Annotated in this window: 46 protein-coding genes and 6 pseudogenes (2 of these 52 running past the window's edge); 18 read left to right on the top strand and 34 right to left on the bottom strand. The window is 73.4% G+C overall.

The window, feature by feature from the left end:
• On the bottom strand, positions 1-5,571 hold the 5' portion of the coding sequence (locus tag ACQKM2_RS20280) for an SDR family NAD(P)-dependent oxidoreductase (protein WP_427711500.1). The gene continues 1,059 nt to the left of window position 1, outside the view; the window shows 5,571 of its 6,630 coding nt (coding positions 1-5,571); the start codon lies at positions 5,569-5,571; its stop codon lies beyond the left edge, outside the window.
• Positions 5,572-6,091: 520 nt separating this feature from the next.
• Between ACQKM2_RS20280 and ACQKM2_RS20285 the strand changes: the two genes are divergently transcribed.
• From ACQKM2_RS20285 to ACQKM2_RS20305, 5 genes are all read left to right on the top strand, one after another.
• Positions 6,092-7,027, top strand: coding sequence for a RimK family alpha-L-glutamate ligase (locus ACQKM2_RS20285; RefSeq protein ID WP_427711502.1), 936 nt, complete (start codon positions 6,092-6,094; stop codon positions 7,025-7,027).
• 61 nt (positions 7,028-7,088) lie between these two features.
• Positions 7,089-7,736, top strand: coding sequence for a GNAT family N-acetyltransferase (locus tag ACQKM2_RS20290; RefSeq protein ID WP_427711504.1), 648 nt, complete (start codon positions 7,089-7,091; stop codon positions 7,734-7,736).
• A gap of 639 nt (positions 7,737-8,375) precedes the next feature.
• Positions 8,376-9,431, top strand: coding sequence for a sulfotransferase (locus tag ACQKM2_RS20295; RefSeq protein WP_427711506.1), 1,056 nt, complete (start codon positions 8,376-8,378; stop codon positions 9,429-9,431).
• A 748-nt stretch (positions 9,432-10,179) separates the two neighbouring features.
• The gene (shc, locus tag ACQKM2_RS20300; protein WP_427711508.1) at positions 10,180-12,117 is read left to right on the top strand and encodes a squalene--hopene cyclase; all 1,938 of its coding nucleotides are present in this window, start codon (positions 10,180-10,182) and stop codon (positions 12,115-12,117) included.
• Positions 12,110-13,432: a protoporphyrinogen/coproporphyrinogen oxidase gene (locus ACQKM2_RS20305; RefSeq protein ID WP_427711510.1), complete on the top strand. Its 1,323-nt coding sequence runs from the start codon at positions 12,110-12,112 to the stop codon at positions 13,430-13,432. The genes shc and ACQKM2_RS20305 overlap by 8 nt, the downstream gene beginning before the upstream one ends.
• A 210-nt stretch (positions 13,433-13,642) precedes the next feature.
• On the opposite strand, the gene ACQKM2_RS20310 is transcribed toward ACQKM2_RS20305, so the two are convergent.
• The 4 genes from ACQKM2_RS20310 to ACQKM2_RS20325 all read right to left on the bottom strand — a co-directional run bounded on the left by ACQKM2_RS20310 (position 13,643) and on the right by ACQKM2_RS20325 (position 18,211).
• A complete protein-coding gene (locus ACQKM2_RS20310; RefSeq protein ID WP_427711512.1) occupies positions 13,643-14,368 on the bottom strand; it encodes an SDR family oxidoreductase in 726 nt (241 codons plus the stop codon).
• A 385-nt stretch (positions 14,369-14,753) separates the two neighbouring features.
• Positions 14,754-16,061, bottom strand: coding sequence for a M48 family metalloprotease (locus ACQKM2_RS20315; RefSeq protein ID WP_427711514.1), 1,308 nt, complete (start codon positions 16,059-16,061; stop codon positions 14,754-14,756).
• A 131-nt stretch (positions 16,062-16,192) separates the two neighbouring features.
• Complete coding sequence (locus ACQKM2_RS20320; protein WP_427711515.1) at positions 16,193-17,314, bottom strand: FAD-dependent monooxygenase; 1,122 nt, start codon at positions 17,312-17,314, stop codon at positions 16,193-16,195.
• Positions 17,315-17,332: 18 nt separating this feature from the next.
• Entirely contained in the window at positions 17,333-18,211 is an 879-nt protein-coding gene (locus ACQKM2_RS20325) for an alpha/beta fold hydrolase (RefSeq protein ID WP_427711517.1), read from the bottom strand.
• A gap of 75 nt (positions 18,212-18,286) precedes the next feature.
• Between ACQKM2_RS20325 and ACQKM2_RS20330 the strand changes: the two are divergent.
• A pseudogene (locus ACQKM2_RS20330) lies at positions 18,287-19,108 on the top strand (helix-turn-helix domain-containing protein); the annotation flags it as partial.
• Between the two features lie 385 nt (positions 19,109-19,493).
• Here the strand turns inward: ACQKM2_RS20330 and ACQKM2_RS20335 are convergent.
• The 6 genes and pseudogenes from ACQKM2_RS20335 to ACQKM2_RS20360 all read right to left on the bottom strand — a co-directional run.
• Positions 19,494-19,841: pseudogene (locus ACQKM2_RS20335) on the bottom strand (transposase); the annotation flags it as partial.
• Positions 19,842-19,944: 103 nt separating this feature from the next.
• Positions 19,945-20,805 carry a hypothetical protein gene (locus ACQKM2_RS20340; protein ID WP_427711519.1) on the bottom strand — a complete coding sequence of 287 codons (861 nt, stop codon included), beginning with the start codon at positions 20,803-20,805 and terminating at the stop codon, positions 19,945-19,947.
• Between the two features lie 87 nt (positions 20,806-20,892).
• A complete protein-coding gene (locus tag ACQKM2_RS20345) occupies positions 20,893-21,075 on the bottom strand; it encodes a hypothetical protein (protein WP_427711521.1) in 183 nt (60 codons plus the stop codon).
• 94 nt (positions 21,076-21,169) lie between these two features.
• Entirely contained in the window at positions 21,170-21,691 is a 522-nt protein-coding gene (locus ACQKM2_RS20350) for a hypothetical protein (RefSeq protein ID WP_427711523.1), read from the bottom strand.
• A 365-nt stretch (positions 21,692-22,056) separates the two neighbouring features.
• On the bottom strand, positions 22,057-24,417 hold the full coding sequence (locus ACQKM2_RS20355; protein WP_427711525.1) for an ABC transporter permease: 2,361 nt from the start codon (positions 24,415-24,417) through the stop codon (positions 22,057-22,059).
• Positions 24,414-25,106 carry an ABC transporter ATP-binding protein gene (locus ACQKM2_RS20360; protein ID WP_427711526.1) on the bottom strand — a complete coding sequence of 231 codons (693 nt, stop codon included), beginning with the start codon at positions 25,104-25,106 and terminating at the stop codon, positions 24,414-24,416. Before ACQKM2_RS20360 ends, ACQKM2_RS20355 begins: the two co-directional genes overlap by 4 nt.
• A 225-nt stretch (positions 25,107-25,331) precedes the next feature.
• On the opposite strand from ACQKM2_RS20360, the gene ACQKM2_RS20365 reads away from it, so the two are divergent.
• Positions 25,332-26,621 (top strand): sensor histidine kinase, encoded by a 1,290-nt coding sequence (locus ACQKM2_RS20365; protein WP_427711528.1) that lies wholly within the window; start codon positions 25,332-25,334, stop codon positions 26,619-26,621.
• Complete coding sequence (locus tag ACQKM2_RS20370; protein WP_427711530.1) at positions 26,618-27,307, top strand: response regulator; 690 nt, start codon at positions 26,618-26,620, stop codon at positions 27,305-27,307. Before ACQKM2_RS20365 ends, ACQKM2_RS20370 begins: the two co-directional genes overlap by 4 nt.
• A gap of 61 nt (positions 27,308-27,368) precedes the next feature.
• On the opposite strand, the gene ACQKM2_RS20375 is transcribed toward ACQKM2_RS20370, so the two are convergent.
• Positions 27,369-28,637 carry a tannase/feruloyl esterase family alpha/beta hydrolase gene (locus ACQKM2_RS20375; RefSeq protein WP_427711532.1) on the bottom strand — a complete coding sequence of 423 codons (1,269 nt, stop codon included), beginning with the start codon at positions 28,635-28,637 and terminating at the stop codon, positions 27,369-27,371.
• A gap of 294 nt (positions 28,638-28,931) precedes the next feature.
• On the opposite strand from ACQKM2_RS20375, the gene ACQKM2_RS20380 reads away from it, so the two are divergent.
• Both ACQKM2_RS20380 and ACQKM2_RS20385 read left to right on the top strand, forming a co-directional pair.
• Positions 28,932-29,675, top strand: coding sequence for a sensor histidine kinase (locus ACQKM2_RS20380; protein ID WP_427711534.1), 744 nt, complete (start codon positions 28,932-28,934; stop codon positions 29,673-29,675).
• Positions 29,669-30,313, top strand: a complete 645-nt coding sequence (locus tag ACQKM2_RS20385) for a response regulator (RefSeq protein ID WP_427711536.1) — start codon at positions 29,669-29,671, stop codon at positions 30,311-30,313. The genes ACQKM2_RS20380 and ACQKM2_RS20385 overlap by 7 nt, the downstream gene beginning before the upstream one ends.
• Positions 30,314-30,360: 47 nt before the next feature.
• On the opposite strand, the gene ACQKM2_RS20390 is transcribed toward ACQKM2_RS20385, so the two are convergent.
• Both ACQKM2_RS20390 and ACQKM2_RS20395 read right to left on the bottom strand, forming a co-directional pair.
• On the bottom strand, positions 30,361-30,903 hold the full coding sequence (locus ACQKM2_RS20390; RefSeq protein ID WP_427711538.1) for a hypothetical protein: 543 nt from the start codon (positions 30,901-30,903) through the stop codon (positions 30,361-30,363).
• Between the two features lie 96 nt (positions 30,904-30,999).
• The gene (locus ACQKM2_RS20395) at positions 31,000-31,137 is read right to left on the bottom strand and encodes a hypothetical protein (RefSeq protein WP_427711539.1); all 138 of its coding nucleotides are present in this window, start codon (positions 31,135-31,137) and stop codon (positions 31,000-31,002) included.
• A gap of 302 nt (positions 31,138-31,439) precedes the next feature.
• On the opposite strand from ACQKM2_RS20395, the gene ACQKM2_RS20400 reads away from it, so the two are divergent.
• The 3 genes from ACQKM2_RS20400 to ACQKM2_RS20410 are packed head-to-tail and all read left to right on the top strand — an operon-like array spanning position 31,440 to position 32,762.
• Positions 31,440-31,670 carry a hypothetical protein gene (locus tag ACQKM2_RS20400; RefSeq protein ID WP_427711540.1) on the top strand — a complete coding sequence of 77 codons (231 nt, stop codon included), beginning with the start codon at positions 31,440-31,442 and terminating at the stop codon, positions 31,668-31,670.
• Complete coding sequence (locus tag ACQKM2_RS20405) at positions 31,667-32,584, top strand: hypothetical protein (RefSeq protein WP_427711542.1); 918 nt, start codon at positions 31,667-31,669, stop codon at positions 32,582-32,584. Before ACQKM2_RS20400 ends, ACQKM2_RS20405 begins: the two co-directional genes overlap by 4 nt.
• A 49-nt stretch (positions 32,585-32,633) precedes the next feature.
• Positions 32,634-32,762: a hypothetical protein gene (locus ACQKM2_RS20410; RefSeq protein WP_427711544.1), complete on the top strand. Its 129-nt coding sequence runs from the start codon at positions 32,634-32,636 to the stop codon at positions 32,760-32,762.
• An 89-nt stretch (positions 32,763-32,851) separates the two neighbouring features.
• Here ACQKM2_RS20410 and ACQKM2_RS20415 read toward each other — a convergent pair whose 3' ends face one another.
• The 8 genes and pseudogenes from ACQKM2_RS20415 to sigK form a co-directional block, all read right to left on the bottom strand.
• Complete coding sequence (locus tag ACQKM2_RS20415) at positions 32,852-33,493, bottom strand: carbonic anhydrase (RefSeq protein WP_427711545.1); 642 nt, start codon at positions 33,491-33,493, stop codon at positions 32,852-32,854.
• Positions 33,494-33,667: 174 nt separating this feature from the next.
• A complete protein-coding gene (locus ACQKM2_RS20420) occupies positions 33,668-34,498 on the bottom strand; it encodes a DUF1295 domain-containing protein (protein WP_427711546.1) in 831 nt (276 codons plus the stop codon).
• Positions 34,495-34,743, bottom strand: a pseudogene (locus ACQKM2_RS20425) (hypothetical protein); the annotation flags it as partial. The pseudogene ACQKM2_RS20425 and the gene ACQKM2_RS20420, both read right to left, overlap by 4 nt.
• Positions 34,744-34,844: 101 nt before the next feature.
• Entirely contained in the window at positions 34,845-36,170 is a 1,326-nt protein-coding gene (locus ACQKM2_RS20430) for a class I SAM-dependent methyltransferase (RefSeq protein WP_427711548.1), read from the bottom strand.
• Positions 36,167-36,910 (bottom strand): DUF1365 domain-containing protein, encoded by a 744-nt coding sequence (locus ACQKM2_RS20435; protein ID WP_427711550.1) that lies wholly within the window; start codon positions 36,908-36,910, stop codon positions 36,167-36,169. The genes ACQKM2_RS20430 and ACQKM2_RS20435 overlap by 4 nt, the downstream gene beginning before the upstream one ends.
• Positions 36,907-38,169: an NAD(P)/FAD-dependent oxidoreductase gene (locus tag ACQKM2_RS20440; protein ID WP_427711552.1), complete on the bottom strand. Its 1,263-nt coding sequence runs from the start codon at positions 38,167-38,169 to the stop codon at positions 36,907-36,909. The genes ACQKM2_RS20435 and ACQKM2_RS20440 overlap by 4 nt, the downstream gene beginning before the upstream one ends.
• Before the next feature lie 141 nt (positions 38,170-38,310).
• A complete protein-coding gene (locus tag ACQKM2_RS20445) occupies positions 38,311-39,060 on the bottom strand; it encodes an anti-sigma factor (protein WP_427711554.1) in 750 nt (249 codons plus the stop codon).
• Entirely contained in the window at positions 39,057-39,650 is a 594-nt protein-coding gene (gene sigK, locus ACQKM2_RS20450; RefSeq protein WP_427711555.1) for an ECF RNA polymerase sigma factor SigK, read from the bottom strand. The genes ACQKM2_RS20445 and sigK overlap by 4 nt, the downstream gene beginning before the upstream one ends.
• 591 nt (positions 39,651-40,241) lie before the next feature.
• Between sigK and ACQKM2_RS20455 the strand changes: the two are divergent.
• Positions 40,242-40,499 (top strand): annotated as a pseudogene (locus tag ACQKM2_RS20455) (molybdopterin-binding oxidoreductase); the annotation flags it as partial.
• Between the two features lie 246 nt (positions 40,500-40,745).
• Here ACQKM2_RS20455 and ACQKM2_RS20460 read toward each other — a convergent pair.
• A complete protein-coding gene (locus ACQKM2_RS20460) occupies positions 40,746-41,561 on the bottom strand; it encodes a polysaccharide deacetylase family protein (RefSeq protein WP_427711557.1) in 816 nt (271 codons plus the stop codon).
• Between the two features lie 312 nt (positions 41,562-41,873).
• Between ACQKM2_RS20460 and ACQKM2_RS20465 the strand changes: the two genes are divergently transcribed.
• A complete protein-coding gene (locus tag ACQKM2_RS20465; RefSeq protein WP_427711559.1) occupies positions 41,874-44,447 on the top strand; it encodes a molybdopterin-dependent oxidoreductase in 2,574 nt (857 codons plus the stop codon).
• Positions 44,444-45,442 (top strand): FAD binding domain-containing protein, encoded by a 999-nt coding sequence (locus ACQKM2_RS20470; RefSeq protein ID WP_427711560.1) that lies wholly within the window; start codon positions 44,444-44,446, stop codon positions 45,440-45,442. The genes ACQKM2_RS20465 and ACQKM2_RS20470 overlap by 4 nt, the downstream gene beginning before the upstream one ends.
• A 39-nt stretch (positions 45,443-45,481) precedes the next feature.
• Here the strand turns inward: ACQKM2_RS20470 and ACQKM2_RS20475 are convergent.
• From ACQKM2_RS20475 to ACQKM2_RS20500, 6 genes and pseudogenes are all read right to left on the bottom strand, one after another.
• A pseudogene (locus ACQKM2_RS20475) lies at positions 45,482-45,571 on the bottom strand (Lsr2 family DNA-binding protein); the annotation flags it as partial.
• Positions 45,572-45,682: 111 nt separating this feature from the next.
• Positions 45,683-46,168: pseudogene (locus ACQKM2_RS20480) on the bottom strand (SMI1/KNR4 family protein); the annotation flags it as partial.
• Positions 46,169-46,364: 196 nt separating this feature from the next.
• A complete protein-coding gene (locus tag ACQKM2_RS20485) occupies positions 46,365-47,288 on the bottom strand; it encodes an aminoglycoside phosphotransferase family protein (protein ID WP_427711561.1) in 924 nt (307 codons plus the stop codon).
• A gap of 134 nt (positions 47,289-47,422) precedes the next feature.
• On the bottom strand, positions 47,423-48,988 hold the full coding sequence (locus ACQKM2_RS20490) for an FAD-dependent oxidoreductase (RefSeq protein ID WP_427711563.1): 1,566 nt from the start codon (positions 48,986-48,988) through the stop codon (positions 47,423-47,425).
• Positions 48,989-49,142: 154 nt separating this feature from the next.
• Positions 49,143-51,167, bottom strand: a complete 2,025-nt coding sequence (locus tag ACQKM2_RS20495) for a transglycosylase domain-containing protein (protein ID WP_427711565.1) — start codon at positions 51,165-51,167, stop codon at positions 49,143-49,145.
• Positions 51,168-51,236: 69 nt separating this feature from the next.
• Complete coding sequence (locus ACQKM2_RS20500; RefSeq protein ID WP_427711567.1) at positions 51,237-51,674, bottom strand: hypothetical protein; 438 nt, start codon at positions 51,672-51,674, stop codon at positions 51,237-51,239.
• 83 nt (positions 51,675-51,757) lie between these two features.
• Between ACQKM2_RS20500 and ACQKM2_RS20505 the strand changes: the two genes are divergently transcribed.
• Positions 51,758-52,216 (top strand): hypothetical protein, encoded by a 459-nt coding sequence (locus tag ACQKM2_RS20505; RefSeq protein ID WP_427711569.1) that lies wholly within the window; start codon positions 51,758-51,760, stop codon positions 52,214-52,216.
• A 497-nt stretch (positions 52,217-52,713) separates the two neighbouring features.
• Positions 52,714-53,301 (top strand): GNAT family N-acetyltransferase, encoded by a 588-nt coding sequence (locus ACQKM2_RS20510; protein WP_427711571.1) that lies wholly within the window; start codon positions 52,714-52,716, stop codon positions 53,299-53,301.
• Here the strand turns inward: ACQKM2_RS20510 and ACQKM2_RS20515 are convergent.
• The 5 genes from ACQKM2_RS20515 to ACQKM2_RS20535 form a co-directional block, all read right to left on the bottom strand.
• Positions 53,261-53,980, bottom strand: a complete 720-nt coding sequence (locus tag ACQKM2_RS20515) for a leucine-rich repeat domain-containing protein (RefSeq protein WP_427711573.1) — start codon at positions 53,978-53,980, stop codon at positions 53,261-53,263. The two genes, ACQKM2_RS20510 and ACQKM2_RS20515, sit on opposite strands and share 41 nt — an antisense overlap.
• 61 nt (positions 53,981-54,041) lie before the next feature.
• Positions 54,042-55,133: a polyprenyl synthetase family protein gene (locus ACQKM2_RS20520; protein ID WP_427711575.1), complete on the bottom strand. Its 1,092-nt coding sequence runs from the start codon at positions 55,131-55,133 to the stop codon at positions 54,042-54,044.
• 159 nt (positions 55,134-55,292) lie between these two features.
• Positions 55,293-56,147, bottom strand: coding sequence for an alpha/beta hydrolase (locus tag ACQKM2_RS20525; protein WP_427711576.1), 855 nt, complete (start codon positions 56,145-56,147; stop codon positions 55,293-55,295).
• Positions 56,148-56,232: 85 nt separating this feature from the next.
• Positions 56,233-56,724 carry a serine hydrolase gene (locus ACQKM2_RS20530; protein ID WP_427711661.1) on the bottom strand — a complete coding sequence of 164 codons (492 nt, stop codon included), beginning with the start codon at positions 56,722-56,724 and terminating at the stop codon, positions 56,233-56,235.
• A 519-nt stretch (positions 56,725-57,243) separates the two neighbouring features.
• Positions 57,244-57,410, bottom strand: partial view of a fibronectin type III domain-containing protein gene (locus tag ACQKM2_RS20535; protein ID WP_427711578.1) — the 3' portion only. Its footprint extends 598 nt past the window's final position; the window shows 167 of its 765 coding nt (coding positions 599-765); the start codon falls outside the window, past its right edge; its stop codon occupies positions 57,244-57,246.

The raw sequence follows: 57,410 nt of genomic DNA on the forward strand, positions 1-57,410 counted from the left end.
GTGGGCGACGGGCCCCGGTTCGAGTACGGCCGCGGTGTGCACCACGCCGGCGACGGGCGGAAGGCCCGCCGCGGCGCGGCGTTCGAGCAGGGAGGTGAGACCGGATGCGTCGGCCGCGTCGAGGACGGCGTACTCGACGCGGGCTCCGGTGGCGTCGAGTTCCCTCAGTAGGCCGAGGGCGGGGGCATCGTCCGGCAGTGACGCCAGATGGGTGCGGCCTGTGAGGATCAGGTGCCGGGCGCCGCGGTCGGCCAGCCAGCGGGCGACGAGGCCGCCGAGGCCGCCGAGGCCGCCGGTCACGAGGTAGGAGGCGTCGGGTCGGAGGTTGGGGCCGGGCGGTGCGGGATCGGCGGCGGGGGAAGCGGGGCGGGGGAAGTCCAGTACGACCTTCCCGGTGTGTCCGGACCGGGCCAGCAGGGAGAACGCCTCCCCGGCGTCCTCGGCCGGCAGGACGCGCACGGTCGGCGGGGCCAGCCGTCCTTCGGCGACGTTGATCGCCAGGTCGACGTAGCGGCCGTCGGGGTTGAGGAGGCTGAAGCCGGCTTCGACGACGGGCCCGATGCCGCTGCCCAGGACCACGTCCACGCCGCCGTTCCCTCCCGGGTCGCGGAACTCTCGGGCGAAGTCGGTGGAGCGGGAGTCCGCGACCCTGGCGACGCCGAGCTGTTCGAGGAGGGCGCGTTTGGCGGGGGTTCCTGCGGTGGCGTACACGGTCGCGCCGCACATGCGGGCGATGTCGAGTGCGGCGAGTCCCACTCCGCCGGTCGCGGAGTGGATCAGTACGCGTTCGCCGGGGGCGAGGCGTGCCCGGTCGACGAGGGCGTGGTAGGCGGTGGCGTGGGCCGCGGGGAGGGCCGCCGCCTCGGCGGGGCTGAGCGCTGCCGGACGGGGCTGCACCAGTTCGGCGGGGGCCAGGACGTGGCTGCTGAGGGCGGGGTGGGCGAAGGCGAGGACCTGGTCGCCGACGGTGAGGCCGGTGACTCCGGGGCCGAGGGCGGTGATGGTTCCGGCGCATTCGCAGCCCAGGCGGGGCGGACCGGCAGGGGCGTTGCCGTCGGTTCCGGTGACGGCGAGCACGTCGTGGTAGTTCAGGCCGGCGTGGGACACCTCGATCTCCACCTCGCCGGGGCCGGGCGGAACGCGCGGGGCGTCGTGGAGGGCAAGTCCGTGGATGCCTCCGGTGGTGTGCAGCCGCCGCAGCGCGGGGGCGGCCGTCGGCTGCCCGTCGTGGTCGGCCGTGGTGCCCGGACGGAGGCGGAGGGCCGTCGCGCGGCCGTCTCGGAGGGCCAGCCGGGGCTCCGGCGGGTCGGAGCGCACCACCTGGGCCAGGAGCCGGGCGCGGGTGCCGGGGGCGTTGCTGTCGGCGAGGTCGACCAGGGTCAGGCGCAGTTCCGGGTTCTCGCGTGCGGCGACGGGGCCCAGACCCCAGAGGGTGGCGCCCCACGGGAGCGGGTCGGAGCCGGTTCCGGCGGGTGCGTCGGGGCGGGCACCGCTGGTGGCCAGGTACACGCGCGGAAGGTGGCCGGGCGGGTCGTCGGCGAGTACGCGCACCAGGGTGGAGAACGCGGCACAGGAGCGGACGGCGGTCTCCTGCAGGGCGTCCGGCGCGGTGTCGTCGGGGGCGTCCTCGGTGGCGGGTGCCGTGGCGAGGACGATGATCGCGTGCAGTGGCGCGTCCTCGGCCGCCTCGGTCAGCAGGGCACGGATCTCGTCGGGGTCCTGGGGCAGGCCGGCGGCGGGGGTGACGGTGTGGCCGTGCCGGGTGAGTTCTCGGGTCAGTGCCCGGCCGGTCGCGTCGAGGGCTCCGAGGACGAGCCAGGAACCCGTACCGGTGGTGGGTTCGGCGAGGTGGACCGGTTCCCATGCCGTGGTCTGCCGCCAGCTGTCGTAGGCCGGCGACCTGGACGGGGGCGCTGGGCGGGGCGGCGCGGGCGGCCGCGGGCCGGGGCTGTCCTCTGCCGCGGCCGCTGCGGCCGTCGGTGTGGTTCCCCGGGCCGGTTCCGGGGCCGGCGGGTGGGGGTGCGGTGTGAGCCAGGCGGCGCGGAGCCCTGTCAGTTCCATGATCACTTCGTTCTGGTCGTCGGTGACGGTGACGTCGGCGGTGAAGGCGTCCCCGTCCCGGGCTGTGACGCGGGCATGGGACCAGGCCCGGCCGGCCGGCGGCATGCGCAGCGGGTGCACGCGGTCGAGGCCTGTCAGGACCAGGCCGCGGCGGCCCGGCGCCGGTGACGCGAGCAGCACGGCCGGCTGCATGCAGGCGTCCAGGAAGGCCGGATGGAGCAGGTGGCCCTGCGGGGGAAGGAGGACGTCCAGCTCGGCCAGGCACTCGTCGGGGGCCGCCCAGGCCCGCCGTACGGAAGAGAACGCCCCTTGCCAGGCGTTGCCGCCGTGCCGCGACAGCCGCTCGTAGAATTCGGCGCCGGTCAGCTCGGCGACGGTTGCGCGGACGGTCCGCAGCTGCTCGGTGCGGCGGGCAGGGACGGTGCGGGCGGCGGGGACGAGCGTCGCGGACGCGTGGCGCGTCCAGGCCGTCGCGGAGACCGTTCGCCCTTCCACCGCGACGCGGTGCGTGCCGCCGCCCGCCGTGGCCACGCGCAGCCGCGTGCCGGTCGGGCCGTCGAGGGGCAGCATCTCCTCGAAGCGGACGTCGGCCGGTTCGCGGCCGGGACCCGCGGCCCGCAGGCACAGCTCCAGGGAGACGGCGCCGGGCAGGACAGGACGGTCGGCGACGCGGTGGCCGAGCAGGTAGGCGTCGGTGCCGGCGAGGTCCAGCGCGGCGTCGAGCAGGGACTCGGTCGACTCCTGCGTCAGCGCCGCCGGGTCGTCGGACACGGCCGCCGGGGGGCGGGCTCCGCTGGGGGCGGGGGCGGCGCCCGGGCGGGCACCGATCTCCGGCCAGCGGTAGGAGGGCGCCTGGTGCCAGTGGCGTTCGCGCTGCCAGGGGTAGCGCGGCAGGTCCACGGGGTGGTGGCCGGTGCCGTGGACGCCGTCCCAGTCAATGTCCGCGCCTGCCTCGTACAGTGCGGCCAGGGCCCGGTAGAGGGACAGCAGTTCGGGTTCTCCCCGCCACAGCGTGCCCAGCACGGTGTCGCTCTCGGGTGTGGTCGCGGCGAGCGCGGGGGTGAGGATCGGGTGCGGGGAGATCTGCAGGAAGACGGTCGGGCGAGGGCCGCTCGCGGCGCGGACCGCGGGCTCCAGCCGCACCGTCTCCCTGAGGTTGCGCCACCAGTACTCGGCGTCGAGGTCCGATCCGCCGACCTCGCCGCCGGTGACGGTGGAGAGGAACGGGATGCGGGCCCGACGCGGTGCGAGTCCGGTCAGTGCCTTGAGCAGGGGGCGGCGTACCGGGTCGATCTGGGCGCTGTGTGCTGCGTAGGCGACCTGGACCGTGCGGCAGGTCAGGGCACGGTCGGCGCAGGCGCGGACGAGGCGCTCGATCTGGCGTGGCGATCCGGCGACGACGGTGGCAGCGGCGCTCTCCTCCACGGCCACCGATGCACGCACGCCCAGTTCGGCCAGGAGGCGTCGGACCCTGTCCGGGCCGGCGGCAATACGGGCCATGGCTCCGGGCGGCGCGAGCTTGTCGATGAGGGCGGCGCGCAGGCAGCTGAGGCGTCCGGCGTCGGCGAGGTCGAGAGCGCCCGCGCAGTACGCCGCGGGGATCTCGCCCTGGCTCTGGCCGAGGACGGCGTCGGGCCGGATGCCCCAGGAGGCCCAGAGGTCGCACAGTGCCGTGCTGACGGCCCACAGGGCCGGCTGTACCAGGGCGGTGCGCTGCTGCCAGGTGGTGTCGTCGTCGTGGAGGGCTTCGGTGAGGGACCATCCCGTGTGCGTGGCGACGATGTCCGCGCACCGTTCCAGGGTGGCCGCGAACACGGGCTGCTCGGTGAGGAGTTCGCGGCACATTCCGGTCCAGTGGGACCCCTGGCCCGGGAACACGAAGACGATCCGGGGCTTCTCCCTGGGCTCGGAACCCCCCGGCTGTCCGGCCGCCCGCCTGAGCTCTTCGGCGAGGCCTGACGGGGAGGCGGCAACGAACGCCCGGCGGTGCTCCCAGTGGGTGCGTCCGCGGGCGGCCGTCACGCACCGGGCGGCTGCATCGGCGGACCGGCTTGCGGTGGTTTCCTCCAGCAGGGTCAGGTGCGCGTCGGTCAGGTGCGCGAGGGCTTGCGGGGACCGTGCCGAGACGGGCAGGAGCAGGGGGCGTCCGCCGGGCGGGAATGCGGCCGGGCGGGGAGGGGCCGAGGCGAGGACCGCGTGGACGTTGGTGCCGGTCGCGCCGAAGCTGTTCAGTCCGGCCAGCAGCGGACGGTCCCCCGGGGCCAGGTCACGGCCGGTGGCCGGTACGGTCAGGGCGCTGCCGGCGGCGGTGACGGCCGGGTTCGGCGCAAGGAGGTGCGGGTTGCCGGGGACGTGGCGCCGCTCCAGGGACAGGACCGTCTTGATCAGCCCGGCAATGCCGGCTGCGGCCTCCGTATGGCCGATGTTCGTCTTCACCGACCCCACCAGGCAGGGCTCCCGGTCTTCGGCGCGCCGTACCAGTACCTCGCCGAGCGCGGTGAGCTCGACTCGGTCGCCCAGCGGTGTGCCCGTGCCGTGGGCTTCCACGAAGTCGATGTCGGCGCCGTCCGCACCCGCCGCCTGCAGGGCGCTGCGCATGGTGGCGGCCTGGGCGGACTGGTGGGAGGCCGCCATGCCGTTGCCGGTGAAGCCGTTGTTGCCCGCCGCGCTGCCGGTGATGACCGCGCGGACGCGGTCCCCGTCGGCGAGCGCGGCGTGCAGGGGTTTGAGGAGGACCATGCCCGCGCCTTCGCTGCGGACGAAGCCGTCGGCAGCGGTGTCGGCGAACTTGCAGCTGCCGGTGGGCGACAGCGCTCCGGCCCAGCCGAACGTGAGGTGCATGTGCGGGGTGAGGATCAGGTTCACGCCTCCCGCGAGAGCCGTCCGGCACTCCCCCGCACGCAGGCTCTGACAGGCCAGGTGGACCGCCATCAACGAGGAGGAGCAGGCCGTGTCCACGGTCAGCGAGGGTCCGGTCAGGCCGAACGCGTAGGAGATCCGGCCGGAGTAGGCGGCGCGGGAGGCCGAACCGAGCTCGGAGTAGATGTCCAGGCCGTCCAGGTCGGGGATCTGCCGCAGCCAGTAGTCCCCGGAGATCGCGCCTACGAAGACCCCCGTGGCCGCCGAAGCGAGTCGCTCGCGCGGCACGAAGGCGTCCTCCAGGGCCTCGTGGGTGGTCTCCAGCAGGATCCGCAGCTGTGGATCGGTACGGGCGGCCTCGCGCGGTGGCATGTCGAAGAAGCGGCTGTCGAACCGGTCGATCCCCGGCAGGAACCCGCCGCGGTCGGTGGGGATCCGGCCGGGGGTCCGCGGCGTGCGATCGTGCAGCTCACGCATCCACGGACGGTCAGCCGGCGCCCGGGAGACGGCTTCGCGCCCTTCGAGGAGCAGGTCCCACAGGGCATCCGGACTGCCTGCGCCGGGGAAACGGCCGCTCATGCCGATGACGGCGATCGCGCCACCGTGGTCCGCGATCGGTCCCGCCGGCCCGTCCACGTTTTCCTGCGCCATGCCCGCTCTCCCACTCGTGAAGGACGCGCCGGCCGCCCTCCACACCGCTCGGCGGCGAAGCCCGTTCCCACCGCGCGCCCGTCTCGTGCTGTGCGCTCCGGCCCTCAGCCGCGGGCGCCCCGATTCCTTGATCGTGAAGAACAACCTAGTCAGCGGCCGGCGGTAGGGACAACGCCGAAATCCACTCACCCACAGGCCCGAAACCGCCATGCCCGGGCCGACGGCGAGGCCGCCGTCGCCACGGCGATCCCCATGCCGCGCCGACGCCCTCGGGGCCGGGCGTTGAGCGGCTGGCGGATGCGTGCGGCACGGCGCGGAACCTCGCCCGTTCACACCCCTTCCGGGCACCGGCCGTGCGCGCGGCCGCGGGTGTTGCCCCGACCGTCGCACCATGTGGATCATGTTCGCGACAACCGGGCCGGCGGTGCGCCTGCCGTTCCGGACGCGCGGAAGTGTGAGGACGGCCGCAGGCGGGCGGGAGAGCCGGCCCGCGGGGCCAGCGGATGGGGGGCGGGCAAGCGTGGTCGTACGGGCGGAGCCGTGGGAGAGCGGACCGCAGGCCGGGGCCTCGCCGGTGTGGCTGCTGCTCGGGCCCGCGATGCGGGGCAGGCTCAGCCGTCTCCTGGCGGCCTCGTTCGGCGAGGCGTTCGGGCCGGGCAGCGCCGTGCTGTCGGAGCGGCTCGTGTACGGCATCCGCGGGGGCGAGCTGACGCTGTCCGATCTGGACGGCCGGCCGATGGCGGTGCCGCGGGTGGTGTACGCGCGTTTCTCCACCGACCGGATCGTCACGGACCGGGAGATCACGCTGCTGCGGCACCTCCGGCGGATGGGCGTACGGGTGGTCAACGACGCCGAGGCGTACCTGGTGTGCATGAACAAGTTCCAGCAGTTGCAGGACCTCGCGACGGCCGGGCTGCCGGTGCCCGACACCGAGTCCTACGCCGACGCCTTGCTGGCGGAAGTCGTGGAGCGGACGCGGCCGTGGGAGGGGCCGCGGGTGGTGAAGGCTGCACGGGGGAACCGGGGCAGCCGGGTCTTCCTCGCCCCCGACGCGGGGATGCTCGCGGACGTCGAGGGCAGCCTCAGGCAGGACGTCCCCTACCTCTTCCAGGAGTATCTCGCCTCTTCCCGGGGCCGGGACCTGCGCGTGGTGGTCGTCGGCGGGCAGGCGGTGGCCGCCGAGGTACGCACCAACACCGGCGGCGGGTTCAAGTCCAACCTCGCCCGGGGAGGGACACCGGACCCGTGCCCGGGCCGCTACCCCGAGGGCGAGGAACTCGCCGTGCGGGCCGCGAAGGCGCTCGGGGTGGACGTGGCCGGGGTCGACCTGCTGTTCACCGCCGACGGCGGATTCGTGGTGTGCGAGGTCAACCCGTGCCCGAACTGGACCGAGGTCCTCCCCCAGGTTGCCCCCGCGATCGTCGCCGCCTGCCGGAAGCGTGCGGCGGGCGGCTGACCCGGTGCACCGCGGCGCCCGGCCGGGCGGCCCCGCACGGCACTGATGCGATCATGACAGCATGCCCGATGCCTTGCCCCTGCACGGACGCCTGGTGCGTCTGGAACCCATGGCTCCCGCCCATGCCGAGGGCCTGCTGGCCGCGGCCACCGAGGACCGTGCCACCTTCGGATACACCTACGTCCCCGCCGACGCTGCGGCCGTCGAACGGTACATCGAACGCGCCCGCCTCGACGGCGAAGCCCACCTCGCCGTCACCTACACCATCGTGCGCGCCCAGGACGGAAGGGTCGCGGGCACCAGCAGGCTCCGCGACCTCGAACACTGGCACGCCGGCGTGTGGCCCCCGCGCCCTGGCCGCGCCAACCCCGACACCATCCCCGACGCCGGGGCGATCGGCTCCACCTGGCTCGCCCCCTGGGCCCAGCGCACCGGCATCAACACCGAAACCAAGTACCTGCTGCTGTCCATGGCCTTCGACCAGTGGAACGTCCACCGCATCTCCCTGCACGCCGATGCCCGCAACACCCGCTCCCGCACCGCCATCGAACGCCTCGGCGCCGCCTTCGAGGGCATCCGCCGCGCCCACTTCCTCGCCGCCGACGGCGGCATACGCGACTCCGCCCTCTACTCCATCACCCGCGACGACTGGTCCCACGTCCGCGAACAGCTCACCAAAACCCTCGACCAGCACACCACCGGAAGCTGAACCCGCACCAGCCCCGGCCTCGGAGACAAGCGGCCCGCAGCCGGGCCGACCGCCCAGTCCCACTCCCACGGACGCGAGGGCAGGCTCAGGCAGAAGGCCCGTATCTCCTCCACGGCCATCCGGCAAGCAGCGGCACGAGCGGCTCCGGTGTGCTGCCGGCCCTCGGCGTGCTTGGAGACGGACGAGGAGTGGAGCGAGGTCGCGCGTCACGTCGAGGAGACGTGTGGGCCTGCCGCTCCGAGAGTGATGGCCGCCTTCGACGCCGAGTGCGGCCGGAGCCCGCCTCTACCAATATCTCGGCATCCACCCCGTCGGCTCGTACACGCTTCCCGCCGGCCCTGCCGTGATCACCGTCCTGGGCGACCCGCGCCTGCCCACCCGGGTGCAGAACGGCCCGTTGTGAGCGACTGCGTTCACCGGCGCGGGCCACCAGCCCCCGGCGGAAGACGAGCCGGGCGGCGGCGGGAAGGCCCCGCACCGCTCGTTCGGATGAACCGGGACGGGACGGAGAAGGCCCGCGGTGGCCGCGTACCCGGGCAGGGCGCGGCTGCCCGTGCCCGTCATGAGGCTTCGGCGCTCCGAGGCTGACGTACTGTCATGCCGCCATCGTGTGCAGGGGCATCGGATACAGGAGGACGTGTGGGCATCACCTTCGTCGTGGGCAGCGGACGCTGCGGGTCGACCATGCTGTCCCGCGCGCTCCAGGCGCATCCCGACGTGCTGAGCATGAACGAGTTCTTCACCTCCGTGGCCTGCCGGGGGACCGTCGGCTTCGGCGACCGGACGGTCGGCGGCCGCGAGTTCTGGGCGGTGCTGGGCGGGCCCGTACGCCCCCTCGACGCCATCGCCGCTTCCACGCACCCGATGCCGGAGCTGCTCTACCCCTACGCGAGCGGCCGGTTCCGGCCCGAGACCGGCGTGCCCACCGTCTCCCACATGACCCTGCCGGCCCTCACCGGCGCCCCCGACGCGCTGCACGACGAACTCGCCGGCGCCGTGTCCGCCTGGCCGGCCCGGAACCTGCCCGACCAGTACCGCGCGCTCTTCGAACACCTCCGGCAACGCCAGAACGCCTCGGTGGTGGTGGAACGCTCGGGCGCCTCCCTCGCCTTCCTCCCCGCCCTGCGCGCCATGTTCCCCGAGGCCCGTTTCGTGCACCTGAGCCGCTCCGGACCGGCCGTCGCCCTGTCGATGAGCCGGCACATCGGCTTCCGGACACTGCTGCTGCGCACACAGGCGATGACGCTGCTCGGTCTGACCTCGCCCTTCGAACTCGGCCCCGAACACGTGCGGCTGCTGCCCGGTCACCTCGCCCACCTGGCCGAGGACGTGGACTGCGACCTCGTGATGCGGTCCCCCATCCCCCTGGCCGCGTTCGGCGCGTTCTGGTCGCACCTCGTCGTCCAGGGCGTCGACGAGATGGCAAGCCTGCCGGCCGACCGGCGGATGGCCCTGTCCTACGAGGAGATCCTCGACGACCCGGAGCACCACTTCGCCCGCCTGGCCGTGTTCGCCGGTGCCGACCCGCACCCCGGCTGGCTGCGCGAGGCCGCCGCTTCCGTCATCCGCACCGACCGCACGCCCGTCACCGACCCGGACACCCTCGACGCCTGTACCCCGGGCACCCGAGCCCTGGACCGCCAGACAGCCCTCTTCACCGGCGTCCCCGACACCGTGCCCGCCAACACCCGCTGACGCGCCGGCCGCGCTCAAGGGCGAGGCGCAGCGGACGGCGGCGAAGCCGGCCGGCCGGGTCCCGGGCTCCGAAGCCTCCACCTCTCGCTGCACCGGGCGGCAGGGTTCACGCTGTAGCGGCGGGCGAAGGCCGGCCACCTCGGCTCGCCGCGCCTGCCCTCGGTCGCCGAGAGGCCGGGCGTGCGCGATGGGCCTGGGGCCGTCGGCGACCTTGTGGGTGGCGGTGTTGTAGCGAAGGTCTTTGTCGGCCTTGAAGAGCAGGAGGTCGGCCGCGCCCCCATGGCAGGCGGCGGTGATGCCGGACCTCGCAAAGCCGCGCGCACCGCCTCCGGGTCGGCGGCCTGCTCCTCGTCGTAGATCTCGCGTACCGAACGCACCATCGGACCATCCTCGGTGCCCCGGCCGCGTAACAGCACCGGGACCGCCGGCCACCAGCTGCCGGTCCCAGTCACCCCGCGCGCCGCGCACCGTCGACAACCCGGCCGATGACCCGAATCGGCGATACCACCACATCTGTTGCGCTGGGTACGTCCATGCCCTCGGGGAACGGTCGAGGCCCGCGTCGGGCGACCGTTCTCCACCTCCTCGCGGACCCGCTCCGCTCCCGGCGCTCCCGGTGAGCCGTGTTCACGCCCCTTCGCGGCGGTCACCGCGATGCCACCATCACGACCGTGGAGCCCGACGGACCGCCGTGAACCCTGCGGCCCGCCCCCTCCACGGCCCGACACCAACTGCCAGGAGCTCGAGGATGTCGCCGATGGACGACGGAGTCCTCCGGGACCTGGTGCGAGCGGCCGTGGGCCGGGCCCAGGGCCGCCTTCTCGCTCTCCAGGCTCCGCAGGGGTGGTGGAAGGGGGAGCAGAACGCGAACATCACGATGGATGCCGAGGACCTCCTCTTCCGCGAGTTCCTCGGCGTCCGAACCACGAGGCAGACCTCGGAGACGGCCCGTTGGATCCGGTCCCAGCAGAGCGAGGACGGGTCCTGGCCGGTCTTCCGCGGCGGCCCCGGCGACCTGTCCACGACCGTGGAGGGCTACGTCGCCCTGCGCCTGGCCGGGGATGGTCCGGCGGAACCCCACATGTGCCGGGCAGCCGCCCGGGTACGGGAACGGGGAGGGATCGCCGCCAGCCGGGTGTTCACCCGGATGTGGATGGCGCTGTTCGGGCTGTGGCCGTGGCGGCGGTTGCCCGTCCTGCCGCCCGAGCTGGTCCTGCTGCCCCGCGGTGCCCCGCTGAACATGTACGACTGGGCCTACTGGGCCCGCCAGACGGTTCTCCCGCTCACCGCGGTCAGCCACTTCCGGCCGGTCCGGACCCTGCCCTTCACCGTGCCCGAGCTCCACGCTCCGGCGGCACCGTCGGCGCCGCGACCCCCTTCCTGGAGCCTGCCCGGTGCCTTCCTGCGCCTCGATTCCCTCCTGCGGCTGTGGGAGGACGGTGTCCCGCACCGCCACAAGCCGTTGCGGCGACGCGCCCTGCGCGCGGCGGAGCGGTGGATCCTCCTCAGGCAGGACGCCGACGGCAGCTGGGGCGGCCTCCAACCCCCCTGGGTGTACTCCGTACTGGCACTCCACCTGCTCGGATACCCGCTGCACCACCCCGCCCTCCGGTCGGCCGTCGACGGGATCGACGCCTTCACCATCCGCGAGGAGCTGCCGGGCGGTACGGTCCGCCGGATCGAGGGCTGCCAGGGGCCCGTCTGGGACACCGCGCTCGCCCTCGTCGCCCTGCTGGACTCGGGCCTCGCCCCCGGCCACCCGGCGGTCACCGCGGCGGCCCGATGGCTGCTCGGGCAGGAGGCGCGTTCGCGCGGGGACTGGTGCGTGCGCCGCCCGGAGCTGCAACCGGGCGGCTGGGCGTTCGAGTTCCACAACGCCCACTACCCCGACGTCGACGACTCCGCCGAAGTCGTCCTCGCCCTCGGCCGGGCCGCCCCCGCCGACCCGTCCCTGGCCGGCCGGTCACGCGCGGCCCAGGCGCGGGCCGTGAACTGGGTGCTCGGCATGCAGTCGCGGGACGGCGGGTGGGGGGCGTTCGACGCCGACGGCACCTCGGTGCTCGTCGGACGGCTGCCGTTCTGCGACTTCGGCGAGGTCACCGACCCTCCGTCCGCCGACGTGACCGCACACGCGGTGGAGATGCTGTGCGCCCAGGGGCGAGCGGGAGCACCCGCCACCCGCAGGGCGGTCCGGTACCTGCTGGCGTCCCAGGAGGCCGACGGGTCGTGGTTCGGGCGGTGGGGCGTCAACCACGTGTACGGCACCGGCGCGGTCCTCCCCGCCCTCGCCGCGGCCGGCCTCGACGGGAGGCATCCGGCGATGCGGCGGGGCGCCGACTGGCTCGTACGGCACCAGAACACGGACGGCGGCTGGGGCGAGGACCCGCGTTCCTACGACGATCCGGCCTGGACCGGCCGCGGCACCTCCACCCCCTCCCAGACGGCCTGGGCCCTGCCGGCGCTGCTCGCCGCCGGACGCGCCGGCGGTACTCCCGTCGAGCGCGGTGTCCGCCACCTCGTCACCACACAGCGCGGCGACGGCGGCTGGGACGAGGAGCAGTACACGGGAACCGGCTTCCCCGGCGACTTCTACATCCGCTACCACTCCTACCGCGACGTGTTCCCGCTGACCGCCCTCGGCCGCTACCTGGCCGCCCCCGCGGACGCGGAGCACGTACGTGCCTGAGCCCGGAGTCGTCGTCATCGGGGCCGGAATCGCGGGCCTGACCGCCGCGTCGATCCTGCAGCGGCACGGTCACCAGGTCACCGTCCTGGAACGCGCACCGCGGGTCGGCGGCCGTATCCGCACCGAGGGGGTAGGCGGGCACCGCGTCGACGTCGGCGCCGAGTACGTCACGGACGCCCACCGGCACACCCGCGACCTGCTGTCCGAGCTGGGCATGGCCGGGCAACTGCGCCCCGTACCCCTGGACATCGCGCTCCTCGACGGCGGACTGCCGGAGCGGCTGGCCCTGCGTTCGTTCTTCGCGGGCCGCCATCTGAGCCCGACGGCACAGGCCGCACTGGTACGCGCCTACCTCACCGTCCTGCGTCACCGCCATGAGCTGTCCTTCAGCGACATGACCCGCGCCCACCGGCTCGACACGGCCACCACCGCCTCTCTGTTCCCCGCCTGGGGCCAGGACGCCGTCACACGGTTCCTGAACCCGATGATGCGGGCCTTCCTCTTCTCCGGCCCGTCCCGCACGTCGCGGGCCGTCATGCTCGCCTACCTCCGGCTCCTCCTCGGCCTGCGCGCCGTCGACACCCTGGACGGCGGGCTGGAACGCCTGCCCGGCCGGCTCGCCGCCACCCTGGACGTGCGACTCGGCCACGAGGCCGTCAGCGTCTTCGAGGGGCCGCTGCCGGCGGACGGGAACGCGTCGGCCTACCGTGTGGACGTGCACCCTCCGGCGGGCCGCCGACCGTACTCCCTCGACGCCGACGCCGTCGTGTGCGCCACCACCGCGTCGGCGGCCGCGCGCCTGCTCAGACCCACGGGCCCACCGGTCCAGAAGGCACTGTCCACGGTGCGCTACGCCTCTGCGGCCGTCCTCAACTGCGACCTCACGGTCAAGGTCTCCTCACCCGCCCGGTGGGTCATCGACATGGGCCGGAGGGACACAGCGGTCGCCATCATGCGGATCGTCCCCGGTGACGTCTCGGACGTCCTGACCCTCTGGAGTCCGGGCGGCCCGACGGGAGCCCTGCTCTGCGACTCGTCGGACGAGGACGTGCTGCACCGCATGACCGGAGCCCGCGCCTCGGAGACCCTGCTGCCGCAGGGGCGTTCCGCGATCCGTTCGTTCCGGGTCGACCGGTGGCCCGAGGCGCTGCCGGAGTTCCCCGTCGGCCACCTCGCCCGCATCCGGCAGGTGACCGCCGCTCTGCCCGGCGGCCTGACCCTGGCCGGAGACTACCTGGGCGGCCAGAACATCGAGGCGGCCATCGTCAGCGGCCGTACCGCAGCCCGGGTCACACTGGGGCACCTGGCCCACTGACCGGCGCCGGCTCGCTCAGGGAGCGGGGTGCTGCGGCAGGGCCGCGTAGGCGCTGGTGGATCCGTCGCGCGGGCGCCGGAGGCGGCTGCTGTGCGCCAGTACCGCCACGATGTCGAGGTCGCGCCCCGACCCGTCACCGGTTGCGGCCGGCTCGCCGGGCCGGGTGCCCCGCGGGCCGGCCGCGGTGCCGGCGCCGCGGGCGGGCGGCGTCTAGAGCCAGTCGGTGTAGCGGGTGGGGGCGAGGTGAGCGTCCATGTCGGTGAGGACGTCACCCTTGACGACGGCGAACATGCCCGCTGTTGGGTCGGTGACGACGGTACGGTTGTCGCCCTTGTGAGACAGGGTGATCCGGCCCAGCTCGTCCAGGGGGAAGACCTCGGGGCCCCCGATGTTGTGGATGCCGTTCACCGGGTCGCCCGCGGCGACCTCCGCCACCGCGTTGGCCACGTCCTTGGAGGCGATCGGCTGGATCGGCGTGGGAGGCAGCCGGACGGTGTCGCCGTCGGTGGTCCAGGACAGGACAGCCTCCATGAACTCCATGAACTGCGTTGCCCGGACGATCGAGTAGGGGATGGGCCCGACGGCAAGGGCGCCCTCCTGGAGCACCTTGGCCCGGTAGTAGTCCAGCTCCGGCACCTTGTCCGCGCCGACGATCGAGAGGATGACGAAGTGGCCGATGCCGCTCTTCTGGGCCGCGGCCAGCAGGTTGTCCATCGAGGTCCGGAAGAAGGCCGGAGACGCTTCGTCGAAGGTCGGGGAGTTCGTCAGGTTGACGACGACGTCGGCTCTCGCCACCGCCTCCTCCACTCCCTGACCGGTGATGACGTCGACTCCGGTGGACTGCGAGTGCGGTACCGCCTCATGACCGGCGGCGTTCAGAATCTTGACGACCTGCGACCCGATCAGCCCGGTACCACCGATGACTGCGAACCTCATGACGTACCTCTCGTCGGGAGATGCACTGCAATACGGCACATGATCCCGATATCGGCGTTTGACATGAAGTAAGGGCCTGCGTCCGGTGAGCGTGTTGCCCAACCGGCCAACTCGCGCAGGCCCCCGCCGGGGCGGGCACCACCGCGCTGCGGACGTACGCCATATCGACCCGGCCCGAATCCCGAATGGCAACCGCTCCCGCATCTCCATGCCCTGCCCAACGGCCGGTACCGGCAGGAGACTCGTCCTGCGTGGCACCCGGGGGGCCGCCAGGCGGGGACAGCCAGGCTCCCGCTGTGGCAGGGCCCGGTCCTCCAGCGGGGGACCGGGAAACGGCGGGCGTCGACCGCAGTTCATCGTCGCAGGACCGGCGGGGCCCCAGGGCTCAGCCGGCGAAGTCGTGGATGACCCGGCGCGCCAGTACGGCACGCGCGGCCGCCAGCTCCGCCGCCACAGCCTCTTCCCTCTGCCCCGTGAACGAGACGAGCCCGGGATGCGGACCACCCGCGGCCGCGAGGCGTCGGCGCAGGTGCGTCGGGGGGTGGGTGGAGTCGACACTGTGCCCGCGTCGGGCGGCGACCCGCCTCAGCCGCTCGTACTCCCGCTCCGGCACCGACGCGAACCTGGCGGCCAGCCGCTCCCACAGCTCCCGCTCCGCCGCCTCGCGTGCCTCGCGGCCGGCCCGTCCGCCGTTCATCCCGGCGGCCACCGCCTCCCGTCGGAGCCCCGCGTCGACCGTGCCCGCGATCAGCAGCCAGTCCATCAGGGCGACGGCCGCGGCCGTCGAACCGACACGGGCCGCGCTCGCGTCGGCAAGGTACTCCGACCGCTGCGAGGCGCGCAGCGTCAGGGCGTCGAGCAGCCGCAGCAGCCCGAGGACCGCGCACCGGGGCAGGAACACGACCGCGTTGACGAACCGGTCCAGCAGACCCGCCGGCGGCGTCGGCGCCAGCAGGTAGTACCAGACCGACAGCGAGTGCAGCGCACCGACGGTGAACCCGGCCCGCCTGGTGTCCCCGTGGGCGAAGTGGCCCAGCTCATGGCCCAGCAGCGCGACCCGCTCCTGCGCCGTCAGGACCTCCCACAAGCCGAGCCCCAGGTACAGCACCCGGTGCTGCCGCAGCCCGTACGTGGTCACCCCGGCGTTGGCCGTCGGCTCCACGACCACAGCGCGCACACCACCCGTGCCGAGGGCTGCCGCGACCTCGTCGACCAGGCCGAAAAGCTCGGGGGCATCGGCCCGCGAAAGCACCGGCGCGTCCTTCGGCAGCCGCCCCGGCCGGGGCCGCAGGACGGCGGCGAGGCCTAGGAACAGCGCCCCCACCACGGGCTGCACACCGGTCTCCCAGCCCAGGACGATCAGGAGCACCCCGCCGACCGCCAGCAGCACGGTCAGGGAGTGCACCACCATGGACACGCCCTGCGCCAGCAATGCCGAAGCGGACGTACCGCGCGGCTTCCCCTGCTCCGGACCCCGCGCCAGCTCCGCCGCCAGCTGTTCCCCGTGCGTGTGCGCGAGGCGCCGGCGAAAGGCGGCGATCCGGCCGAGCTCGGGGTCCGGAGCACCCGGATCCACGTTCCAGTCGCACGCCGCGCACCATTCGACGTAGGTCTCGTCCACCGGCACCGATTCGCCGCACGCCGGGCACTCCCGGACCGGCGGCGCGGTGGACTTCCCGCTGATGACGCTCACGTTCCCCTCCCTCGCCGCAGGTCCCCCTGGAGCTGCGACCGAGGCAGCATAAGTGCCCGTCCGGTGCGAGCCAACCCGATTCCACCTGCGACAACGCAGGCCTTCGGGCCGGTCGGGGAGCCGCGCCGTGATCAGCAGATCGCCCTCGGAACACTCCGTGCGTACGTCAACACGCCGACCGTACTGGTGCCCTTTCTCAGACGGCGCCGACAGCCACCACGAGGGGCCCGGCCGCCGCAGGAGGGGGCTGCCGGGTCCGCCGGCCCGTCGACGGCCCGGTCGGCCACCGTCTCCGGTCGGACCAGGACGGCGTCCAGCAGACCCGGTGCGGTTTGACGCCGCGGAGGCGCCAACCGGATCCGGTTCAGCCGGTCGGGGCGTAGTCGTCGACGGCCATGGAGTCGTGCAGGCGCGCCGTCCCGGAGGTGAGGCGGAGCAGGGCGCGGGCTGGGCCCGGGGGCAGGGCCGCGACCAGGCGGGCGCCCGTCCAGCCAGCGGTCGACGTCCGGGTGCATACCGGTGAACGCGGCGTGCAGCAGCTCCTTCTGCCGGGGCACGCCACGGGGGTGCTCGGACTCGGGTACGCCTCGGAAGAGGAACAGCACCCTGGCGTCGCCCATGTGGCTCACGCCGTACATGCCGGCGGTGCGGCCGACACCGACGTGCAGGAGCAGCTCACCGTCGAGTCCGCGGGTGTTCGGCAGCGTCATCACCCCCAGATGGGCGCCGAGGGAGGTGCCGAAGCGGGCTTCGTCGCCGAAGACGAGTCGGCGCACGTTGGAGTGGAGGCCGTCCGCGCCGATGACGAGGTCGAAGCGGCGGGGGGCTGCGTTCTCGAACGACACCTCGCCGTCGGGCGAGATCGCGGTGATCGAGTCACCGAAGACGTAGGCGACGTCGTCCCGCGTGGCGTCGTGGAGGATCCCGGTCAGGTCGTCGCGCATGATCTCGACGTGCCGGCCGGACGTGGCACGGAAGATCCGGGAGAGGTCCGCCCGGACCGGACGGCGCGCGCCCTCCTGATGGACCGTCATCCGGCGGGTGCCCACGGCCCGCTCCTCGATGCGCCGGAGCAGGCCCATCCGCTGGGAGATGTCCATCGCGGGCCGGAACAGGTCGACCGCGTGGCCGCCGGTCCTGCGCGGGGCCGGCGCGCGCTCGACGACGGTGACGCAGAAGCCGTACCGGGTGAGCCAGTGGGCCAGGACCGGCCCGGCGACGCCCGCCCCGGAGACGAGGATCCGGACCCTCATGGGCTTCGTCCTTTCCATTCAGGCCCCCTGTACGGCGTGGAGTGCGGTGAAGGCCAGCAGGGGGGCGGCGGTGCGCGGTGGGTCTTCGAGGAGGGGCGAGTGGCCCAGGCCAGGCAGCAGCACGACCTGCGCACCAGGTACGGCGCGGTAGTCGGAGGCCGAGGAGGAACGCCACCTGCGGTCGTCCTGGCCGAAGACCACCAGGAGCGGCTTGCCGAGTACTTCCAGCCGGTCCGGCAGCCGGCGTTGCTCCAGGTAGGAGCGGGTGGCGGTCATCGTGGCGGTGAAGGTGTGACGGGTCATGGCGCGTACGTCGTCCAGCAGCTCGTCGGGGATCCGGTAGCCGGCCCGGCTGACACCGGTGCTCGCGAACGCGCGGAGTTGCTCGTCGGCCGGCGGCCACCGCGACGGGTCGATCGCGGCGGTCTCCGAGGGGACGAAGGCGTCGAGCCCGGGACCGGTGTTGACGAGTGCTAGGGCGGTGACCAGGTCGGGCCGCTCCTCGGCCAGGGCGGTGGCCACCGTCCCGCCGCTGGAATGGCCGACGGCGACGGCGTGCTCGACGCCGAGCCGGTCGAGGACCAGGCCGGCCCGGCGTGCCTGGTCGGGGAGCGCGTAGCTGCGGTCGGCGGGTTTGGCCGACCTGCCGTGCCCGAGCAGGTCGACGCGGATGACCCGGTGGGAGGGGCTCAGCAGCGGAACCATCGGGTTCCACGAGCGGGACGAGGAAGCGGACCCGTGGATGAGCAGGAGGGCGGGGGCGTCGCGCGGGCCGTCCTCGCACACGTGGATGTCGCCGTCGTCCAAGGGCAGCAGGAACGAGTGCTGCCCGGTGGCATCGGCGCCGTCGGCGCCGTCGGCACCGCTCGCTTTGAGGTCGTCGTCTGAAGCGGTCATGGTTCCACTGTCGGCGTCGCGCACGCCCGAGGATTGGACGAATGTTCCCCGGGCGCCGCGCCGTAGCATGGAACGATGCATGCGTTCGAGCACGGTGCGGTCATGTGGGACGTGGCGCGTCCGCGCCGGCCCAGCCGGCTGACCGGTGTCGGCATGGCCGGGTTCCGGGTCCGTGACCTGGACCCGCTCCGGATCGTCCCGCATCCCGCCGTGACGCTGCTCCTCGACTTCGGCGCCGGTTCACCCGTCCTCGACCACGATCGGGGGCAGCAGCGGGGAAGTCTCGTCACGGGGCCCGGGCTCGGGGCCGGAGGCGCGGTCCGGGCGTGGGGGCGGGACCTCGAGTGCGTCCAGGTCCGGCTGTCGCCGGTGATCGCCCGCGCGGTCCTGGGCTCCTCCCCCGCCGACCTCGACGGCGCGGCCGTGCCGCTGGACGACGTGTGGGGCCGGGGGGAGGCGTCGCGGCTCTGCGAACGGCTCGCCGGTCTCCCGTCGTGGCAGGAGCGCTTCGCGCTGGTGGACGTCCTGCTCGCCCGGCGGAGGGAGGCGGGGCCGCCGGTGGAGCCGGAGGTCGCGCAGGCCTGGCACCGGATCGTCGTCAGCCACGGTGCGGTTCGTATCGGCTCACTCGCGGCCGAGGTCGGATGGAGCCGTAAGCGTTTGTGGTCCCGCTTCTGCTCCCAGCTCGGTCTGCCACCGAAGCAGGCCGGGAAGCTGGTCCGCTTCGACCGTGCGGCCCACCGGCTGGTCGCGGGTGAAGGAGCGGCCCGGGTGGCGGCCGAAACCGGCTACGCCGACCAGTCCCACCTGCACCGGGACGTAGTGGCGTTCACCGGATCAACCCCGGCGAAGATGGTCGACGAGCCGTTCCTCACCGTGGACGACATCGCGTGGCCACCGCCTGGGCCGCCTGGCGTCCGCCGTGCCCCCCACATGCCGCCACCCCCGCCCCGCCCACCTGGCCCCAAAGCCCGGCTCCGCGCCGGCGGCGAAACTCCCGGGCACCTCGAACGGTCCGCCGCCCTCTGCCCGACGCCCCGCCGGACCGGAACCACCACCAGCCGGCAACCGCCCTCGGGCACCACCGGACAGCGGGACGTGGCCGCCTGCAACGGGCCGGCATGCGGCGGCGCCTGCCGGTGAAGCCCGTCGCTGGGACAGTTCCAGGGAATCAGGCCTGCCGTAGGTCGCGAACCGGAACGGCCGCGCCGCCTCCCACTCCTGATGGGCCTCGGCCGTCCGGCCCTCCCCGGCCGACGGCGAGCCGTGCCGCTCCTGGATCTCACGCGGCCGCGCCCGCGCGGTATCCGTGCCGCCGGCTCTGCCGATCAGTGCCCGCACTGGTACCGGTCGGTGCCGAGGAGGACGCCGGCGTCAGGCAGGTCAGGCAGGTCGGGCCACGGTGAAGTCCGTGAAGGACCGGGACCAGCCACTCGATGCCACCGGCAGCGTCCGGGTCGGCCTGGGCGGCCTGGAGCATCCGCTCGAACGTGCCGTCCGCCGCCCACCGCCGGAAGCGAGTGTGGAGGCCGGCCCACGACCCGTATCGCTCAGGCACATCCCGCCAGGCGACCCCGGTCCGGAACCTCCACACGATCCCGTTGTGGACCGTCCGGTCGTCCAGCCGCGGCCGCCCCGACGCGGGGCCGGGGCATCATCGGCTGCACGGGTTCCCCCTGGGCATCGGACAGTTCACGGCGGCGTGGCACCATCCCGCGATCCACAACCCAAGATCACTTCGACGACGGACCCTGGGGCCGTTCGAAGGCCTGGAGGACGCCGCCGACCGAGAAGCACAGGGCGCCGGTGAGCGTGCCCCAGTTGGCGATGTCGGTGTTGACCAGGCTTCCCGTGGCGGGCCGGGTGAAGGCGGCCAGTGCCGAGACCATGAAGAGCACCGATCCGAGCTGGTTCACCGCCACGACCCACCAGCCCAGGCTGCGTGAGCGCAGGCAGGGCCGGGAGCGGTGGCAGATCTCGACGAACGCGAGGTGCCCCGAGGCCAGGAACAGCAGGCATCCGATCACGTCGGGGGTCCAGATCAGCCGGTTGGTCTGCTGGACGCTGAGCCCCTGGAGGAAGGAGTCCAGCAGGTTGACGCCGAACACGAGCGTCCCCGCGAAGAGCGCGAAGGCGCTCAGCCAGGCCAGGCGCATCGGTTCGTACCCCCACCACCTCCAGCGGTTGGTGACCAGCGGGCCGCCACCCCGGGAGTGCTGGGGTGCGTTGAGGACCTGGAGCAACGAGGTGTAGCCCCCGGTGTTGAAGAAGAGGCCTCCCGCGAAGTAGATCGAGGCGCTCTCCAGCGGGTCGCCCGAGCCGAACTGGGCCACGGCCGCGCCGAGGGCGAAGTGGGCTCCGCCGATGACGAACGCGACCGAGGCGATGGCGTTGAGCCTGCGCAGCCGGCCGAGGGCCTCGTCGTCGGCCGCCGGGGACAGGGTGAGCGAGTCCCCCGGGCCGGGGACGGACAGCGCTCCGCGCCGGCGCGCGACCCGTGACTCCCAGACCACCGTTCCCCCTTCCGGGCGGTGCCAGGTGAGCCGGGTGGTGAAGGGTCCCGCGCCTTCGGCGCGCTGCTCGGGGTGTCCCACGCCGCGAGCGTAGCCCCGTGGGCGGCTCCCGAGGGGGAAGGCCCGCCGCGCGCGGCGGCGGTTCGGGGCGGGCGGCGGGCGGCGGGCCTACGGGGGTGGCCGGTCGATCAGCGGCTGCAACGCTCCGAACGACAGCGCGTCGGCCTCGATGTCCCAGACCACCGGCTCGCCGTCCAGGACCAGGCCGGCGGGGAGCTGCGCCTCGGCGGCGGCCACCGGGTCCGGCCACCGGTCCTGGACGAGCGCCCCGCGCCGGGTCTGCACCACCACTGACCCGCCCGGCCCGGACGAGGTGAACAGCGGCGCCCGGTGACCGAGCGCGTGCCACCGAGGCTTGAGCACCGGAGGTGCCGGGCCGATGGCTTCAGACGTCGATGGTCCTTCGCGCCTGGTCGACGAACTGGGTGCGCTTCGACAATGCGTGATCCAGAAACCGCCGCCTGGCACCTTGGGGGTCCGCTGCGGAAGGATCGCCGGCGCCCTGTCCAAGGGCATCTGCGCTGAGGGCAGCGACGCAGGCCGAGAGCGATCGAACCAGCTCCTCCGCCATACGGGCCAGCTTCTCCGGGCCTTCGATCTCTACCGTCGCCTGAGCATCGGCGAGGCCGCCACGAAGCATTTCCCGCGTGGCAGCCAGCCTTTCGCGAGCGGCGTTGAGGTCCGCCCCTGGCAGGGACAGCTCGGTGCTGATCTCCTTCAACAGCCTGTGCAGGTCATCCGCCTTGGCCGTGAAGACCGAGTACGCGTCGCGGCGAAGCTGACGGCGCCAATGCCGGTGCTCTGCCTTGACCTGCCGTTGAGCCGACAACCCTGCCACGCCGGCCGCGAGAGCAGTGCCCACCACTCCCACAGCCGCGCCTATGACTGCCGCAACCCCTGAGTCCATGGGGGGATTCTGCCGTCAGGGAGGCGCGCGCGAGGAGAGATCGCGGGCACCTGCCGAACGTCACTCCTCAGCCGCCGATCAAACCTCGATGGCGATGATCAAGGTTCGACGGCGCAGGACAGGAGCCCTGCACCGGACCGGTGACCGGGCGGGTCGCTCGCACATACATTCGAACACGTGTTTCCATTGGAGGGTGAGCACCCCGTTCCGCTTCCCCGAGGACCTGATCACCCTGCAACAGGCGTGGCAGCAGACCTACGCCGCACTCGCGCAGGCCCCCGCCGGGGCGGGCACCACCGTGCTGCGGCGGGGCGGGAGGCCGCGGCATGAGCCGGCCCATCGACGCCGCACCCCCACGGCGTGGATCACTCCGTCCGCAGGGCTCTGGCCGTTGGCGTCCGCGCGGCCCAGCCGGCCGGAAGCAGGGCGCCCGCCACGGCGATCGACAAGCCGGCCAGGGTCAGTGCCGCCAGGAGTGGAGGACCGTACACGTCGATGGCCGCCGGAGGGATCGTGGTACCGGCCGCACGGCCCATCGCCGGCATCACGCGGCCGTGCAGGGCCGTGCCCAGCGGCACGCCGACGGCTCCCGCGGCCAGGCCGATGACGCCGACCGAGGTGAAGACCTGGGTGACTGTCTGCCGGGGGGTCATCCCCAAGGCCTTGAGCACGCCGAGGTCGCGCACCCGGTCACGGGTGTCCAGGACCACGGTGTTGAGGACCCCCAGGCAGGCAACTGCCACCAGCATGAGCGTGAGCATCGCGATCAGGGCCTGCATCGCGCGGATCACGCTGGACTTTCCGGGTCCCGCGGCTTCGGCACGGGCGCCGAGCGGCTTCAGCGCGGCGTTGAGGTCGTCGACGTAGCGGCCGACGTCCGTGCCCGTGGTCAGCCTGACCGTGAAGTTGCCCGGCAGGTAACGGCCTTCCAGTGCGCCGACCGACGCGCGGTCGGTACGCAGGGCCATCCCCTCGTCGCCGAGGTCGAACACCTCCCCCACGATCCGCAGCCGGATGTCGTTCCCCCGCTCCGACACCGTCACGGTGGAGCCGACGTGAACGCCGGTGGCCTCAAGGAAGCGGGTGGCTGCGACGGCTTCGCCCGGGGCGGCGAACCAGCGTCCGCTCACCATGGTGTGGTCGGCGTCGGGCACCTCGCCCTGGTGGGCCACCAGTGGCACTCCGCCGTTCAGCCCGGCCACGGAGACCCGGGCACGGTCGGTCCGGTACCAGGAGGCGGTCTCCGGCCGGCCGGCGATGGCCGCGGCCACCGCCGCCGGGTCCGCCGGCTCGCGGGGCGGTGAGGGTGCCGGACCGTCGCCGGGGCCGCCCAGCGTGCGCACCGTGACGTCGCCGCCGCGGTCCGGGTCCCCGTCCCGTTGGACGGCGTTCAGCGTGGATCCCAAACCCACCGCGAAGGTGACCGCGAGCGCTCCGAAGGCGACGGCGGCGGCCATCGTCGCCGAGCGCGCGGGGCGGGCGAGGGGGCCCGCCAGGCCGAGACTGACCGGACGCGGCAGCGGCAGTCGGCCGAGGAGGTGCCCCGTCCGGCGCAGGCACCCGCTCGTGGACGCCGTCCGCCCCGCGCCGATCACCTGCGCGGTACGCAGCCGTGCCGCCCGCAGCGCGGGTGGCAGCGCGGTGGCCGCCACCACGGCCAGTGCTCCGGCCGGCACCACGAGGTCCACCCATACGGGGATCAGTACCGCCGCCGTCCCGTAGGACTCGGCCAGCTGCGCCATCAGGGGAACGGCCAGGATGTTGGCGAGCGCCACGCCGAGTGCGGCGCCCACCGCGGACGGGAGCAGCGCCTGGGCCACGTAGGCCCGGCCCACCTGGAGCGGAGTGAAGCCGAGGGCCTTGAGGATGCCGATCCGCCGGGTCGCGGCGCCGACCGCGCCGCTGACGACGATGCCGATCACCAGTACCGACATGGCCAGGCCCAGCACGGCGAAGGCGGTCACGAAGGGGATGTAGGCCGCCGTGTTCTCCTGGGCGGCCCGGCGTACGTCGAGGTAGGACTGGGTGCCGGTGACGGCGCCCGGCGGGAGTGCGGCGGTCACCGCGTCCGCGGCTCGGGTGACGGCGCCGGCGGTGTGCGGGCCGGTGAGCCGGTACAGCATCTGGTGGCCCGTCCGTTCCGGTGCGAGTGCGGCCAGTTGTCCGGGCAGGACCCAGGCATCCGCGCTCTCGCCCACGGACTCGGCGATGCCGACCACTGTCAGCCCGGTCCCGTCGGCGGCCGCCAGTCGTTCTCCGGGCCGCATCCTCGGGAGTCCCGCTCCCCTCTCCAGCACGATCTCGCCGGGCGCGGTGACCCAGCGGCCGTCGACGAGGTCGATCCGGTCCACTTCGCCGCCCGCCGGGGACCGCTCGACCACGGTCAGCGGTGGCGGCTGGAAGCCGGGCGGCAGTTCTCCCTCCGGACTCAGCCGTACGGAGGCCGCGTCGAACGGGCCTGCCACGGCTTCCACTCCGGGCACCCGCCCGGTCGCCGCGGCCTGCGTCCCGGACACCACCGAGGCGTCGAGCCGCACTGTCAGGTGGGCCCCCTGCTGCCGGGCGAAGGCCCGGTCGAAGGGAGCCTGCGAGGCGACCAGCAGCCCGCCGGCGAGCACCGCCGCGGCCACCGAGATGAGGGTGGTGAGCGCCATCACCGCGCTCTGCGCGCGCCTGCGCCCCACCCCGGCGCGCACCACGCGCCCGAGGGCGCCCGTCCGCCTCATCGCGCCACCGCCCTGACGTCGCGCGCGATGCGCCCGTCGACGAGCTCGATGGTGCGGGTCGCGCACGACTCGGCCAGCGCCAGGTCGTGCGTGACGAGCACGATGGTCTGCCCGTCGGCGTTCAGTCGGCGCAGCAGGTCGCGTACGTCCTCGCCCGAGACGTTGTCCAGGGCTCCGGTCGGCTCGTCGGCGAGCAGCAGTCTCGGACGGTTCATCAGCGCCCGCGCCACCGCGACCCGCTGCCGTTCGCCGCCGGACAGCCTGCCGGGGTGGGCCCGGGTGTGCCGGTCGATCCCGAGGTGTGCGAGGAGCTCGGCTGCCCGGGCCGCGGCCTCGGTGCTGGGCATGCCCGCGAGCTGGGCCGGCAGCAGCACGTTGTCCAGGACGGTGAGGTCGTCGAGGAGGTTGAAGAACTGGAAGACCATCCCGACCCGGGAGCGCCGGTACTTCGCCGACGCGGTCTCGGTCAGTTCGTCCACCCGCACTCCGTCGACGGTGACGCTGCCCGCGCTCGGCCGGTCCAGGCCGGCGATCAGGTTGAGCAGGGTCGACTTGCCGCTGCCGGAGGGGCCCAGTACGGCCAGTGCCTCGCCTGCCTCCACCCGCAGGGTGAGGCCGGCCAGTACCGGCGGGCCCGTGTCGTACGTCTTGGTCACCTCGTGCATGTCGATGAGGGGGTTGCCGGTCATGGGTCCTCCAGGGTCGGGCGGTCGTCGGGCTGCCCGTTCCGCTCGCCGGGCACGGCCCCGACGCTAGGAGCCGGCCTCCGGCAGGCGCGTCGGCCGCCGTGCGGAACTTCGGTACCGTGCCGGGAGGACGGCCCTCGCCGTCATCCGCGCGGCGTACGCCGCAGGTTGAGGGCGGCCGTCCTCCCGACTGATCCACGGCGGCGACCCGGCGGGCAGACTGGTCCGATGAGCAGACGAGACGCCCTCATGCGCTGGTCCCGCGCGCCGCGTGCCGCCGGGGCGCGGCCGCGGCTGCCGTACCGGTCCTGGGCGCTGGACGCGGGTATCGCCGTGGTGCTGGCGGTGGGCACGGTCATCGGCGACCTCAACCGGTCGTACGTGGTCGTGCGGATGCCGGAAGTGCCCGTACCGCCCGCTGAGCGGATCCCGTCGCTGCCGCAGCTGCCCCATCCGGTGCCGGCTTCGGAGCACCTGCTGCCCCCGGTCGAGCCCTGGGAGTTCGCGGCGGCCGTACTGACCGCCCTGCCGCTGCTGCTGCGTCGCCGGTACCCGATCACCGTCTACTGGGCCGTGCTGGGCGCGGCGCTGCTGCTGCACCGGGGTGAGGTCTCGGCGGACGCGACGACGTACACCTTCGCCTCGGGCCTGGTCGCGGCGTACAGTGCGGCCGTCCACGGCCCGCACCGCAAGGCCGTCGTGGCCTCCCTGCTCGCCGGGGTCGTGCTGTACGCGGCGTTCCCCCTGGTCCCGGAGGTGGACAAGGGACTGGTCCCGGTGCTGGTCCTGCTGCCGGTCGGCTTCGCGGCGCACGGCGTCCACATCTGGCGGCAGCGGGCCCGGGCACTGCAGGAAGAGCAACGGGCGGCGCTGCGGCGCGCCGTGGACGAGGAGCGGTCGCGGATCGCCCGGGAGCTCCACGACGTCGTGACCCACAACGTGAGCATGATGACCATTCAGGCCGGCGCCGCGCGCAAGGTCCTGGACACCGAGCCCGGCCAGGCGAAGGACGCGCTGCTGGCGGTGGAGGCGGCGGGGCGCTCCGCGATGTCGGAGCTGCGCCATGTGATGGGCCTGCTCACCATGGCCGCCGACGGCCCCGACCCGGCTGCCGGGGCGGACCTCGCACCGCAGCCGGGTCTGGACCGGCTGCCCGAACTGGCCGAGCGGGTACGGGCGACCGGCGTACGGGTGGAACTGTCGCTGCGCGTCTCGCCAGTCGGGCTGCCCGCGGGGGTGGACCTGGCGGCTTACCGCGTGGTGCAGGAGGCCCTCACCAACGCGGTCAAACACGCCGCGGGGGCCGCGGTGTCGATCGTGGTGGAGCAGGTACCCGGTGAGCTGCGGGTGGACGTGACCGACAGCGCCGGCCGCTCCGGACGAGCGGGCACGGGCGGTGGGTACGGCCTGGTGGGCCTGCGGGAACGGCTCGCGATGTACGGCGGTACCCTGCACGCGGACCGTCGTCCCGGCGGGGGCTTCCACGTCCGCGCCGTCATCCCGGTGGAGGTACCGTGACCGAGACACCCCGCGTGGTGATCGTCGACGACCAGGCCCTGGTCCGCACCGGCTTCCGGATGATCCTCGCCGCTGACGGCATCGACGTGGTGGGCGAGGCCCCCGACGGCGACGAGGCGGTCGCGGTGGTCCGGCGCACCCGGCCGGACGTGGTCCTGATGGACGTCCGGATGCCCGGCACCGACGGTCTGGAGGCCACGCGCCGGATCCTCCGGGGGGAAGGGCCCGCACCGCGGATCGTCATCCTGACGACGTACGACCTCGACCGGTACGTGTACGCGGCCCTCACCGCCGGGGCGAGCGGCTTCCTGCTGAAGGACGTCACTCCCGAGCACCTGGCTGCCGCGGTCCGGCTGGTCCGCGCGGGCGACGCGCTGCTCGCCCCGGCGATCACCCGCCGCCTGGTCGAGCGCTTCGCCACCGCCGACGAGCGCGCCTCGACCCTCCACCGGGACCTGTCCGCGCTGACCCCGCGCGAGCTGGAGGTCCTCGAAGCCCTCGCCCGCGGCCTCAGCAACGCCGAACTGGCCGTCCGCTTCGGCGTCAGCGAGGCCACGGTGAAGACGCACGTGGCCCGTGTCCTGGGCAAGCTCGGCCTGCGCGACCGCGCCCAGGCGGTCATCGCCGCCTACGAAACGGGCCTGGTCACACCGTCCGCCCGCCCGGGGAGGACCTGTCCGGCCTGACGAGCCGTGCTGCGGGCCACCGGCGCCCGGGGTGCTTCCCCCTGTCTGGGGATTGCTGCCGTCAGGGCCGCGTCCAGCACTCGAGGTCGCTCAGGGCCTTGGTGAAGGAGCCGAGCATCGGGCGCAGGTGGTTCTGGTCCAGCGGGACGAGGCCGTCGGTGTGCGCGCCGCCCTCCACCGTGATGTAGCGGTGCAGGCCGGCGCGGCCGGCGTCGGTGACCATGCGGTGGTACGCGTCGCCGAAGGCGGCCGGCGGGGTGAGGGCGTCGAGGCTGCCCTGGATGCTGATGAGGGGGCGGCGGATGTTTCCGGTGAGGGAGATCCGTTCCACGGCCTCGTGCACGGCCCGGGGGCGGGAGGCGAAGTCGTAGTCGGTGTCGCAGCCGGCCCCGGTGCCTGCCGGGCACTTGGGGGTGCCCGCCTGGGTGGGTCCGTCGTAGTCGGGGTCGAGTTCCTCGCGGATCACCCGCTGGAGGAGGTCCCACTGGTTGTCGTAGTGCCAGCGCCACTGGGGTTCGGAGCCCTTGGGGTAGCCGGCGGCGAGCAGGGCGGACTGGGCGCTCCGATCGCCCTTCTCGTAGCGGGGGTAGGCGCGCAGGGCGGGCGGGAGGGTGGCGAGGAGGCCGCCGTCGGGGGTGAAGGTGAGGGCGTTCCAGTCGAGGCCGCCGGTGTAGAGGTCGGGCCGGTGTTCGAGCTGCCAGCGGACGAGGTAGCCGCCCGCGGAGAGGCCGGCGGCGTAGGTGGAGCGCGGGCCGCGGCCGTAGTGGCGGCCGGCCACCTGCTGGGCGGCGACGGTGAGTTCGGTGACCCTGCGGTGCCATTCCAGGATGGCGTCCCCGGGCCGGTCCCCGTCCTTGTAGATCTCGGGGCCGGTGTTCCCCTTGTCGGTGGCGGCGTAGGCGTATCCCTTGGCGAGGACCTGGTCGCTGATGATCCGGTCGTTGGCGTACTGCCTGCGCAGTCCCGGCGGTCCGGCGACGACGAGTCCGCCGTTCCAGTGGTCGGGCAGCCGTATGACGAACTGGCTGTCGTGGTTCCAGTGGTGGTTGGTGTTGGTGGTGGAGGTGTCGGGGAAGTAGCCGTCGATCTGGATGCCCGGGACGCCGGACGGGGTCGTGGTGCCCGGAGCCTCCAGGCCCGCCCAGTCGTCCTGTTCCGTGTGCCCGGTGAGCCGGGTGCCCGTGGTGGTCAGATCGGTGAGGCGGGCGGAGACGGTGTGTTCGGCGCCGGGGACCTTGATGTCGGCGGGTCCGGTCCGGGCGGCGGCCGCCGGGGCGGTCAGGACGGTTGCCATCAGCAGGGGTGCGATGGCGAGGGAACGCAGCTGCATGAGTCCTCATCTCGTGCGGTGGTGATGCCGAGAAATCTAGGAACCGCAGGTCATGAAGGGTAAGTGCGCGGCGGCAGGGGTCTACGGGGCCGGAGGGCACATGACCTTCGGCCATGCTCCGCACTCCGGGGGCCGCGTGGCGGGGACGGGGGCGCGGGTCTGCGTAGGCTGCGGGGACCGTGTGTGCGCACGGGGTTTTCGAGGAGGTCCGTCCGATGCCGCGTCCCGTGCCCTGGATACCCGCCGTCCTGTACGGGGCGGTGCTCGCGGGGGGCCTCTACTACGCCGCCATCGGTGCGGGTTTCGACGCCCGCACCGTTGCGCGCCGAGTACATCTCCGACCTGCTGATGTTCGCCCTGGGCGTCGTACTGGCGCTGGCCACGGCGGCGGTCGCCGTACGGGAGCGGCAGGCCCGCGGCCAGCTGGAGGACACCCTCGCGCAGGTGGCGCAGCTGTCGGCGGCCCGCGAGCGCAACCGGCTGGCCCGCGAGATCCACGACAGCCTCGGGCACCATCTGACCGCGATCGGAATCCAGTTGGAGAAGGCCGAGGCGTTCGCCGCGCTCGATCCGGCCGCCTCCGCGCAGGCCGTGTCCCACGCCCGCTGGTCCGCGAACCGGGCCCTGGACGAGGTACGGGCCTCCGTGCGCACCCTCGGCCCCGAGGCGGAAGCCGAGCCGGTGGGCCTCGCCCGGACGCTGGCCGACCTCGTCCACCACCTGGACGGCGGCGCCCGCCGGATCTCCCTGGACGTGTCGGGTGTCGAGCGTCGGCCGCTGCTGGTGCTGTACCGGGCGGCGCAGGAGGGCCTCACCAACGCCTGCCGGCATTCGGGCGCGACGGAGATCGGTGTGCGGGTCCGCTACGACGGCCACGGCGCGAGCCTGTGCGTCACGGACAACGGCAGCGGTCTGCGCGGGGCCGAGGAGGGCTTCGGCCTGGCCGGGCTGCGGGAACGCGTCCGCCTGGCCGACGGGACGCTGGAGCTGTCCAGTTCGGACCGGGGCACCGCGCTCACGGTGGGGGTGCCGTGGTGAGCGGGCCCGTGGAGCGGGAGGGGGCGGACGTACGGGTCCTCGTGGTCGACGACCAGGACCTCGTGCGCGAGGGCATCGCCGCGCTGCTCGGCATCCAGCCCGGAATCGAGGTGGTGGGCAGTGCGCGGGACGGCGCCGAGGCCGTGGACGTGGCCGGGCGGTCCCACCCCGACGTGGTGCTGATGGACGTACGGATGCCCGGCATGGACGGGGTGGCCGCCACGGCGCTGCTGCGCCGGCAACTGCCCGGCTGCCGGATCGTGATGCTGACGACGTTCAACGACGACGAGTACGTCGGCCGGGCGCTGAGGGCGGGGGCGGTCGGCTACCTGCTGAAGAACCTGCCCGCGGCGGAACTCGCCCGGGCGGTCCGTCTGGCGCACGCGGGTGTCGCCCAGTTCGATCAGACGGTCCTCACCGCTCTGGCCGCCGGCACCCCTGCTCCGGACCTGCTGACGCCGCGGGAGACCGAGGTGCTGCGGCTCATTTCCGCGGGCGCCACGAACAGGGAGATCGCGGCCCGGCTGTACCTGAGCGAGGGGACCGTCAAGAACCACATCTCCCGTGTGCTGAGCCGGCTGGGCCTGCGCGACCGGACCCAGGCCGCGCTCTACGCACGGGACAACGGGCTGATCTGAGTGGCGGGGCGGCGCCGCCGATGCCGACCAGGAGGGGGCGGGGCCGGCTAGGTCCTGGTCCCGTCGGTGCACACGACCATCAGGGCGTCCAGGCGTACGGCGCGCTGCGTTCCGTTCGCGCCGAGGACGGCCTCGACGAAGTTGTTGTTGTCGCCTTCGCCCGTCCACTCGACCTGGACGAGCCGGTAGTCGCCCGCCGTGAGCCAGGGGGCGTTGCTGGCAAGCTGCTTGCCCTGGGGGGTCCAGACCCTGAGTTCGAACTGGAGGTCCTGGTCGGGCCTTACGTAGACGCGGGCCGTGCAGTAGCGGTAGGCCCTGTCGAACGAGGCCCAGGTGCCTTCGCGGGCCCACCCCTGGGTGGCGGAGAGCCGGCCGTTGCCCTGGCCGGTCAGGGCGGTACCGGTGCCGATCTCGAAGCCCGCCCGGCCGTCGCCGCCGGCGAGGCGGTCCCATGTGCCGATGTCGGATTCCTCGAAGCCGTTGTAGAGGCCCCGTGTGCCGGCGTGTGCCGGCGCCGCTGCCATCAGGGCGGCCAACGGCAGCAGGGTGAGGGCGGCGCACCTGGCGCCGATCCGCGCGCGCTTACGCATGGCTGTCGCTCCGTCGTCGTCCGGGTGGAAGCCTCGACCAGGCTCGCACCTGCGATCCGGGCACTCCAAGGCGAGAACACGCCGAAGTCGCCGACCTCAGGCCTCCTGGAACGACGCCCGGCCCCCTTCAGGGCTTGCCTGCTCGCGGCCGGCGAAGGTCATGCCGGCTGCCAGTGCACGGGCGGCGTCGGCGAAGTACTGCTCGTCCGCTCCAGGGGCGAGGCCGAGGATCACGCGCGTCGGGGTCGCCGCTCCACGCGGCGCCCGGGGCCTGAGGATCGTCCTGTAACCGCCGGTCGCGAGTGGGACGATGCGTCGCCTGGCAGAACCGGTCCGGCTGCTGCGGGGCGACGGCTCGTCCCGGGCGGATACTCCCTGGGGAGTATGTGCACCACCTGCCGAGGTGGGACGACCAGGGCGCCGCGCGGCGGCATTCTGACTGCCGGACCCCGGACACCAGGGCTCCGCGCCCACACCTTCCGCCGTGGTCCCACGCCGAATCCCTTCACGACGACCCGGGAGACGCCATGCATGTCATGCCCACATCAGTTCACGAGTCCCGCGCGGCCTCGCTCCGAGGCGCGGCCCCACGGCCCGACGCCTCCGGCCGCGACGTCCTGAGCCAGTACGTGCGCGGGCACGGCACGGCGATCGAACCGGGTGCCTTCCTGCTGCCCGTCGTCCGCTTCGGCGGCACGGCATGGCTGGTGGGGGCCGCGTTCGCACTGCTCGGCTCGCGCCCGACCGCCCCGGGGGTGAGCGCGTGACCGCCGCCTCGTCCGTACGATCGCGTCGGGCCCGGCAGATCCCCGTCGGCGCGGGCCTCGTGCTGCTCGCGTCCGCCGCCTTCCACACGGTCGTCCTCCTGCTCGCCGGCGGCCCGTGGGACGGACCCGTCTCCTGGCGGAAGCCGATCACCTTCGGGCTGTCCTTCGGTGTCAGCGTGCTGACCGTCACCTGGATCTGTCGGCTCCTCCCGATCACCGCGCGCACCCACACCCTCCTCCTGGGCGCCTTCACCGCGGCGTCCCTGCTGGAGACCGGCCTGATCACCCTCCAGGCATGGCGCGGCGTCCCCTCGCACTTCAACACCGAGACCACCTTCGACACCCTCGTCACGCGCGCCCTCGCGGCCGGCGGAGTCACCCTCATCGCGGTCGTCGTCACGCTCACCGCCGCCGCACTGCGCCCCCACCCGACGGTCGCCCCCAGCATGCGGCTCGCGCTCCGCGCCGGACTCGTGGCGCTCACCGGCTCCATGGCGGCCGGAGCCGTGATGATCGCCTACGGGCTGACGCTGGAGGGAGCGGGCCGCGCCGCCGAGGCCTACCAGGCAGCGGGCTTCCTGCGCCCCGCCCATGCCGTCACCATGCACGCCGTCCTGCTGCTGCCCACCCTGGCCTGGCTGCTGAGCCGTACCCGACGGCCGGAGGCGGAACGGCTGCGCCTGATCCGCATCACCGTCGCCGCGTACGGTGCCTGCGTAGCGCTGGTCACCGCTGCCGCAGCAGCCGGCCTCGACTTCGCCACCCCGGCCACCACAGCCGCAGTCAGCGCAGGCGTCACGATGGCCCCCGCACTGGCCTTCCTGGCACTCGGCGTATCACCGTACGTCCGTGGAAGCCGGGGTTCCACCACGCCCGCCCGGCAACCCGTGCCCGGGGGTCGGCGTCCGACGTGAGCCTCGGCCTGAAGGTGCCGGCGGGTGTCGACCGCTCCCATGGATCGGGGTGCGCGTCACCGACTGCGGTCCAGGGCTGTCCACCGAGATCTGCGCGCGAGTGAAGGCCGCGTACTGGCGCGTCGACGACCTGTGCGGCATCGGCTGCGACGCCGCCACCGCCGGGCCACTCGTGTGAAGGCCACTGCGGTCCTCCCGGTCCCCGATTCTCCGGCTGCCTACGCGTGTGCCCCGCCCCTCCCCGTGAGCGGCCGCGGCAGGCGCCGTTCAGGAGGCGGTGGGTACCGGCGCGTCAAGGCCGCGGACGGCGACGAGCTGTGCGCTGCCGTCGGCCAGGCGGTAGGACAGTCCCACCACGGCGAGGCGGCCGGCGGCCACCGCGTCGGCCAGGACCCGGGAGCGCTCCAGCAGCAGGTCCACGGTGTGCTCGATGTGCTCGGCCAGTATCTCCTCGGGCCTCTCACGTCCGGCGGCCCGGGCTGCCAGCACGCTCGGGGTCACCCGTTCGACCACGTCGCGGACGAAGCCGCCGGGCGTCTGCCCGTTCGCCAGGGCGGAGCATGCCGCGGCGACGGCGCCGCACGAGTCGTGGCCCAGGACGACGACCAGCGGCGCGTTCAGGACGCTCACACCGAACTCGATGGACCCGAGGACTTCCGTACCGGCGACGTGCCCGGCGGTGCGCACCACGAACAGGTCGCCCAGACCGCGGTCAAAGATGATCTCGGCGGCCAGCCGGGAGTCGGAGCACCCGAACAGCACGGCGAAGGGCTGCTGGGACGGTGCGGTCTCGGTGCGGCGGGCGGCGTCCTGATTCGGATGCTCGGGGGTGCCGGTGACGAAGCGCTGGTTGCCGGCCATGAGCAGCTCGAAGGCGTCACGGGGCGTCGGGGTCTGTATCTCGGTCATGTCCGCAGCCTACGAGCAGGTCCCGGCCGGCGCTCTGTCCGGTCCCGCCGTACCGGGCGAGGGGTGGGGTGTGAGCCCGGCCTCGGTGCAGGAGCCGTACCGCCCCCGCGGCGGACGTGGACCGGTGCCCTGGCAGCCGCAGGGCGTCAGGGGCACCGCTGCGATCGGGCTCGCTCATCTCGTGCTCCCCGGCCGGCCGTGAGCGGGTCCGCGTGGGGGGCGGGGGATGAAGCCGCTGGTGCGGGCCGCGTACTCGGCGTAGCCGGGGCGGTCTGCCATGTGCTTCTCCAGCAGGCGCTTGCCGCTGCCGACGGTGAGCAGCAGGGTCATGAGGACCGGGGAGACCAGGACGGCGAGGGCGGGCTGCCAGGCGGTGCAGGCGAGCAGGTAGAGACCCCACCAGACGAGGCCGTCCCCGAAGTAGTTGGGGTGCCGGGTCCAGGCCCACAGACCACGGTCCATGATCCGGCCCCGGTTGGCCGGATCCTCCTTGAAGCGTGCCAGCTGGTGGTCGCCGACAGCCTCGAAGCCGAGCCCGAGCGCCCACACCGCGATGCCGCAGAACGCCAGGGGGCCCGGCGGCCCGGTGCTGTAGGAGGCGGCCTGGACGGGCAGGGAGATCAGCCAGACCAGGGCGGCCTGGCCGAGGTAGACGGTGCGCAGCGCGTACCGGGTCGGGTTGCCGGGGGCTTTGGCGAGGAGGGCGGTGTAGCGGGGGTCTTCGCCGTGGCCGCGGGAGCGCCGTGCGATGTGGGCCGAGAGCCGCAGCCCCCAGACGACGGTCGCCGCGGCGGCGAGCAGGCGCCGGCCGTCGTCGCCGTGTCCGGCGGAGAGCAGCCAGGTGGCGGCGGCCACGGCGCTGAACGCAAGGCCCCAGGCGACGTCGACGATGCGGTGCAGGCCGCGGCGTACGGCGACGGCGAAGGCGGCGAGCAGCACCGCCCCCGCCGTGGCCGCGGTGACGGCGAGGTTCGCGGCGAGCGCGCCCCAGTCGGTGGCGTTCACGACGGGCTCACCGGTGGGTACCAGTGGACGGGTGTGGCCGGCACGGCCGACGTCCCTTCGCGGGTGGGCCGTACGGCGAGGATCCGGTCCACACCCATGCGGCGTTCGAAGGCGCCGCCGCCGGGTGCGTGGGCTCCCCGGGACATCTGCCGGACCAGTACCCGGCCTGCGGGGCGCAGCGCGTCGTGGAGCTTCGCGGCGAAGGCGGGGTATTCGGCGTCGCCGACGTGTTCGCCCGTCTCGACCGCGTCCGCCGGGCCGGCCCGGCTGCCGTCCCGGGCCCGTACGCGTACCGGGAGGGGGCCGGGGAGGAAGTGGAGCTCGGAGAGACGGTCCTCGGTGTGCCTCATGGGCGGGTCCCCTCGGTGAGGAGCAGCTGGCGCACGTCGAGGTAGCGGGAGCGGAATCCGGCCTCCGAGTAGGCGAGGTAGAACTCCCACATGCGCTGGAAGACGGCGTCGAAGCCGAGGGCGGTGACGGCCGGGCGGTTGGCCGTGAAGCGTTCGCGCCACAGGCGGAGCGTTTCGGCGTAGTGCTCGCCGTAGCCGTGGTCGGCGACGGTGCCCAGCCCGGCGGCCGCGGAGTGCTCGGCGATGGCCCGGCGGGAGGGGATCAGGCCGCCGGGGAAGACGTACTTGCCGATCCAGGTGTGGGTGGCGGCCGTGTGCAGCATCTGGCGGTGCCCCATGGTGATGGCCTGCAGGGAGATCCTGCCGCCGGGGGCGAGCACGCGGCGCAGCGCGGCGAAGTAGGAGGTCCAGTACTCCGCGCCGACCGCCTCGATCATCTCGACGCTGATCACGGCGTCGTGGCGGCCCTCGGCGTCGCGGTAGTCGCGCAGTTGGACCTCCACCCGGTCGACGAGTCCGGCGGCGGCGATGCGCTCCCGGGCCAGGGCCGCCTGTTCGCAGGAGAGGGTCAGGGTGGTGACCCGGGCGCCGCGGGCGGCTGCCCGCAGGGCGAGTTCGCCCCAGCCGGTGCCGATCTCCAGCAGCCGTGTGCCCTCGCCGACCGCGGCGAGGTCCAGGAGCCGGTCGATCTTGCGGTGCTGGGCGGACGCCAGGTCCTCGAACCGGGTGGGGAGACCGGCGAAGACCCCGGAGGAGTAGCTGAGGGTCGGGTCGAGGAACGAGGTGAACAGGTCGTTGGACAGGTCGTAGTGGCGCTGGACGTTGTCGCGTGCTCCGGCGCGGGTGTTGCGGTCGGCGGCGGGGCGTGCGGACGCCCACAGGCCGCGGAGGAGGCGCAGTGGGGCGGGCACCAGCTCGTCCACGTGGCTCGCGAGGACGGTCAGTACTCCGGGCAGGTCCTCGCTGTCCCATTCGCCGGCCATGTAGGACTCGCCGAAGCCGATGAGGCCGTGGCGGCCGATCCGCCGGTGGAAGGCGTCCGGGTCGTGGACCGTCAGCCGTGGCCCGGCGGCGCCCGCGGGTGCGGTCAGGCCCAGCCGGTCCAGGGCGCGGCCCACCAGGTGTCCGGCGACAGCGGTCCGGCCGGGTGCGGCCGACGGCAGCCGGGCCACGTCCGGCCAGCGTGCCGCGTCGATGTCCGCACGGCGGACGGCCGGGACGACGGGACCGGTGCGGTGGGGCGGTCGCGGGTTGCGCCGCGTCTTCGCCTGTGGGGGGATCCCTGCGGCGCGGCCGTGGGAGGTGGTGGCGGGCTGGGTCACGACGGCGTGCCTTTCTGTGGGGTGGACCGGGGACGGGGGTGCACGGGCAGGCCGCGCAGCAGCAGGTGGATGCCGTGGCGGCGGATGCCCGCCCAGACCGCGGCGGTGGACCACGGTCTGCGGGCCGCTGCGGACAGCAGGGCCGGCACGGTGGCGGACCGGCGGCGGCCCCGGACGACGGCGGTGAACGCCCGGCCGTCCTCGTTCTCCAGGTGGACGGTCAGCCGCAGGCGTTCGTCGGGCAGGGGCAGCCGCATCCGGTAGCGGCCCTCCACCGCGAAGAAGGGCGAGACGTAGAACTCCTTGTCCACCTCGGCCTCGCCGGAGGCGTCCGGGCGCAGCAGGTAGCAGTGGCGCTGCCCGTAGGTGTTGTGGACCTCGGCGACGACGCACGTCAGGGCGCCGGAGCCGTCGTGGCACCAGTACACGCTGAGCGGGTTGAAGACGAATCCGAACACACGGGCGTGCGCGAGCATCACCACGCGCCCGCCGTCGAGGTCGATGCCACGGGCGGCGAGGAAGGCGTCGAGTCCGGCCCTGATGGAGCCGGCTTCGCCGCCGAAGTGGTCGCGGGCGTCGAAGCGGGCGAGCGGGCGCACCGGCCGGGGCAGTACGGGCAGGCGGTCGAGGTCCACGCACCACAGGTAGGTGCGGTGCCGGAAGGAGTGGCGCGGCGCGGTGGTGCGGGCGTGCGCGATCACGCACTCGTAGAGCGCGGCCGTACCTCCGGTGCGGGTCACCAGCGCACCCCCAGGGACAGGGCGGCCTCCACGCCGGAGCGGCAGCCGTCCTCGTGGAAGCCCCAGCCGTGCCAGGCCCCGGCGTACGCGGTCACGCCCGTGTTGAGGCGGGGCAGCTCCCGCTGCGCCGCGACGGAGGCGGGGGTGTGCACCGGGTGCTCGTAGACCATGCGCTCCACCACTCGGTCGGCGGCGATGCCGTCCTCCCCGCCCAGGGTGACCACGTAGTCCGCCCCTTCGGGCAGGTGCTGGAGGCGCCGCATGTCGTAGCTGACGCGGACGGGCTCCGACGAGGGGTCGCAGCCGGCCATCCGGTAGTTCCAGGAGGCGCGGGCGGCCGACGAACGGGGCAGGACCCGGGTGTCGGTGTGCAGCACGGTGGGGTTGCGCTCGTAGGTGAAGGCGCCCAGGAGCCGCTTCTCGTCGTCGGTGGGGTCCGCGAGCAGGCGCAGCGCCTGGTCGGGGTGGGTGGCGATCACCAGCGCGTCGTGGGTGTCGGTGCCGGCGTCCCGGGTGGTGACCAGCACGCCCCGGTCGGTGCGCCGGACCGCGTCGACCGGACTGGAGGTGCGGACGCTCCGCACGTGCCCGGCCGCGGCGGCGACGTATGCGGCGGAGCCGCCGGTGACGGTCTTCCACTGCGGGGAGCCGGTGACGGACAGCAGGCCGTGGTGGTCGAGGAAGACGAACAGGTAGGCGGCCGGACAGGACAGGGCGGTCCGCGTGGGGCAGGACCACACCGCGGAGACCAGCGGGAGGGCGAAGTGACCGATGAAGTAGGAAGAGAAGCGGCCTTCGCGCAGGAAGTCCCCGAACGTGAGGTCCGGGCCTGCCCCCCGTGCCAGCAGGCGCCGCGCGCCGCGGTGGAAGAGCGGCACCTCGGCCAGCAGCCGCAGGTGGCGGGGGCGCAGAGCCGCCCGGGAGGCGAACAATCCGCTCGGGCCCCGGGCGCCCGCGTACTCCAGACCGCAGCCGTCGCACCGCACCGACATGCTCATCTCGGCGTCCTGCGTGCCGGTCCCCAGCTCCCGGAACAGCCGCAGCAGGGTCGGGTAGGTGCGTTCGTTGTGCACGATGAATCCCGAGTCCACGGCCACGGTGCGCCCGCCGGGGCCGGCCGGGCCGTGGGTGTGGGCGTGCCCGCCCAGCCGCCCGTCCGACTCGTACAGGGTTACTGCGCACGAGGCGGACAGGACGTAGGCGGCGGTCAGGCCGGCCACTCCCGCGCCGACCACGGCCACGCTTCGCTGTTGCGACATCGCACTCCCGCCACTCGGCACGCCGTGCGTCGGCGGGCCTTCATCCGTACTTCGCAGCCGTCGGCGGAAAGGATTGGAAGCGATGTGCCGCGGCCGTGGTGGCCGGTGGGTGGCGTCGGGACGCCGGAGGAGGCCTCCGGGTCAGGCGGGAAGGGGCATCAGGAGCAGGGGGTCGGTGGTGGGCCGGGAAGAGCCTCCGGCGGGTTCGAGGGTGAGGCCCACGGCGCCGGCGTCGGCGGGGTCGCCTGCGAGCAGGACGGTGCCGTCGTGGTCGATGAGTCCGGCCGGTCGCATGGTGCCGTCGTGGTCGAGCCACAGCTGGTAGGTCCGGCCCGCCCCGGGTGCGGGCAGGTTGGCCGCGGTGAAGACGGCCTTGTTCTGCCGGTCGGAGGCGACGACGGTGGTCAGGGCGCCGTTGGCCGCCCTGCCGTGGACGGTGCGGGCGTCCGGGGCCGCCAGGACGGCGCTGACCGCGTCGAGTTGCCGGCGGGCCTGGCGGGCCTGCTGTTCGAGGTCCTGTCCGTTCTGTGCCTGCCAGACCGCGACGCCTCCCAGCACGGCGGCCGCCACACTGGCGGCGAGCGCCAGTGGCAAGGCCTTGCGGCGCAGCATGCCGCCGGGGGCGGGCTTGGCGGTGGGGACGGGGATGCGCGGTGGGAGCTGGCGTACGCCGTCGATGGCGGCCATGACCTGTGCTTTCGATGCCGCGGGCGGCGGCTGGGAAACGGCTGCCGCCAGGCGGGCGGTGGTCGCGGCGAACTCCGCTGCCTCCTGCCGGCAGGACTCGCAGGCGTGGAGGTGGGCGTCGAACTCCTCGCGTTCGGCGTCCTCGAGCGCGCCGAGGGCGTAGGCGGCGGCCAGGGTGTGGGCGTCGGCGGAGTGGTGTTTCACGTGGTCACCCCCATGCAGTCGCGGAGCCGGATGAGCCCGTCGCGCATGCGTGTCTTGATGGTGGGAAGCGGTGTGCGCAGGGCTTCGGCGACTTCACGGTAGGTGAGCCCCCGGTAGTAGGCCAGGGTCACCGTCTGGCGCTGGAGTTCGGTCAGGCCGCGCAGGCAGCGGCGTACCTGCTCGGACTCCAGCCGGGTCTCGACCTGCTCGGCGACCTCGTCGAACGCCGTGGTGTGCTCGCGTGCCGCCTGGGCCTGTTCGCGGTCGGCGGCGGCCTGGGCGGAGCGGACCCTGTCCACGGCCCGCCGGTGGGCGATGGTCGCCGCCCAGGTGGTGACGCTTCCGGCGTCGGGGCGGTAGCGGGCGGCCTGGCGCCACAGGTCGATCATGACCTCCTGGGTGACCTCCTCGGACTGGGCCCGGTCGCGTACGACTTTGACGACGATTCCGAAGACCAGGGGCGCGAGGGCGTCGTAGAGGGCGGAGAAGGCCTGTTTGTCGCCGTGGGCGACTTGTCGCATGACGTCGGTCAGCTCGCTGCGGGCGCGGTCGGCCGGGCGGCCGGTGTTGAAGGGAGTCGGTTGGTTCACCTGCGGGGCTCCGGCCGTGGTGAGGGGGCGAAGCGGCGGCCCGGGGCGGCCGTCCGGGGGTGGGGCGTCCATCGCATGCCGGTCCTCGTGTCTCGTCTGTGCGGGGCCGGGCCGCCCGGGAGGGACGGTCCGGCCTTGGGAAGCCTGTGTGCGTGTCGCCCGTTCTTCGTAGCGGACGGGCCTGCGGATGGGAGGCCTCTTCGTCAGCCGCACCGGCCGGGGTCAACCCGTTGGGGGGCAGACGGCGGATTGCGCCGAGCCGGCGGGGGCCGGGCCGCGAAGACGGCGTGTACGGGAGCCCGAAGGCATGGGTGGGGGTTCCTCACCGGCCGTGCGGGACCTCCGCGCGGCCGCGCGTCTTCACCGGAGGCGACAACATGGTTCATGTGCGACGAGGTCTGGCCGTGGCCCTGGCGGCCGGCGCGGTCCTGGTGGCGGGCGCGGGCTGTCGGCACGGCCACCCGCAGTACCCCGGTCGCGCACCCGGTCTTCCCCTCCTCCAGGCTGACCGGGCGGGCGCAGGGCCCGTTCGCCGGCGGGCGGGTTCACTCGTTCGGGGGTGGCACCAATCCGCCGGACGGCGGCTGCCGAATGCCGGGTGTGAGCAGCTTCCGCAGCACCCTCCCCCGCGCCGTACAAGGCGCGTCGGCCGGGCTCCTGGCCGCTTTCACGGCGCTCGCCGTGGCCGAGCTGGTCGCCGGTCCGGTGCGGCCCGCGGCCGGGCCGGTGACCGTGGTGGGCGGCGCGGTGATCGACCGGACGCCTGCCGCGGTGAAGGACTTCGCGATCCGCACGTTCGGGGAGAACGACAAGGCCGTCCTCCGGCTGGGGATCCTCGCCCTTCTCGCTGGTACGCACCGTCCTCGTCCCGGCCCTCGTGCTGCTCACCGGCCGCCGCTTCTGGTGGCCCGCACGGCCCGAGGAAGCGGCGGCTCACGCTGCGACCGCGCCCTCGCCCTCGCCATCGCCCTGAATCCAGCGACGTCCCAGCAGACCCGGCGCCGCCCTCGCTACGTGGGTGGCAGCCGGGCCTGCGGCCTTCAGCGGGAGCTTCGAGGCGTCTCGCTCGGGGACGTGCCGGCCGACGGGCCGCCGTTACGGCGTGGTGCGTGCGGGGAAGGTGAAGTGGTAGCCCCGCGACGTCAGCCAGGGCAGGTACTCCTGGAGGGCCGCCACGGTCTCGCTCCGGTCACCGCCCCCGTCGTGGAAGAGGACGGTCGGCTGCTCGGGAAGCTTCTCCTCGACGGCGGAGAGGATCGCCGCCAGACCCGGACGGCTCCAGTCCTTGGGGTCCACGCTCCAGCCCAGCGGCCTCATCCCGTTCGCCGCGGCTATCGCCCGGCTGTCGGGGGTGAAGGCGCCGCCCGGTGCGCGGTAGTACCCGACCGGCACTCCGGGCACCGCCTTCTCGATCATGGCCTTGCCGTCGAGGATCTGCTGCTTCTGGAAGGCGACGGGCTTGTGGTCCATGGTCACGTCGTGGTCCACGGAGTGGTCGCACAGGCGGTGCCCGTCGGCCGCGACCGCGCGCACCAGCTCCGGGTACGCCTGCGCCCTGGTCCCGATCATGCAGAAGGTGGCCTTGACGTGGTTCCTGCGCAGGACCTGGAGCACCTGGGGCGTCCAGCGAGGGTCCGGGCCGTCATCGATGGTGATCGCGACGTCCCGGCCCGTGCCCTGCGCGAGCCGGGAGATGCCCAGCGGGATCCCCGCGGCGCTCCGGGCCGCCGCCGGATTGCCGGCCGCCGCGGCCTCCGCGGCGGAACCGGACGGCTTCGTGCCCGCGGCCTTGTCCGCCCTGGCGTCGGTGGCGGCGGAGGCGGGGGCGCCGGACACCGCCAGGATGCCGAGGACGACCGCCGTGGCGGCGGACCGCCGCAGGTGGCGGCCGGAGATGCTGGTGATGCCCATGAAGGCGCTCTTCCTCTGTGCTCGTCCCCCGGATCTCGCGTTGCCGGTCCAGGCTAGGCCATCTGCCCGGGGTTCCCCCTCGGCCGATCGGCCGGTCACGGCGGCCCCCGGCCCGCCGTGACCGGGCCTGCGGCGCACCGCGCCCCGTCTGGTGTGAGGATCGCCACCGGCCAGGGCCCGGCGGCGACGGGATCCTGCGGCACCCCCGCGGGTGTGCTCCGGACTGCGGCGGGGCCGTCGGCGGGATATCAAGGGGCGTGAAGGTGAGCGTGAGAGCCTGCGGTCGCCCCCCACGGCTGAGGAGTACGTCTCGTGGAGTTCGAGGTCAATGGCACCCGGCACGTGGTGGACGTGGACGATGACCCGGCCGCCGTGGAGGTGGTGCGCGACCGGCTCGGGATGACCGGCACCAAGCTGGTCTGCGGGGGCGGGGTGTGCGGGGCGTGCACGATCCAGGTCGACGGTGATCCCCGGGTGTCCTGTCTGACGCCGGCCGTCCAGCTGGCGGGCCGGCGGGTGACGACGGTGGAGGGCCTGTCCGACCACCCGGTGGCCCGTGCCTTCGCCGGCGGGGACGCCCTCCAGTGCGGCTACTGCACCCCGGGGTTCGTCGTCGAGGCGGCGGCGTTCTTCGAACGGTGGCGGGCGGCGCACGGACGCGTCCGCCCGGGCCGGGAGCGGATCTCCGAGGCACTGGCCGGCCATCTGTGCCGGTGCGGGGCGTACGAGGCGATCATCGGCGCGGTGGCCGCGGCCTGCGCGGGCGAGTACGACGCGGCTCCGGCCGCCGGGGCGGGGCCCGCGGTCCCGCGCGTAGAGGCCCCGGAGAAGATCGACGGATCGGCCCGCTACACCACGGACCAGCGCCCCGAAGGGCTGCTCCAGGGGGTGATCATCCGTTCCCCGCACGCGCACGCGCACGTACGGTCCCTGGAGGCCGGAGACGTGCCGGTGGTGCCGCTGCTGCCCCCCGACGGTGTGGTGCGCTACGTCGGTCAGCCGGTGGCCGCGGTCGCCGCGCCGGACCGGGCCGGCGCGCTGGCGGCGGCCGCGCGGGTGCGGGTGGACTACGAGGTGCTGCCGGCGGCCCTGGACGCCCGGCAGGCACGGGCGGGCGGGGGACCGCTCGTGTACGAGGACGAGGCGGCGCGCGGCCGGGCCCCGGGATCTGGCGAGACCCCGCAGCTGGTGCCCGCCCGCTGGCGGGGCAACCTGCGGGGGCCGACCGCCATGAGCAGGCGTCCCGCCACGGCCGTGCGCCGCATCCTGCGGGCCCGGACCCAGAGCCCCGAGCGGCTGGTGGAGGCCGTGTTCACGACCGCCGCGCAGACGCACACCCCGCTGGAGCCGCACGCCTGCCTGGCCCGGTGGGTGGACGGGACCCTCCATCTGGAGGTGTCCACGCAGTCGGTGAAGCAGGTGGCCGTGCTCGCCGCCGAGCGGTTCGGGGTGCCCGCCGACCGTGTGGTGGCGAAGGCCGTCCACGTGGGCGGCGGCTTCGGCTGCAAGATGGGGCTGACGTCCGACGTGGTCGCGGCGGTCGAGCTGGCCCGGCTGCACGACGCGCCCGTCCGGGTGGTCCTGGACAGGGACGAGGAGCTGGTCGACGGCGGGTACCGGCCGGGCACGCGGATCCGGCTGGCGATGGCCGCGGACGCCGACGGCGCGCTGAGCGCACTGGCCATGGACGCCGACACCGACGGCGGGATCGCGGTCGGCGGCACCGTCGCCGCCCTCGCCCGGTTCGTGTACGGCAAGGCCCCGCGCCGGCTGCGCGACTTCGACACGGTCACCCACCGGCCGCCGGGTGCCCCGTTCCGCGGCCCGGGCGGACCCACCATGTGCTGGGCCCTGGAGCAGGCCGTCGACGAGATGGCCCGCCGGCTCGGCGAGGACCCGATCGCCCTGCGGCGCCGTTGGGACGGCAATCCCAAGCGGCACGCCCTGTACGACTGGGCCGCCGCCCTGCCGGTCTGGTCGTCGGGGCCGCGCGGCGGCACCGGACGCTTCCGCAGGGGAGTCGGCGTCGCGGCGGCCAACTGGCTCTACTTCCTCGACCCCGGCACCGAGGTCGAACTCACCGTCGAGGACGGGGTCGTGGTCGCCCGCTGCGCGGTGCAGGACATGGGCACGGGATCGCGGACCGTGCTGCACCGGGCCGTCGCCGAGGGCCTCGTCGTTCCGGAGGCCCGGGTGCGCGCGGAGGTCGGGCGCAGCGACGCCGTCCACGGCCCGACCTCCGGCGGCAGCCGTACGACGCCTTCCCTCGTGCCGGCCGCCGCGGACGCCGCCCGGCTGCTGCGCGAGGCGCTCGGCGGCGGTGACGTGGCCGCCCGTCTGGACACGGCGCACGGCCTGCGGGTGACCGGCCGCCGGCCCCGCGACCGCCGGGGGTTCGTGACGCCCTTCGGTCTCACCATGGGCGGCGTGGCGATCGGCCGCGGCTTCACCGGATCGGTGCAGGTCTCCGAGGTCGAGGTGGACACCCGGCTCGGCCGGATCCGTCCGCTGCGGGTGTGGAGCGGCATCGCCGCCGGACGCATCCACGAAGAACGGCTGGCCCGCAGCCAGTGCGAGGGCGCCGTCGTCCAGGGCATCGGTTACGCCCTGTACGAGGAGCGGCGCAGCGACCCGGTCACCGGGCGGGTGCTGACGGAGAACCTGGAGGACTACCGCATCCCCGGCATCGGCGACACCCCCGAGATCACCGTCCACTTCCACCAGGAGGGCTTCGGCCACGTCCCCGGCGGCGGTGTCGGGCTCGGCGAGATCGCGACCCTCCCCACCGCGGCGTGCCTGGCCAACGCGGTGTACGACGCGACCGGCCGGCGCCCGTACGACATGCCCATCCGGCCCGACCGGACCCTGGAAGGACCTGGCGCATGAGCAGCGAGAGCGAGTCCGCCCTGGCGGACCTTTCGGCCGCCGTCCTGGCACGTGGCGGGGAGCTGCGCGCCGGCGGGACCGACACCACCGCCCGGCAGCGCACCGGCGTCTCCCCCGGACCGTTCACCGACCTCGGCGGTGCCGGGGAGACCGGGGGGATGCACGGCATCACACCGCTGCCCGGGGGCGGGCTGCGGATCGGCGCCCTGACCACCCTCGCCGTGCTGGCCGCCGACCCGCGCGTGCGCGACGGCTGGCCGGCGCTGGCCCCGGCGGCCGGGACCGCGGCCACCCCGCAGATCCGCGCCGCCGGAACGCTGGGGGGCAACCTCCTCCAGCGCAACCGCTGCTGGTACTACCGCAACCCGCACGTCGGCTGCTTCCAGAAGGGCGGGACCGAGTGCCCCGCGCGCCGGGGCGACCACCATTTCGGGGTGGTGTGCGGCGACGGCCCGTGCGTGACCCCGCACCCGTCGACCCTGGCGGTGGCCCTGCTCGCCTATGACGCGGAGGCCGAGGTCCACGGCGAATCGCCGCGCGAGGTGGCCGCGCTCTACGGGGACGGCGACGGCCTCTTCCGCGGCGACCACCTGCTCGGCCCGGGGCAGATCCTCACGGCGGTCCGCCTGCCCGCTCCCTGGCCCGGCGAACGCGCCGGCTATCACCGGGCGATCAGCCGGGCCCACGCCGAGTGGCCCCTGGTCGAGGCCTCGGTACGACTGGTGCTCGACGGCACCACCGTCACGCACGCCGCCGTCGCGGCGGGCGGGGTGGCGCGCGTACCGCTGCGGCTGCCGGAGGTGGAGGCCTCCCTCGTCGGCCGGGACGCCCGCCCCGAGGTCCTCGCCGCCGCTGCCGCGACGGTGCTCGCGCGTTGCAGGCCCCTGCCGCAGACCGGCTACAAGGCCGCGCTGTTCCGCGACACGGTCCTCGAAGCCCTGGAGCGGGCGGCCGGGGCGGCGTGTGCGGCTACTCCCCCGCGTACGTCTGCGTGAGTTCGGCGCCGATCCGGGCCGTCGACACACACGTGGTGATCACAGCGACGCCTCGTAAGCCTCGCGGAGGGACGCGGGGACACGCCCGCGGTCGTTCACGAGGTGGCCGTTCGCACGTGCCCAGACGCGTACGGGTTCATCCTCCGGGCGAGGGTCGAGCCGACGGGCCCTGCCAGGTCCGCTCCAGTCACCCGAGGAGGCCCCTTCCAGCTGGTCCGCGAGATCTTGGAAGAAGGCGAAGAGCGACGGGTACTCGTCATCCTGGGGGGACGATCCCTCGGACCAGATGCCCACAGTGCCGGTGCGTGTGTTCAGGAACTTGCCGGAGAAGCCGTCCCTCTCCGCGGAGATCGGCACCCACTCCCCGCGCCAGGACGGGCAGTCGGCGTCTCCGGACGGTTCCCTCTCCTCCATGTCGGTCTTGTGGAGGTAGACGCGTTCCATGTCCCTGAGACCGAGGAGGAGTCCGCCGTCGGGGAGTACCCCCTGACACCCCAGCACCACCAGGGACGATGGCATGTCGGGTTGCCCGCCGGCATCCGTGTCGTTCGCCAGAAGCCAATGCCGAAGCTCTGCCGGCAGTGTCAGGCCCATGCGCAGTTCCGCTTCGCTGACGGCCTCCGGGCTTCCCGGGCCGCCGAGGGCGGCGAACACGGCAGGGGCGTGACGTTCGAGCCAGGCGGCCACCCGGCCCCATGCCTGCCGTGCGTCTCCGTCGTTCGGCATCGGCGTTCCGCTCACTGGTGATGTCCGGTCGGGTCGGACGCAGACAGGCGTGGAGCACGTCCGCCTGCGTCGCCGGCTGCCGGGTAGCGGTGGTCGACCGCCCGGGCCGTGGATTCGTCGTGCATCAGAGAGAACGCCGACCGCTGATCGTCCATGGGCAGACCCTACGCGGGCCCACTGACAACGTGTGGGGGGCTCAGTGGTGCGGGAGCGCCTCGGCCACGGCGATCTGGGAGGGGGCGATGGTGGTGCGCCCGTCCTCCACGTCCCACAGCGTGTTCTGCAGGAGCCGGCCCAGGGTCCAGCCGGCCGCGCGCTCGCGGTCCAGTTCCAGTGCCTCGGTCAGCAGGTCGAAGCGGCGCCGCATCATTTGTGGGGCGTCCCCGGTGGCCCGGATCTCCTCCCAGCCGGTGTCCAGGGCCGGCCACAGGTCGAAGCCCGGGTCGCCGACCAGGGGTTCGGGGTCGATGGCGAGCCATGGTTCGCGCTCGGCGGCCAGCACGTTCCCGTAGTGCAGGTCCCAGTGCAGGAGCCGGTCGCCGGGTTCGTCCGCGAGCTCGGCGACGGCCGATGCCCAGGCGTGCAGCCGCCTCCGGTCGTCCGGGTCCGACAGCGAGACGACGGCCTGAGGCACTGCCGCCAGCATGTCGCGTGCGATGTCGTCGAGACGGCGCAGGCCCGCGGGCGCCGGGACGGCGTGCAGCCGGGCCATCAGGCCGGCCAGGGTGCCCATGGCCGTGTCGTCGTCGACGACGGACGCGAGGGTGCGCGAAGCGTCCAGGCGCTCCAGCAGCACGGCGCTGCTCGCCGGGTCGTGATCGAGCAGCCGCACGATGCCGTCGCCCTTCCAGGCCCGCAGTCCGATCAGCGCGGCGGTCGTCTCCTCGCGGGGCATCTGGAGCTTCAGTGCGGCCCTGGCGCCGTCCTCGCGCCGCACCGGCACCACCAGCGAGGCCTCGCCGGATCCGGTGCGGCCGTCCCGTTCCAGTCGCCAGCGGTCGAGGAGCTCCGCTACTTGTGCGGGCAGGGCGGCGATCCAGGCCCGTTCCGCCTCACCGCCGTTCTTCGTGTACGACGTGATCAGGGCGTCGGGGACGTCGATGTCTTCCGGCGATGTCATGGGGGGCTTTCCTTCGGGGTGTGGTCTTCCCGCCCCCGGCCGGCGGAACCCGAGGGGGTTTCGCCGGCCGAGGGCGGCCGTGCGGGATCTCCACGCTTGTGGGGTGTGTTCGAGGTGGTATGTCCGACCGGCGGTCACCCTCGGCCGGGGTCGGGGTGGGATCCGCCGGTGAGCCCGGCCGGGGTCGGAGCGCCGAACCACCGGTGAAGGGCCTGTTCGAACCCTTCGCGATCGGGGTGACGGTCGCCCGCCCAGGCGACCACGCCGTCCGGCCGCACCAGCACGGCACCCAGCCCGAGGTCGTTCGCCACCCTCCCGGGCACGTACCGTATCCGGCCCTGCCAGCCGGTCGCGGAAGCGTGCAGGCGCCGGGCGGTGCCGAATTCGAGCACGACACCCCGTCCGTCCTCCAGGAGGTCGCCGAGGCGGGTGCCGTCCTCGAAGCGGAAGTCAGGGGCGCTGCGGCCGACCAGCGGATGCTCGCTGCCGAGGTCGTACCGGATCCACGATCCCGACAGCCTCTCGAACACGTAGGTCGCTCCGTCACGGGTCCCGATGAGTTCGCGGACCACTGCCTGGATCGCCTGGGCGTACGGTTCCGGCCTCATGGTCGCCACCTGGGCGCGCGACCAGTCGAGCACCGCCGCACCGATCGGATGGCGCTCGTCGGCGTAGGTGTCGAGGAGTCCGTCCGGTGCGTACCCGTGCACGGTCGCCGCGAGCTTCCATCCCAGGTTCACGGCGTCGCCGATGCCGGTGTTCAGCCCCTGGCCGCCGAGGGGCGAGTGGATGTGGGCGGCGTCGCCCGCGAGCAGGACGCGTCCTCGCCGGTAGGACGTCGTCTGCATCGCCCGATCGGTGAAGGTCGAGGCGATGTGGACCTCTTCGATCGTCACGTCGGTGCCGGACACGCGGCGCAGAACCGCCTGGAGGTGGTCGGGGGTCGGCGGCTGTGAACGGTCGAACGCGCCGCCGTCGAAGTCCGTCATGGCGATGTGCCCGTCGGCGGGCATCCGGAGGTACATGCCCGTGGGCGTCAGGTGGAACCCGGGGCGCAGCCTGTCGGGGTCGGCGAGAGTGGCCTGCAGGGTGTATCCGGTGAACTGCGGCTCGGTGCCGACGAATTCGAAGCCCGCGAGCCTGCGCACCGTACTGCGTCCGCCGTCGCAGCCGACCAGCCAGCGTCCCTCGTACGCATCCGCGTCGCCGGCCCGGGCGACCACGCTCTCCCCGTTCTGGAGGACGGCCGAGACCGTGACGCCGCGCCTGATGTCCACGCCGAGCTTGGACGCCTGCTCGGACAGCACCGTCTCGACCGCTTCGAGGTCCGTCATCACGGCTTCGGACACCGGGCCGGGAAGCCGGAACGGGAGGGCGTCGACGTCGACCCGGTCCCCGTCGAGCATCATGCCGGCGAAGTGGCCGGCGAACCGGGGCCCCGTGGGCGCGCCCGCTTCCGGGGCCGCACCGAACACCTCTTGGACCCCGGACGCCGTCAGCAGCGGTTCCAGCAACCCGCGCCGGTAGAACGCCTCCACCGATGCGGCGGACAGCCCACGCCTCCCGAGCGGGGCCGACCGTAACGGGGAGCCGGGTCCCGGCTCCCGTTCGAGCACCAGTACGGAACAGCCCGCGAGGCCGAGCTCGCAAGCCAGGGCCAGGCCCACCGGACCGGCTCCCACGATCACCACGTCATGCACGAGAGATCCCCTCCTCGAACTCCCAGCCGGACGGCCGTCCGGCGGGACTTCTCGAACGGTGTCAGCCTCCACCGACATCCCACCGACAGCACCGGCAGGCCGCCTACAGGCGACCGGTGGTGCGGATTGCCGTGGGCACGGAGGCGTGTGCCCGTTACGGGCGGCCCGCCGGTGCCGTCGCGTCGTTGTAGGCCTTCCAGATCAGCGGGGGGAAGGTGCTGCCCCGATCGGAGTCCGGGCCGCCCACGCCCTGCATGGGGAGCAGCTGCGGGACGTCCGGCTTCGTGCGGAACATCGCGACCGACGTGCTCAGTTCCGGCGTCGTGCCGATGAACCAGGCCGAGTTCATGCGGTCGTTCGGACCGGTCTTGCCGGCCCAGGACGGCAGCTTGTTCCGCTGGTCCTGAGGCGGTCCGACGGTGCTCCAGCTCACCTGGCGGAGCGCCTCGCCGACCGCGGCGGCCGTCTCGGGGCTCATCGCGCGGCGCGGTCGGGGCCGGTCCAGGCCGTCCACCGCGACGTCGTTCCGCACGACCTTGGTCACCGAGTGGGGTTCGACGGCCCGGCCCTGGTTGACGAAGGTCGTATAGGCGCTGGCCAGCCGGACGGCACTGGGGGTGGAGGTGCCGATGGAGAAGGTCGGCTCCAGTTTGGCCATGCTCTCCTCGCGCAGTCCCGACGCGACCGCGAGCTCCTTGACCTTCTTCAGGCCGGTCTTCTTGCCGTTCTCCACGAACGGTGTGTGGTCCGAGTTCACGAGACTCGCGTGGAGGTTCACCGATGCCGTCGCCGGCCCTGTGGGCGTGGGCTTCGGGGAGTCCGGGGCGGCGCTCTCGGCGGGGTGTTTCCCGCTCGACGGGTCCTGCTCCAGAACGGCTGCGTACACGAACGGCTTGAACGCCGAGGCCGCGGGCACCCCCGAGGTGTCCGCGTTGTTCGTGAAGTGCTCGATCGCGTCGGAACCGCCGTAGACCGCGACGACCGCTCCGTCGCCGGTTCGTATGGAGGCGGCGCCGACCTGAACGTCCTGGTCCTCCGCCCGCTTCTTCGGATCCAGCCGCTCGGCGCGCACCTGTTCGACGGCCTTGGCGAGCGCCTGCACCTTGTCCTTCTCGAAGGTGGTGTGGATGCTGTACCCGCCGGCGGCCAGGTCCTTGCCCGTGATCCCGGCGCGGCTCTTGAGGTACTTGTTGACGATGTCGACGAGGTAGCCCGTCTGCCCGGCCTGGCTGGTCGGCTTGACAGGAGGTTTCGGCTCGGGGAAGTCCGTGTACTTCGCGCGTTCCCCGGCGCTCATCGAGCCCGTGTCGACCTGCCGGTCCAGGATCCACTTCCAGCGGTCCTCGGCGCGCCGGTGGTTGTCGGCGCCGAGTGACGGGTCGAAGCTCTCCGCGCCCTTGAGGACGGCGGCGAGCAGCGCGCCCTGACTGGGATTCAGGTCCTTGGCGGGGATGCCGTAGTACGCGTACGCGGCGGCCTGGACGCCGTACGCGTCCCGTCCGAACCAGGAGGTGTTGAGGTAGCCCTCCAGGATCTCCGTCTTGGGCCGCTGGTTGCTGACCTTCAGGGAGAGGAAGAGCTCCTTGACCTTCCGTTGGACGGTCTGCTGCTGGCTCAGGTAGGTGTTCTTCACGTACTGCTGGGTGATCGTCGAACCGCCCTGGGTTTCCTCGCCCTTGACGATGTTGACGGCGGCGCGGCCGATGCCCGCCACCGAGACACCCGAGTCGCTGTAGAAGTCCGCGTTCTCCGCGGCGATGACGGCGCGCTGGACGGATTCGGGCACCTGGGACAGCCTTACGTCCTGCCGGTTCACATCGCCGACGCTCACCATCCGGCTGCCGTCCGCCCAGTAGTACACGGTGCCCTGGCGGCTCGCGGAGTCGTGTGGGTCCGGGATCTCGACCTGTGCGTAGACGGCGGCGAAGAGGCCGGCGAGGCCGGCGGCGAAGAGCAGGAACAGGCCGGAGGCCAGCTTCCAGGAGGGTGTCCAACGCCGCCAGCCCCGCCGCCCGCGCCTGGGGAAGTCGATGAGGGGACGACGGGCCTTCCGGAGGGCTCTCCTGCGGCTCCCCGCCCTGCGCCTCCCGGCGCGCCGGGCGCGCGGGAGATCCCGCCGCCGCTCCGGGCCGTCGGTGTCATGGCTGTGGTTCGTGCGGCGTTGGCGGGGGAGCTTCATGGAGGTGCGGATCTCCTCGGTCGCGATCCGCCGCTTCGGGGGTATCGGCGGATTCGGACGAAAAGATGATCACCTTGCATACCCGGGTTGGGTCGTTCGCGAAATCTTCACAGATGACGGGGCGTCGTCTCTCGGTGACCGCCCGACGGCAAGGCGGCGTCGTTCAGGCAGCGGTCGAGGGGCCGGCCCGGTGAACGGGCAAGTGCAGTCGGGGCCGTGCCCGATGACCGCGTCGATCGCCCGGTACTCGGCCCAGGTGCGGGGGAAGGGGTGGAGGCGTGCGCGCATCCGCACGTCCTCGTCCGGGTCCTCCCTCAGCTCCGCGACCAGGTCCGGTCCCAGGTCGGGGCGGGCTGCGGCCAACTCGCGGATCTCGGCCTCGGGGTGGCGGGCGAGCCGGGCGACGGCGTCGGCCGGGATGCGGGGATTCCAGGTCAGGGGGCGCACCGTGCCGTCCGCGAGGCACTGCTCGACGACCGCGCGAGACAGGGCACAGCTGCCGAGCATGAACGGCCTACTGAGCTGACCGCAGCCGGCCCTCCCTTTCGTTCCCGTCGGGTCTGGTCAGCGCGGCATGATGTGATGGCCGTATGACCGGCTCCCACGAAGACGACGAACCCCCCGAGCACCGGCGCCATGCCCGATACCTGCGGGCCTTGGACAGCGTCGCGGGGGTGGAAGAGGCCGACCTGCTGGCCGCCGTCCTTCGCGACGACGACGCAGTCATGGCCGAGAGCGCCGTGAACCATCACCTCGAACGCCGAGCGGCCGAGCAGCTGACCAGCCCCCAGTTCCCCGCCTGGGCATCGATGATGGCCACGGTCGTCGGGGAGCGCGCCTTCCTCGCCCGCCGCCTGCGCGAGTGGAATCTGCTCAGGTCCATCGCGCTGGACGAGCCCTGGACCGACGAGGAGCTGCTGAACGCGTCCGACTGGTTCCAGCGCACGGCCGCGCTCACCCAGCTCGTCACTTCGCCCGCCGCCCTCAGGCTGCTGGCGGAGCACGGACGCACCCGCCGTGTCCGCAACGCGGCGAGCCGCCGAACCTGATCGCGATCGGCGTCATGCGCCCGCGTACCGAACAGGTCAGCTGGGAACTGCGCTTGACCTGATCACCTCGGCGTTCGTGTCACACCATGTGGTGGAGGTGCCGCCGGACAGGGCGCGGTTGCCGTAGTGGCGGTAGACGTAACCGTTGTCGTACCGCCGGCAGTCGATCCATCCGGTGAAGGCTCCGCCGGTGCAGGTGGTCGAGGCGCCCTCGTGCGGATTGCCGTAGACCTTCCAGGTGCTGCACCTCAGGTCGGTCCTGCTCGGCCGAGGGGCCGGACGCGAAGGAGGCGCAGCTCGCGGGGCCCGGTGGTGGGCGAGGCAACGGACCGGGCAGCCGGGAGCGGGCCGTTCGGAAGGAGCGCGGCAGCGGGCGCGAAAGCGTCGGGCTGGAGGGTGTGGCCGCATGGAAGCGCAGGTCACAGGCCAAGGTGACGCCCGGAGGGTCTGGACCGGAGGGGCCCGGAATGATCAAATAGGGGATGACATCGTTTTGGGTGGGCAAGCGCGTGCGTCTGCGCGGAATCGAGCCTGGTGACGGGCCTGCGTTCATGCGTTTCGCGGAGGACGAGGAGGGGCTGGGGGACCTGGTCGGTCCGCCCCGGTCCGCAGAGGGATACCGCGCCTGGACCGCAGAGCAGGCGACCGCCAAGTCCGGCAGCGACCGCTTCCATCTGGCCGTCGAAGCCGTCGACACGGGGGAGACGGTCGGGGCCGTGGGCTCGCACCAGGCCGATGCGCGGGCGGGCTGGTTCGAGTACGGCATCACGGTCGGTGCCGAACATCGACGCAAGGGTTACGCGACGGAAGCCGCGGTCCTGCTGCTTCGTTTCATGTTCCAGGAGCACCGGTACCACAAGTGCCAAGTACGGATCTTCGCGCACAACGAAGCGTCTCTCGCACTCCATCGTCGGCTCGGTTTCGTGGAGGAGGGCCGACTGCGTGAGCTGGTGTACGTCTCCGGTCGGCATCGCGACGTCGTGATGATGGGCATGCTCGCCCACGAGTTCGCGGAACTGCACGGGTCGGCAGCGCTCGTCGCTGTCAGGTCAGGACGAGGCAACCCAGCCGCTCCAGCTCGCTGATGAGCGGGAGGGAGGGATCGACCCCGTTCCAACGCAGGTCCAGCTTCTCCAGCGATGGCATCAGGGTGAGCCAGTCGGGCAGCCGGCCGAGGTGGTTGCTCCTCAGGTCGATCTGGCGCAGCCTCGGGAGGCCGGCGAGTGAATCCGGTACCTGGGTCAGGGAGTTCTCCCGTAGGTCCAGGTGACGCAGTTCGTGCAGGTCTGCTGCGGACGACGGCAAGTACTCGATCGCGTTGCCCCGGAGCCACAGCTCACGCAGGCCGCGAAGCCGTCCGATGGAGTCGGGCAGGGTGACGAGCCGGTTGTGCTGGGCCCTCAACTCGACGAGGCCGCTCATCCGGCCGATGGTCTCCGGCAGGGTGGTGAGTCGGTTCTCGCCGACGTTGAGGTAGCGCAACCGGTGCAGCTTTCCGAGGGAGTCCGGGATCCGGGACAGCCGGTTGTCGTGGAGGTAGAGGCAGTCGCTGAGCTCGGTCAGCTCGCCGAGTTCCTCCGGCACCGACGTCAGCGCGTTGTGGCCCAGGTCCAGGGTTGTCAGCCGGTGGAGCCGCCCGATGTCCGGTGAGAGGGCCGTGAGCCCGTTGTCCGCGAGGATCAGCACGCCGAGCTCGGTCTGTCGCCAGACCGACTCGGGCACCTCTCCGAGCTCTTGTCGCCACAGGTTCAGTGTGTGCCTCACGGCCGTCTCCCCTTCATCAGCGGGCTGGGCTCCGATTCTCGTCGAGCACCGCCGAGAACGGTCACCGGTCGCGGGTGACGCTCCAGGCCGGCATGTGCTCGAAGAATGCCACGGCTTCCGGCCGCCAGCGCTCCCGCCAGGTGGCGGCTTCGGCCTCGGCCCGGCGGGCGTGGTCCTGGGCCTCGGCCCGGAGCTGCCGGTCGACCCCGTGCGCTCGCGCGATGGCGCGTATGCGGTCGAGGGTTTCGTCGTCGCAGCCCGGGTCTCCCGAGGCTTCGTCCAGCAGCTTGCGCTCGGCGTCGTCGCAGACGGCCGTGAGGGCGCGGAGGGCGTAGCTGCGGCGGCCCGAACGGATGTCGGAGCCGACCGGTTTGCCGAGTGCTGCCGGATCGCCGAACAGGTCGAGCCAGTCGTCGTGGATCTGGTTGGCGATGCCCAATGCGGTGGCGTAGCGCCGGAGTTCGGCGTCGTACGGGGTGTGGTCGTTGCCTGCGGCGAGCAGGCCCAGGCGCAGCGGGGCGAGTACGGAGTAGCGGGTGGACTTGAATTCGGTGACCGCGTGCAGGAACTCGATGTCGGGGGCGGGATGGAAGTCGCGTTCCAGATCGATCATCTGGCCGGTCATCGTGGCGGCTCCCGTGTCGGCGTGGACGGCGGCCATGGCCAGGGCCCGGTCGGCGGGCAGACCGCTGGTGAGCAGTACGCGCAGGGACAGGAAGGCCGCGAGGTCGCCGGCGAGGAGTGCCAGCGCGAGGGCCGTGTCGGGCTGGTCGGGGAACTCGTCGCGGTAGGCGTAGTAGGTGGAGGGGCCGCCGCGGCGTACGGGCGCGTCGTCGATGATGTCGTCGTGGATCAGGCCGTGGGTCTGCAGCAGTTCGATGCTGATGGCCGCTTCGTCCAGGCCGGCGACGTCATCGTCGGCCACCAGCGCGGCCGCCTCGTGCAGGAGGACCACACGGAGTCGTTTGCCGCCGCGCAGTGACATGTCGCGCACCAGGTCGAGCGCCCGGGAGGGGAAGGTGCCGTACGGCGGGGTCTCGAACTTGCCGCCCGCGGGGTCGGTCAGGGAATCGAAGTAGGCGGCGAAGCGCGCTTCGAAACGGCTCTGGTGACGGGACGCGCGCTGCAGGGCGGCGGAGAGGGCTTCATTCACCGGCCCAGGTTTGCACGCCGTCGTCGGCGAGGGTCGACCGGCCGCCGGTTCGGGCCGTGGGTCCCGGGGCGGCGGTCGTCTCCTCCGCCGGCCGCGCCGGTGGAACGGCCGCCGGGGGAAGGGACGTCCGGCCTTCGGGGCCCCTCCCCCCGCTGCCGGCTACCGCGTCGGCGTGGCGAGGTCACCCAGGACCCGGGCCGCGGCCGCCGGGGCCACCAGCCATTTCAGGTGGCTGCCTTCGAGGGTCCGGACCTCGTAGGGGTTGTCCGGTGTCAGGGCGTTGCCCTCGCGGATCAGCCGGTCCTGCATGGCGGGCGTCAGGCTCGTGTCGTCGGCCAGGCGGACGTAGGTCTTCGGGATGCTGCCCCAGGTGTCGGCCTGCGCACGGTCGGCGGAGGTGCCGACGTCCAGGTTCTCGTCGGGCTGGAAGGTGTTCAGGAAGGTCAGGAACTCCTCGTCGGTGCCGTCGGCGAAGAAGGCCGACTTGAAGGCTGCGAGGGCGGCCGGATCCGCGGTGCGGAAGTTGACGCGCAGCAGGCCGAGTTCGGCGGGGTTCCCGGCCAGCGCCAGGGCCAGGGCTGCTGCGTCGACCGAGGCCATCTCCGGCTCGGCGTAGTAGTCGTTGACGTCGAGGTCGACCGGGCACCAGGCCGAGACGTACACGATGCGGTCGATGAGGTCCGGCCGTGCGTTGGCCGCAGCGGTGGCCGTGATGCCGCCGCGGCTGTGGGAGACGAGGATGACCGGGCCGTTCTGCTTGGCCCGTTCGAGGATCCCGATGAGGTGTGCGGCGTTGTCGGCGAGGGTGACGCCCTTGATCGCACCGGGCGTGGTGGCGAGGCCTTCGGGGTCCTGGGGCGTCTGGTAGGCGTGCGTGAACGTGGCCTCGAAGCCGTGGCCGGGCAGGTCGACCGCGACCGAACGGTGTCCCAGCAGGCCGAGCTCGGCTTGGAGCGGTGCGAAGGAGAAGGAGTTCGAGAAGGCTCCGTGAACCAGTACGAACGTCGGTTGCATGTGTCTGCTCACTTTCTGGTACGTCCTACACCATGATCATCAGAGCTCGGCCGCAAATGATCAAGGTGGGTGGTCTCCGCACCTGTCAGGTGGCGGTGACGGTCTTGAGGGCGAGGGCGCGCAGGGGAGCGATCCGGCGGCGCGCTTCGCCGTGGTAGACCGCGTTGGTGCAGATGGCGAGGTAGCGGCCCGCGGTGGGGGCGAGGTAGGGGCTGGTGCCGGTGAAGCCGTGGTGGTAGGCCACGTCGCCGGGGGCGCAGATCCAGGACAGGCCGCGGTCGAGGCCGGTCCCGATCGGGGCGAACGGGCGCGTGGAGGTGCGGAGCCAGCCGTACAGGCGGCCGGCGGGGTCGACGAGGTGGGCGGCGTAGCGGGCGAGGTCCCGGGCGGTGGAGAAGACTCCCGCGTGACCGGCGACGCCGCCGAGGAGTCCGGCGTCGACGGCTCGGCCGACGAGGGGCCAGGTGGCGACGACCTTGGTGAGGGAGGCGATGTCGTAGGCGGTGTCGGCGCCGGGGGTCGCGCCGTCAGCAGTACGCGGGGGTCGCGGGGCGGGGGTGTCGGCTCTGGGGGCCAGGACTCGTCACGGGTGAGCGGGACCAGGGGCATGAGGTACAGCCTGTGCCCGGTTTCCAGGGCGCACAGGGGCTCGTCGCCGGGGATGTCGGGGCGGCCGAGCCGGACCGTGAACGGGTGGGTGGTGCCTTCGCCGTCGGCGGTCTCCGCGCGCAGCTCGGTCGTCGCCGTGCGGCGGGTCCGGGCCGCTGCCACCACCTTGCCGTCCACCAGCACCTCGGCACGGCCTCGCCGGGCGCTCCACACCACGGTGATCGAGTGCCCGTCCTGGTCCAGGTGGAAGCGGTGCCGGTGCCGGTGCCGGCGGGCGTGATCCGCCACGGCGGCCTCCCTGGGGGTTCCTGCCGCACCACCGGCGTAACGGGCCACCCCCGCGGCACACTTGTCAGGCCGGCGGTCGTGGGGACGTCACCACCCGTGACGCAGGCGGAAGCTGAGCGGCAGAAGCTTCGTGGCCGCGGGGGCCCACCGCGGATCGGCTGCCGCCGGGATCAGGGTCCGGTGGCGCGCGCCGGGCGCCTCACGCGCACTCCACCTTCTCGCCCACGGGCGTCCAGTCTGAGGGACCCTGGGCGCCGACGGCGCGGACCTGGAAGCAGTACCTGAGGTTCGGGTCGAGGTGCGGGATCGAGAAGGTCCTGACGTTGGCGCCGACGCCGAAGTTCTGGTTGAGAGTGGCGTTGCGGA

It is taken from the genome of Streptomyces sp. NPDC004126 (assembly GCF_050275515.1).
In the GTDB taxonomy this organism is placed as follows: Bacteria; Actinomycetota; Actinomycetes; order Streptomycetales; family Streptomycetaceae; genus Streptomyces.

What these genes read in the sequence shown, in the direction of transcription:
- ACQKM2_RS20390 (WP_427711538.1), bottom strand. Translation starts at nt 30,903, where the DNA reads ATGCGTAAGCGCGCGCGGATCGGCGCCAGGTGCGCCGCCCTCACCCTG.
- ACQKM2_RS20400 (WP_427711540.1), top strand. Translation starts at nt 31,440, where the DNA reads ATGCCCACATCAGTTCACGAGTCCCGCGCGGCCTCGCTCCGAGGCGCG.
- ACQKM2_RS20365 (WP_427711528.1), top strand. Translation starts at nt 25,332, where the DNA reads ATGAGCAGACGAGACGCCCTCATGCGCTGGTCCCGCGCGCCGCGTGCC.
- ACQKM2_RS20360 (WP_427711526.1), bottom strand. Translation starts at nt 25,106, where the DNA reads ATGACCGGCAACCCCCTCATCGACATGCACGAGGTGACCAAGACGTAC.
- ACQKM2_RS20470 (WP_427711560.1), top strand. Translation starts at nt 44,444, where the DNA reads ATGAGCAGCGAGAGCGAGTCCGCCCTGGCGGACCTTTCGGCCGCCGTC.
- ACQKM2_RS20310 (WP_427711512.1), bottom strand. Translation starts at nt 14,368, where the DNA reads ATGAGGTTCGCAGTCATCGGTGGTACCGGGCTGATCGGGTCGCAGGTC.
- ACQKM2_RS20505 (WP_427711569.1), top strand. Translation starts at nt 51,758, where the DNA reads ATGACCGGCTCCCACGAAGACGACGAACCCCCCGAGCACCGGCGCCAT.
- ACQKM2_RS20460 (WP_427711557.1), bottom strand. Translation starts at nt 41,561, where the DNA reads ATGGGCATCACCAGCATCTCCGGCCGCCACCTGCGGCGGTCCGCCGCC.
- ACQKM2_RS20500 (WP_427711567.1), bottom strand. Translation starts at nt 51,674, where the DNA reads ATGCTCGGCAGCTGTGCCCTGTCTCGCGCGGTCGTCGAGCAGTGCCTC.
- ACQKM2_RS20290 (WP_427711504.1), top strand. Translation starts at nt 7,089, where the DNA reads ATGCCCGATGCCTTGCCCCTGCACGGACGCCTGGTGCGTCTGGAACCC.
- ACQKM2_RS20525 (WP_427711576.1), bottom strand. Translation starts at nt 56,147, where the DNA reads ATGCAACCGACGTTCGTACTGGTTCACGGAGCCTTCTCGAACTCCTTC.
- ACQKM2_RS20495 (WP_427711565.1), bottom strand. Translation starts at nt 51,167, where the DNA reads ATGAAGCTCCCCCGCCAACGCCGCACGAACCACAGCCATGACACCGAC.
- ACQKM2_RS20350 (WP_427711523.1), bottom strand. Translation starts at nt 21,691, where the DNA reads ATGGACTCAGGGGTTGCGGCAGTCATAGGCGCGGCTGTGGGAGTGGTG.
- ACQKM2_RS20355 (WP_427711525.1), bottom strand. Translation starts at nt 24,417, where the DNA reads ATGAGGCGGACGGGCGCCCTCGGGCGCGTGGTGCGCGCCGGGGTGGGG.
- ACQKM2_RS20375 (WP_427711532.1), bottom strand. Translation starts at nt 28,637, where the DNA reads ATGCAGCTGCGTTCCCTCGCCATCGCACCCCTGCTGATGGCAACCGTC.
- ACQKM2_RS20325 (WP_427711517.1), bottom strand. Translation starts at nt 18,211, where the DNA reads ATGACCGCTTCAGACGACGACCTCAAAGCGAGCGGTGCCGACGGCGCC.
- ACQKM2_RS20415 (WP_427711545.1), bottom strand. Translation starts at nt 33,493, where the DNA reads ATGACCGAGATACAGACCCCGACGCCCCGTGACGCCTTCGAGCTGCTC.
- ACQKM2_RS20485 (WP_427711561.1), bottom strand. Translation starts at nt 47,288, where the DNA reads ATGACATCGCCGGAAGACATCGACGTCCCCGACGCCCTGATCACGTCG.
- ACQKM2_RS20440 (WP_427711552.1), bottom strand. Translation starts at nt 38,169, where the DNA reads ATGTCGCAACAGCGAAGCGTGGCCGTGGTCGGCGCGGGAGTGGCCGGC.
- ACQKM2_RS20320 (WP_427711515.1), bottom strand. Translation starts at nt 17,314, where the DNA reads ATGAGGGTCCGGATCCTCGTCTCCGGGGCGGGCGTCGCCGGGCCGGTC.
- shc (WP_427711508.1), top strand. Translation starts at nt 10,180, where the DNA reads ATGTCGCCGATGGACGACGGAGTCCTCCGGGACCTGGTGCGAGCGGCC.